At 49.8% G+C, this 41,274-nt stretch carries 26 protein-coding genes (1 of these 26 running past the window's edge); 10 read left to right on the forward strand and 16 right to left on the reverse strand.

The annotated features are described in order from the left end of the window. Together ABFZ84_RS14480 and ABFZ84_RS14485 are read right to left on the reverse strand one after the other, a co-directional pair. Positions 1-1,136, reverse strand: partial view of an aldehyde dehydrogenase family protein gene (locus ABFZ84_RS14480; RefSeq protein WP_369314791.1) — the 5' portion only. It extends 310 nt beyond the left edge of the window; 1,136 of the gene's 1,446 nt are visible here — the first part of the coding sequence; its start codon is at positions 1,134-1,136; its stop codon lies off the left edge, out of view. A 237-nt stretch (positions 1,137-1,373) separates the two neighbouring features. Continuing rightward, complete coding sequence (locus ABFZ84_RS14485) at positions 1,374-1,991, reverse strand: TetR/AcrR family transcriptional regulator (RefSeq protein ID WP_369314792.1); 618 nt, start codon at positions 1,989-1,991, stop codon at positions 1,374-1,376. 211 nt (positions 1,992-2,202) lie between these two features. On the opposite strand from ABFZ84_RS14485, the gene ABFZ84_RS14490 reads away from it, so the two are divergent. Genes ABFZ84_RS14490 through ABFZ84_RS14500 form a run of 3 tightly spaced genes read left to right on the forward strand, consistent with a single transcriptional unit; the run spans position 2,203 to position 8,028 of the window. Then, positions 2,203-3,387 carry an efflux RND transporter periplasmic adaptor subunit gene (locus ABFZ84_RS14490; protein ID WP_369314793.1) on the forward strand — a complete coding sequence of 395 codons (1,185 nt, stop codon included), beginning with the start codon at positions 2,203-2,205 and terminating at the stop codon, positions 3,385-3,387. 37 nt (positions 3,388-3,424) lie between these two features. After that, positions 3,425-6,589, forward strand: coding sequence for an efflux RND transporter permease subunit (locus ABFZ84_RS14495; protein WP_369314794.1), 3,165 nt, complete (start codon positions 3,425-3,427; stop codon positions 6,587-6,589). A 2-nt stretch (positions 6,590-6,591) separates the two neighbouring features. After that, positions 6,592-8,028 carry an efflux transporter outer membrane subunit gene (locus tag ABFZ84_RS14500; protein WP_369314795.1) on the forward strand — a complete coding sequence of 479 codons (1,437 nt, stop codon included), beginning with the start codon at positions 6,592-6,594 and terminating at the stop codon, positions 8,026-8,028. On the opposite strand, the gene glk is transcribed toward ABFZ84_RS14500, so the two are convergent. Continuing rightward, positions 8,021-8,980 (reverse strand): glucokinase, encoded by a 960-nt coding sequence (glk, locus tag ABFZ84_RS14505; protein ID WP_369314796.1) that lies wholly within the window; start codon positions 8,978-8,980, stop codon positions 8,021-8,023. The two genes, ABFZ84_RS14500 and glk, sit on opposite strands and share 8 nt — an antisense overlap. 208 nt (positions 8,981-9,188) lie before the next feature. Here glk and ABFZ84_RS14510 point away from each other — a divergent pair, with 208 nt between their 5' ends. The 3 genes from ABFZ84_RS14510 to ABFZ84_RS14520 all read left to right on the forward strand — a co-directional run bounded on the left by ABFZ84_RS14510 (position 9,189) and on the right by ABFZ84_RS14520 (position 14,225). After that, complete coding sequence (locus ABFZ84_RS14510; protein WP_407067112.1) at positions 9,189-11,039, forward strand: potassium/proton antiporter; 1,851 nt, start codon at positions 9,189-9,191, stop codon at positions 11,037-11,039. A gap of 432 nt (positions 11,040-11,471) precedes the next feature. Further along, on the forward strand, positions 11,472-12,116 hold the full coding sequence (locus ABFZ84_RS14515; RefSeq protein WP_369314798.1) for a response regulator transcription factor: 645 nt from the start codon (positions 11,472-11,474) through the stop codon (positions 12,114-12,116). Positions 12,117-12,182: 66 nt separating this feature from the next. Beyond that, positions 12,183-14,225, forward strand: coding sequence for a sensor histidine kinase (locus ABFZ84_RS14520; protein WP_369314799.1), 2,043 nt, complete (start codon positions 12,183-12,185; stop codon positions 14,223-14,225). Here the strand turns inward: ABFZ84_RS14520 and ABFZ84_RS14525 are convergent. Continuing rightward, entirely contained in the window at positions 14,222-14,998 is a 777-nt protein-coding gene (locus ABFZ84_RS14525; RefSeq protein ID WP_369314800.1) for a hypothetical protein, read from the reverse strand. The two genes, ABFZ84_RS14520 and ABFZ84_RS14525, sit on opposite strands and share 4 nt — an antisense overlap. Then, the gene (locus ABFZ84_RS14530) at positions 14,988-15,740 is read right to left on the reverse strand and encodes a hypothetical protein (protein ID WP_369314801.1); all 753 of its coding nucleotides are present in this window, start codon (positions 15,738-15,740) and stop codon (positions 14,988-14,990) included. The genes ABFZ84_RS14525 and ABFZ84_RS14530 overlap by 11 nt, the downstream gene beginning before the upstream one ends. 86 nt (positions 15,741-15,826) lie before the next feature. Here ABFZ84_RS14530 and ABFZ84_RS14535 point away from each other — a divergent pair, with 86 nt between their 5' ends. Next, positions 15,827-17,773 (forward strand): hypothetical protein, encoded by a 1,947-nt coding sequence (locus tag ABFZ84_RS14535; protein WP_369314802.1) that lies wholly within the window; start codon positions 15,827-15,829, stop codon positions 17,771-17,773. A gap of 438 nt (positions 17,774-18,211) precedes the next feature. Here ABFZ84_RS14535 and madM read toward each other — a convergent pair whose 3' ends face one another. The 7 genes from madM to ABFZ84_RS14570 all read right to left on the reverse strand — a co-directional run bounded on the left by madM (position 18,212) and on the right by ABFZ84_RS14570 (position 27,691). Then, positions 18,212-18,976: a malonate transporter subunit MadM gene (madM, locus tag ABFZ84_RS14540; RefSeq protein ID WP_369314803.1), complete on the reverse strand. Its 765-nt coding sequence runs from the start codon at positions 18,974-18,976 to the stop codon at positions 18,212-18,214. A gap of 1 nt (position 18,977) precedes the next feature. Continuing rightward, positions 18,978-19,370 carry a malonate transporter subunit MadL gene (gene madL, locus ABFZ84_RS14545; protein ID WP_369314804.1) on the reverse strand — a complete coding sequence of 131 codons (393 nt, stop codon included), beginning with the start codon at positions 19,368-19,370 and terminating at the stop codon, positions 18,978-18,980. A gap of 81 nt (positions 19,371-19,451) precedes the next feature. Then, complete coding sequence (locus tag ABFZ84_RS14550) at positions 19,452-20,957, reverse strand: AMP-binding protein (RefSeq protein WP_369314805.1); 1,506 nt, start codon at positions 20,955-20,957, stop codon at positions 19,452-19,454. A 13-nt stretch (positions 20,958-20,970) separates the two neighbouring features. Next, positions 20,971-22,323, reverse strand: coding sequence for a malonyl-CoA decarboxylase domain-containing protein (locus ABFZ84_RS14555; protein ID WP_369314806.1), 1,353 nt, complete (start codon positions 22,321-22,323; stop codon positions 20,971-20,973). A gap of 188 nt (positions 22,324-22,511) precedes the next feature. Next, positions 22,512-23,951 carry an amidase gene (locus tag ABFZ84_RS14560; RefSeq protein WP_369314823.1) on the reverse strand — a complete coding sequence of 480 codons (1,440 nt, stop codon included), beginning with the start codon at positions 23,949-23,951 and terminating at the stop codon, positions 22,512-22,514. Positions 23,952-24,217: 266 nt separating this feature from the next. After that, entirely contained in the window at positions 24,218-25,273 is a 1,056-nt protein-coding gene (locus ABFZ84_RS14565; RefSeq protein WP_369314807.1) for a PepSY-associated TM helix domain-containing protein, read from the reverse strand. 213 nt (positions 25,274-25,486) lie between these two features. Further along, entirely contained in the window at positions 25,487-27,691 is a 2,205-nt protein-coding gene (locus ABFZ84_RS14570; RefSeq protein ID WP_369314808.1) for a TonB-dependent receptor, read from the reverse strand. Positions 27,692-28,188: 497 nt separating this feature from the next. Here ABFZ84_RS14570 and ABFZ84_RS14575 point away from each other — a divergent pair, with 497 nt between their 5' ends. Then, positions 28,189-28,887 (forward strand): GntR family transcriptional regulator, encoded by a 699-nt coding sequence (locus ABFZ84_RS14575; protein WP_369314809.1) that lies wholly within the window; start codon positions 28,189-28,191, stop codon positions 28,885-28,887. Between the two features lie 155 nt (positions 28,888-29,042). On the opposite strand, the gene ABFZ84_RS14580 is transcribed toward ABFZ84_RS14575, so the two are convergent. The 4 genes from ABFZ84_RS14580 to ABFZ84_RS14595 all read right to left on the reverse strand — a co-directional run bounded on the left by ABFZ84_RS14580 (position 29,043) and on the right by ABFZ84_RS14595 (position 35,820). Continuing rightward, positions 29,043-32,258, reverse strand: a complete 3,216-nt coding sequence (locus ABFZ84_RS14580) for an amidohydrolase family protein (RefSeq protein ID WP_369314810.1) — start codon at positions 32,256-32,258, stop codon at positions 29,043-29,045. Further along, positions 32,255-33,532, reverse strand: a complete 1,278-nt coding sequence (locus tag ABFZ84_RS14585; RefSeq protein WP_369314811.1) for an amidohydrolase family protein — start codon at positions 33,530-33,532, stop codon at positions 32,255-32,257. The genes ABFZ84_RS14580 and ABFZ84_RS14585 overlap by 4 nt, the downstream gene beginning before the upstream one ends. Continuing rightward, positions 33,529-34,920 carry an amidohydrolase family protein gene (locus ABFZ84_RS14590; RefSeq protein WP_369314812.1) on the reverse strand — a complete coding sequence of 464 codons (1,392 nt, stop codon included), beginning with the start codon at positions 34,918-34,920 and terminating at the stop codon, positions 33,529-33,531. Before ABFZ84_RS14590 ends, ABFZ84_RS14585 begins: the two co-directional genes overlap by 4 nt. 255 nt (positions 34,921-35,175) lie before the next feature. Further along, positions 35,176-35,820, reverse strand: a complete 645-nt coding sequence (locus tag ABFZ84_RS14595) for an FMN-binding negative transcriptional regulator (protein ID WP_369314813.1) — start codon at positions 35,818-35,820, stop codon at positions 35,176-35,178. 97 nt (positions 35,821-35,917) lie between these two features. On the opposite strand from ABFZ84_RS14595, the gene pdxR reads away from it, so the two are divergent. Both pdxR and putA read left to right on the forward strand, forming a co-directional pair. Continuing rightward, a complete protein-coding gene (pdxR, locus tag ABFZ84_RS14600) occupies positions 35,918-37,375 on the forward strand; it encodes a MocR-like pyridoxine biosynthesis transcription factor PdxR (RefSeq protein WP_369314814.1) in 1,458 nt (485 codons plus the stop codon). 162 nt (positions 37,376-37,537) lie between these two features. Continuing rightward, positions 37,538-41,146: a bifunctional proline dehydrogenase/L-glutamate gamma-semialdehyde dehydrogenase PutA gene (gene putA, locus ABFZ84_RS14605; RefSeq protein ID WP_369314815.1), complete on the forward strand. Its 3,609-nt coding sequence runs from the start codon at positions 37,538-37,540 to the stop codon at positions 41,144-41,146. Positions 41,147-41,274 lie beyond the last annotated feature (128 nt).

A 41,274-nucleotide genomic window follows, 5' to 3' on the forward strand; every position in this document is an offset into this window, starting at 1 on the left:
AGACGATTGTCAGCAGGAACATCTGCAAACAATGTAGGCGCTACAAAATGGCCGCCCGATGGCGCGTTAGCAACGATCTCGCCCTGCCCAACAATCTCAAGGCTGGCTCGGCTGCCGTCGTCGATAAAACCACAAACAAGTTCTTTCTGTTTGCCCGAAACAAGGGGGCCAACATCAAGATCATCAATCGCGGGTCCAACTTTTAACGCCCGATAACGCTCCGCCATGCGCTCGACAACTTGCTGATAGACATCACGTTGCACAAGAATTCGCGACCCCGCCGAACAAGTTTGTCCCGCGTTTTGAACACCTGCATTTACCAAAAATGGGATCGCGGCCTCTATATCGGCATCATCGAATACTATCTGAGGAGATTTTCCGCCGAGTTCCAACGTAACCGGCACCGCATTTTGGGCCGCCGCCGCCTGAACAGCCGTCCCAACTGACGTCGATCCCGTGAATGAGATGTGATTGACGCCACTATGAGAAGCCAATGCAGCCCCCACCAGCTCGCCGGTTCCCGGAACGACGTTCAAAGCACCCTTTGGTAGCCCCACAGCATCAGCGATCCGTGCAAATGCAAGGGCAGTTAAACAGGCTTCTTCCGCCGGTTTCAACACCGCAGCATTTCCCGTTACCAAAGCCGCGACCACCGAGCGCCCAATAATCTGCATCGGGTAGTTCCACGGAATAATATGAGCTGTAACGCCGTGGGGCTCACGCAATGTATAGACGGTATAGTCATTCCCATACGGAATTGTTTCGCCGTGAAACTTATCAGCGCAGCCACCATAAAATTCCAAATAGCGCGCCAAAGCTATGGCATCCGCCCGCGCCTGTTTCAGGGGCTTACCAACATCAAGCGCTTCCATCTGCGCTAAGTCTTCAATCTGTTCGGAAACTGCTCGACCAATATTCGTGAGAATTCTGCCGCGATCAACGGCGCTCAAACCGCCCCACTCCCCATTCAATGTCGTGCGCGCCGCATCAACTGCTTCGTCAACATCTGTTGGTTGCGACGCTGCGATCTCGCCCATTACATTGCCTGTTGATGGATTTTCGATTGCAATGGTACCCGCGCCAGTCGGTTTCCTCCAACGGCCGCCAATAAAAATCTCGTCGGTACGCACCGCCATTACTCGCCCTTTTTTCCATACACCGCACAAATTATCCGCTAACGCTAAGATAAAATTATCACTTTTACAATCATACACTTAGCAAAACTGAAAGGGACCAAAACCCTATTTGATTATAATCGCTTAACCGCTTTCTGGTGCCGCGTAATCAGTTCCGACCGGTACGGATTAGTTATTCTATGCATAACTTTATGCAAAAAGTGCTCTGCGCACCTTAATAAGCATTAGATTTTCGAATCAAGCCTCGGCCTTTTCAACTGCACGCATTCCATTTTCATCTTGGCGGAATAGAAACTCGGCGACATCTCGGGCCTTTTGAATTCGTGCACGCTGATCAAAATCAGGAGCGACAATGTTTCGAATTCCTATGCCCTGAATAATCGCAACAAAAATTTCCAACCTGGCTTCAAGATCTTCAACATCTAAATTTTTCCTAAAAGCCTCAATAATCCTATTTTTGATTTCGGCATCCATCTTTTCGAGCGTTGCTGCAATTTCAGGATTTCGAGTCGCTTCAGAAAAAATTTCGAGCATCAACGTGGACCAGAACGGATCCGAACTCGACTCGAGATTCTTCTCAAGATTTTCGATAAAATGATCGACGACTTTATCACCGGCTTGCTCAAACTGCTCGACCATTTCCATCTTCTCAGCGAAGTGTGTGACGATCAATTCCTCAATGATCTGCCCCTTGCTCTCGAAATAGTGATAGATATGACCGGGGCTCATTCCAGCTTCTTTGGCGATTTGGGCCATGCGTGCGCCATGGAATCCACTCGCAACAAAGCTACGTTCAGCGGCGAGAAGCACGCATTTACGCCGCTTATCGGCGTTTTTCTCCTTACCCTCAGGCATCGATAACTCTCCGTCGAAACATCAATCGTCTCCATTGAATTTTGTGCGGCGCACCATATTTGTGCGCCAGTAGTATTGACTTCGTAACCTTTTAGTTAGAATAAACGTTCATTCTAATCAAGGCACCCGGACAAGGGTCCTACAAACACTGAGCAGAAAAACGGAATTCGCGAATATGCGCCATTACTTTTCACACCGCTCCGCAACGTTGATGAAAACCTCTTCCGCAGCGGCCATTGGCCTAGCGGCCATGCTCCTTGCTGCCTGCAGCGGGGAAAGCGCCGGTACGGGAACGGCATCCCCGCCACCCCCAGAAGTTGGGGTTCATACAGTATCAGCAGAAACCACCCAGCTATCAGTTACTCTACCAGGCCGTACCGCATCATTTCGTATGGCCGAAGTTCGCCCTCAAGTTTCGGGGATTATTAAAGAGCGACTTTTTGAAGAAGGCGAAATTGTCGAGGTCGGCACTCCGCTCTACAAAATCGACGACGCACTTTATCAAGCTTCGTATGATAGCGCGGTGGCTGCGCTCGCCCGTGCAGAGGCAACCGCTGTTGCGGCCACTAATCGCGAACAACGTTATAGTAAGCTCGCCAAAGCCAATGGTGTAAGCCAACAAGATTACGATGATGCCGCAGCCGCTGCACAACAAGCCCGTGCAGATGTCGGTGTCGCGCGTGCAGCCAGAGATACAGCAAAAATCAATCTCGACCGCACAACAATCACCGCCCCGATTGATGGGACGATTGGTCGATCATTGGTAACAGATGGCGCGCTGGTTACGTCCGGTCAGGCGCAAGAGTTGGCAGTGATCAATATGCTTGATCCAATTTTTGTAGACCTTACCCAGTCAAGCACCGAACTGCTCCGCCTCAAGCGAAAACTAGCGAATGGCGAGCTTCAGACTTTAGAGAATGATCAGCTCTCAGTAACCCTCACGCTTGAAGACGGGTCAACTTATGATTTCGATGGTGCTCTTGAGCTTACAGAATCGACAGTTACGCCTGAAACCGGGTCAGTTGTTCTGCGCGCAAGGTTTCCTAACCCCGACGGGTTACTCATACCGGGTATGTTTGTCCGTGCAGGTATTACTGAAGGCACTAAAGTGAATGCCATATTGGTCCCTCAACAAAGTGTCACGAGAGACGAAAAAGGAAACGGCATCACCTATGTCGTTAAAGAGGATAACAGCACTGAAGTTCGGTTGGTGGAAACCGAACGAGCAATTGGCGATCAATGGCTCATCGCAGATGGATTAGAAGCCGGTGAACGCATTGTATACGAAGGCTTCCAACGCATTCGCCCCGGAACTCCAGTAACGCCCGTCGAAATGGCAAGCACCGTCAAGGAAGTCAAAGTGTCGAGCAACACCCCTCCAGCTGGGGCTCGCTAAGTTCCAGCGCACCATTTAATTTAAAAGGTAAAACGTCGTGGCGAATTTTTTCATCTCACGCCCAATTTTTGCTGTCGTACTGGCGATTATCGCAATGCTCGCCGGTGCCATTAGTCTTCTGAACATGCCGGTTGAACAATATCCTGATATTGCGCCGCCTGCTGTCACGCTCACGGCTACCTATCCCGGTGCCTCTGCCAAGGCAGTTGAAGACGCTGTGACCCAAGTCATTGAACAACAAATGAAGGGGATTGATAACCTACGTTATATCTCCGCGAGCTCCAGCTCCGATGGCGCAATGTCGATGACACTGACATTTGAGTCCGGCACAGATCCCGACATCGCGCAGGTTCAGGTTCAAAATAAACTAGCCCTCGCAACGCCCCTCCTCCCGGCAGAAGTTCAGCGACAAGGTGTGGTGGTAAACAAAGCTCAAACTGGGTTTTTGATGATTGTCGCCCTTTCAAGCGAAGATGATTCATACACTCAAACTGATTTAGCAGACTACATTGCGTCCAATATGCAGGACCCTCTTAGTCGCGTACCCGGCGTTGGTGCCATCCAGCTATTCGCTTCTCAATATGCCATGCGTATCTGGCTTGATCCATTTCAACTCGCAAATTACGGCCTTTCACCGAATGATGTTGTTGCAGCGGTCCGTGCTCAAAACACTCAGGTAACGGGTGGCGAAATTGGCGGCGGCCCAGTTGTTACGGGCCAACAATTAAATGCAACGATTACAATTCAATCGCTAATGCAGACGCCTGACGAGTTTCGGCAAATAGCGTTGCGTACGCTTGAAGACGGATCGCAAGTCACAGTCGGCGATGTCGCAAAAGTTGAAATGGGCAGCGCTGACTATATTCGGTTCGGTGAATTCAACGAACGCCCCGCAGCCGGACTTGCTGTTCAACTCGCGACCGGCGCAAATGCCCTCGCAACGGCAAAGGCTGTAAATGAGCGCGTTGATGAGTTATCGAAATCACTTCCCCCGAATGTGAATGTAGAAAGCCCATACGACACGACACCATTCGTGAAAGAGTCGATCAAAGAAGTTGTCAAAACGCTGATCGAAGCCGCCATTTTCGTATCTATCATTATGTTCTTGTTCCTCCAGAACATTCGCGCCACAGCAATCGTGATGATTACTGTTCCCGTTGTTTTATTAGGTACAATGGCGATCCTGTTAGCGCTTGGGTTTTCGATTAATACCTTGTCGATGCTTGCAATGGTATTGGCGATTGGCCTGTTGGTTGATGACGCCATTGTTGTGATCGAAAACGTCGACCGGATCATGGAAGAGGAAAAGCTCCCAGCCAAAGAAGCAACCCTGAAAGCTATGGGCGAAATTTCTGGCGCATTGGTCGGTATCGGTGCCGTACTTTCAGCTGTGTTCGTGCCAATGGCGTTCTTCGGCGGTACTGCCGGTGTTATTTACCGAGAATTTTCAGTCACTATCGTTTCTGCGATGATACTGTCGGTTCTAACCGCTATTGTCCTGACGCCTGCTTTGTGTGCTGTTCTTTTAAAACCAGTCAATAAGGATATTTTAGCGCAGCCCGGTACTTTTAAATATGCCCTAGCGACACCACTCCGGTTATTCAATAAAGTCTTTAATACTGGGGCAGCCAAGCATTTGAGTGGCACAAAGAGTGTCATTAATCGTGCTCCACGTTTTGTTCTACTGTTTGTGGCGTTGTCGACGGTAACTGCATTTGCCTTTACCCGGCTCCAAGGCGCATTCCTTCCTAATGAAGACCAGGGCATCATGATGGTGCAAACACAACTCCCCGCCGGGGCAACGTTTGAACGCACGATGGCTGTCAATGATCAGCTTGAGGACTTTCTCCGCGAACAAGAGAAAGATACAGTTGAATCGTACTTTACACTTGCAGGAATGAGTTTCTCGAGTGTCGGTCAGAATGTCGGTCTTGGTTTCATCAACCTAAAAGACTGGGACGAACGCAAAGGTAAAGATGCAAATGTCCAAGCAATCATTCAACGCGCGATGGGCGCATTCCAAGGAATTCGCGATGGGCAGGTATTTGCGTTTTCGCCACCCGCAGTTCCTGGCCTCGGGCAAGCAGACGGCTTTGACTTGTATCTCCAAGATCGTGGCGGCTTAGGCCACGACGCACTTATCGATGCACGGAATCAAATCTTGGGTATGGCCGCACAAAATCCATTGCTCGTTGGCGTGCGACCGAATGGCTTGAACGACGTTCCGCAACTAAAAATCGATATTGATCAGAAAAAAGCACAAGCAATGGGCCTTTCGCTTGAGGCCATTAATTCCACCATCGCAACCGCAATGGGCGGCGTTTACGTCAACGATTTCCTCGACCGAGGCCGCATTAAACGTGTCTATGTTGCCGCTGGTTCTGAATACCGGAAATCACCGGAAGACCTCAATCTATGGCGTATTCCAAATGCCTCTGGCGAATTGGTGCCCTTCTCAGCATTTGCGGACGTTTCCTGGGAAATGGGGTCACCTAAGCTTGAGCGTTACAATGGTGTTTCATCAGTCCAGATATTGGGCGCAGCGGCACCGGGCGTAAGCTCCGGACAAGCCATGACCGAGATTGAAAAAATTGCCGCTGCACTACCCGACGGTTTTGAAATCGAATGGACTGGCGCTTCCGCCGAAGAAAGGGAATCTGGCTCTAAAACACCTATGCTTTATGCATTATCTATTCTCGTTGTCTTTTTATGCCTAGCGGCACTTTATGAAAGCTGGAGCATTCCAATTTCTGTACTGTTGATTGTTCCCTTAGGCGTCATGGGCGCAACTTTCACCGCACTAGCTAATGGCCTTGCGAATGATATTTTTTTCCAAGTTGGATTGTTAACGACAGTTGGGCTTTCGGCGAAGAACGCGATTTTGATTGTCGAGTTCGCACACATTCTCGAAGAACGCGGTAAAACTGCTGTTGAAGCTGCAATCGAAGCCGCGCGGACACGATTACGCCCGATCCTGATGACATCTTTTGCATTCGGTCTTGGGGTAACACCATTGGCCTTGAGCTCTGGTGCCGGAGCCGCTGGTCGGAATGCCATCGGCGCTTCTGTTCTTGGCGGAATGCTCGCTGCCTCACTCCTTGGTCTCTTCTTTACACCAATGTTCTACGTGCTCGTCCGTCGCCTCTTCGGCAGGACGAAACCGACCCACTCAAACTCCGTCGAACCTCAGGAAGCCGTTTAATCATGAGTACATCTTTTAATGCCGGCTTAGGTCTGCTCAGCATGTTTATAGCTTCTGGTTGTGCAACCATGGCTCCGGAATATAACCGACCAGAAAATGTAGTTTCTGATTCAGTCTCTTATTCAGACGCAGAAGACGCAAAGGTAAATCGCCTTTACGACTGGGAAGCCGTTTTTCCTGATCCAACATTACAATTATTAATTAGAACAGCGCTAGAAAATAACCGCGATGTTCGTATTGCTGCATTAAATGTCGAACGCGCCCGCGCCACATACCAAATCCAGCGGTCAGATAGTCTTCCATCTATTGCTGCGAATGGCGGATACACACGACAGTCTATTGGCGAAAATGCTTCCTCCAATGGTATTTCAAGCACCACTGGAAGCTCAATCGACATTGAGCAATTTTCAGCGAATGCTGGTGTCAGCGCTTATGAGCTTGACCTTTTCGGCCGTGTCCGGAGCTTAAACAGGCAAGCCCTTAATACCTACCTTTCAACCGACGAAGCCCGGAAGTCAGCGGAAATCCTTTTGGTGTCCGAAGTTGCTAATGCGTATCTTCAACTCATTGCCGATCAGGAATTACTCTCCATCGCAATCGACACGGCTATAAGCCAGCAAGACTCTCTGGATTTAACCAATCTACGGGTCGAAAACGGTATTGGAACTGACCTAGATGTACAGCGGGCAACTACATCAATTGAACGCGCAAAAGCTGATGTTGCGATTTTAGAAGCACAAACCGCCCGCGATATAAATGCATTGCAGTTGTTACTTGGCGTCTCTTCTTTGCCTGAGTTGAAAACTGATCGAAAAATAGATCAGCTAGAAATCGCTCGCGTCATTCCAGCCGGAGTGAATTCTGAAGTTCTCTTAAATCGTCCGGATGTTCTGGCTGCTGAGAATCGTTTGATAGCAGCGAATGCTAATATTGGCGCAGCGCGCGCCGCCTTCTTTCCTCGAATTCTGTTAACGGCAAATGCTGGTTCCGCAACCGCAGATCTATCTGACCTCTTTTCTGGCGGCACTGGTGTATGGAGCTTTGCACCAACGGTTTCACTGCCGATTTTCACTGGCGGCCGCAATCGGGCGCAATTGAAGGGAGCAAAAATTGATCGTGATATCGCGGTGTCAGAATATGAAAAATCAGTTCAGACGGCTTTTCGTGAAGTCGCCGATGCCCTAGCAACACGTAACACAATTGACGCTCGCATTTCTGCGACTGAAAAACTTGCTAGCGCAGCCTCTTCTACTTTTGCGTTATCCGAGGATAGATTTGAAAACGGCATTGATGATTATCTTGCCGTTCTGGATGCACAGCGCGCTGATTATGCTGCTCGACAAGAACTCGTAGCCGTCCAGTTAGCTGAGGCGGTCAATGTAATTGAAATTTTCCGCGCCCTTGGCGGACCGGTTCAACACGCAACCCTGACTAACTAGCCCCCAGGCGGGCATGACCAACAACCATGTCCGCCGCCCCCAATAAGGCCACGTTGTCACGAATAATCAATCGTACAGGGATTGATGACATATATTTACTCATTTCTGCTTTGTCGTTGAAGCGCTCAACAAACGCGCTCTCATTTAGTAGTTCACGCATCTGCGGTAAGATTCCGCCCGCCAAGATAACGCCGCCCAGTGCACCCGTTGCCAACACGGCATCGCCAACTGCCTGCCCCAACATTTCGCAAAACATCGAAACCGCTTCAACGGCAAATTGATCACCCCCACTACGGGCTGCGGCCGTGACAGCTTCCCCGCTCCACAAACCAATGTCCACACCCGACAACGCACAGTAAATTTCAACCAACCCATTACCGGACAATAGGCGCTCAACGCTAACCCGATGAAAACGCATTTCCAGCTTTTCGATGACTGCTTTTTGGGCCGCACCAATAGGGGCAAACAGCACATGACCGCCTTCCGTGGCGATAATCTTTCGCTTAACCGAAATTGCTTGCCCAAGGCCTGTACCCGGCCCAATGATGAGTGTCGGCTTTTCCGGGTCACCATGACCTGACTTTATTATTTCAAAATCATCATCAGTCAAAAGCCGTACACCAGACGCAAGCGCTTCAAAATCATTGACCACCTTAAATGATGCTAGGCCCAAGGCGCGCTTGATCTCAGCGCTGCCAAGAACCCATGGAGAGTTCGTGAACTTTACGGTCTCATCCAAAACCGGTCCCGCCATAGCGAAACATCCTATTGCGGGTTTTGCATCGGCCCCACGTAGGAATTCCGCTGCTACCTCATCGACCGAAGAATAATCTCTCACCTTAAATTGGCGAATTTTCGAGAGAGTAATCGTACCCTTTTCTCGTCGGCCAAGCGCAAATCGTGCGTGCGTTCCGCCAAGATCGGCGACAATAATTTCATCATTTACTGCCATATGGATTTTCCATTCGCTGCCGAGAGATCATTTTCGTATTGAAAACATTCATATCACAATCCCTCTTTCACGAAGAAATGGCAGTAAGGTTCATTTGGCTCCGTTTTTTTATCTTCTAATCCTGATTTTAAACGAATTTTCTATCTTCACTCCTTGCACTGAACGGTCGTCGTCACTTAATTAAACATAAGCGGAGGAGAGATTTTTGATTGAGACGATCAATTTAGCAATTTTAATTGGTGCAGGACTGGTTATTCTTAGTACCTTGACCAGCCTCGTCTCGCAACGCATCGGCGCCCCACTACTTCTCGTATTTCTAGGAATCGGCCTTCTGGCTGGCCAAGATGGCGTTCTTGGTATCCAGTTTGACAGCGGTGGAACGGCTTACTTTATCGGTTCTTTAGCGCTCGCCATCATTCTTTTCGATAGTGGGTTTGAAACGCCACTGCGAAGTTACCGCCTCGCGGCCGCCCCAGCACTTACTTTGGCGACCCTTGGCGTCGTTCTCACCGCTGGGTTGGTCGGTGTTGCCTCTCACTATTTATTCGGTGTTAGCTGGATCGAAGGCTTCCTTCTCGGGTCTATTGTTGCGTCCACCGACGCTGCGGCTGTATTTTTTCTTTTGCGCGTTGGCGGATTAAAGCTTCGCGACAAGGTCAAGGCGACACTTGAAGTAGAATCCGGTGCTAACGACCCCATGGCGATCTTCCTTACCGCGATGTTTGTGGAACTCGCCGCTTCCCAAGCGGACCCTGGTTTTGGTTTCAGCGCAAGTTTTATCGCTTCATTTGCCCAACAAATCGGTCTCGGACTCATAATCGGTATCATCGGGGGTGGAGCCGTTGCCGCACTATTAAACCGGTTGCGCAATCTCGACCCGGGGTTATTTCCAATTGCCGGTCTCGCAACCGCGTTGGTTGTATTCGCAGCCAGTGGCTTACTCGGTGGGAGTGGCTTCCTTTCGGCCTATGTCGCCGGTGTGGTCGCGGGCAACCGACGGCTAATTTTTCCGCATCGTATTCGACGCTTCCAAGTTGGCATGACCTGGCTTGCTCAAATCGGCATGTTTTTAACGCTCGGTCTTTTGGCTACGCCCTCGGAGTTCGGTGTCATCATCCTCCCCGCGATCGCGCTCGCCATTATTCTAATTTTCTTTGCGCGGCCGCTAGCTGTTTGGATTTGCCTTTTGCCATTCAAATTCAAATGGCGCGAAAAACTGTTTGTAGGGTGGGTTGGCCTGCGCGGTGCCGTTTCGATCATGCTGGCAATTTTGCCGGGCCTTGGCGGCGTTCAGAATGGCGATACTTTTTTCAACATTGTGTTTGTCATGGTTTTGGCTTCGTTATTGATACAGGGGTGGACCATTAGTCTCGCAGCTCACCTTCTTAACATGTTACTCCCCCATGGCCCCGGACTACTTGACCGCATTGAACTTGAGTTACCGGGTGACGCTGAGCTGGAATTGGTCAGTTACCGAATTCATCCAGAAAGTACCGTTGCAATTGGAGAGCGTGTCCCGCGATGGGCACGGCCAGTTTTAATCATGCGGGGTAGCCGAACCTATTCTATCCACAATATTGGTCATCTTCAGGCTGATGATCGAGTTTATCTATTCGCCTCGCCTCGCCAACTAGAGATACTCGACAAAATTTACGCCAGCCCGGCAGACCTCGATCACCCCTCTCTATACGGAGATTTCGTGTTCGGTGGCGAGGTAAAGTTCAGTAATATTGCCAAACAATACGGACTTACTGCGTTCAACCTCGAAAGCGAAGAAACCGTTGGAGAATATCTCGAACGCGAATTTAGCGGTGAGCCCGTTGTAGGGGATCGTCTGTCTGTTGGTTCAGTAGATCTCGTTGTAACCGCATTAAGCGAAGACAACGTTATCGAAACGATCGGGTTAATTATCGACCCAGATAGTTTTGCACGGCCAAATATCCCAAAGGTTTTAACAAACAAAATACGCGGCTCAATTCGCAATATACGTGCGCGTTTAAACGCATCTGCATCGACGACGGCCACAGATGACCACCAATCGACCGAGGCCAATACATAATCACAAAACTGGTGATGTTATGTTCTAAAGGTACCAACACGGCCTGCGGCGAATGCTGCATTGTGCCCTACGTTCCAATAATCTGCACTGGTTAGATCGTTTCCCGCTCATTATCTTCCGCAATTTACAAATTAAACCGGCTTCCCTCCTTCACGCCGGACCTTACACAATAGTGGCTCAAATCGAAATTCTTACTGGAATAGCTGGTGCTATCCTATTTCGGTGCATCGCGGTGCTTGAATTGTGCGCCACCATCTCGACTTTCATCCGCGATATGGTGGCAGCATGCGGTTTGGGACGTACGCAAGTTCAATCGACAATTTTTAGCCCGCAAAGATTCTATATAAAATAGAAAAGACGCCCAACATTATTGCCTCCAGTATTGACAGCGCTTGCGTAGTTCAGAAAAAGTCAATCCAGAGGGGAAGGAATTTGAGCGCTGATTCACCAAAGAAACGGGTGATTGTTGCTGATGATCATGCGATCGTCCGCAGCGGTACGATTGCTGTATTGTCCGAGATTGATGGGGTCTCTATCGTAGCGGAGGTTGCCGACGGCCTCAGCGCCATTGCGGAAATCAAAAAACATCAGCCTGACCTTTTGGTGCTTGACGCGGCGATGCCGCATGCATCCGGCATTGAAGTACTGGCGGACACACGTCGCTGGAGTCCTGATACCGCAATCACGTTGCTCACAGGGTTTACATCAGCAGGCATTTTGGCGAATTGGCTTGCCGCCGATGTCGACGGCATCCTTTTGAAATCCTGTAGCCATGTAGAAATGAGAACCTGTTTTGAGGCGGTTCTTTCAGGCGGACGGTTTATATCAAAAGACGCCAGCGAGATTCTCGAACGGACAACACCGGTAGAAGCGATCACCAACAGGGAACGCGAAGTTCTGGCGCTTATTGCTATGGGGCGCCAAAGCGCCGATATCGCGAAACGTTTGAACATAAGTGCACGAACGGTCGAGAAGCACAGAGCCAGCCTTATGGCTAAAATCGGGGTTAATTCCGTAGCGCAATTGATTGCGTACGCTTTACGAGAGGGATTGCTGGACGAGCATCGTCAAATGTGAGCAGCGCGGAGATGCCCACAATCATTTAACTGGGTATTCTCACCCATTGCACGGATCAGGACCGTGATGAACATTGACCACATGAAAGCGCAGATAACTCAGCAATGGAGGCGATTCCCGGATTGGGGTCAAACCAGCGCAACCTTGTTAGCGGTTTTCATTATTGCAGCACTAGTGAGCTTTGGATTGTTGACGCGCGAAGCGCCCCTCGCTCCAAATGACGGCGTCATAAAGTTGCCGGTTGAAGGGTTCAACGGAGCCTTTTTTGGACCTTATGCAGAACAACTTGCCGAAATCGATGAAGCGCTGACTGTAACCGAGGCGGCTTCAAGCGTCGGGTGGAAGCCGGTAGAATCACGTTACATGAACTTTGAAGGGCCGCTCCGCCCAATCTGGTTACGGACAACAATTCAAAACACAAGCGCAGAAACTATTACCGTCCGATTTGATTCGCGCCGCGTCGCTTTCAATTTCATGACATTTTACCTCGCCGATGAAAATGGAGAAAATGCGCATCAATTTCTTGACTACAGCTATCGTGCGCCATTCTCTGCGCGTCCGGTAAACCACCGTATTCTGGTTGCCGATGTTGAACTCGCGCCACAGGAAACAAGGACAGCCTTTGTTCGATTTCAAGGTCTCTATAACTCTGTCTTGCCGTTAAGACTCGCCAGCGTGGAAGCTTTTGAGCGTGCTGATAAGTATGAAGTTTTCTGGTCAGCGATGTTTTACGGAACGTTTTGCGCAATTTTTGTATTGACCATTTTAACGTCGCCTTTGATCGGGTGGCGATTGGCGGCAAGTTTTGGTTTTTTCCTTATCGTTTCTATTGTGTCTGTTTGGTCCGTTGAGGGGTATGTGGATCAATTGGTGATTCCAGACAAAAATAAGTATACGGCGCGCCTAACAGATACAATCTACATCTTAAATTACATCGCCATACTGACCCTCAGCCGGAACCTGTTCAATTTGCGCGATCAGGCACCAGTTCTCGATCGGCTCTTACAAGCGTCGATTGCTGTGTTCGTTATCTTTGTGGGATACTATTTTCTAATCGGCATAGAAGCGAGAACGGTTTTTGTACCTTTTGCGCTTACTTTCCGTGTCTTATGTTTAGCACTTCATGCGGCCGTTGGCATCTGGGCGATTTCCAATCGCCAAAAAGGCGGTACGATTTTCACATTAAGCGCAGTCATTTTGACATTGGCCTCAATCTGCATGGTTGTGGACGAAACCTTTGGCTATCCTTTTGGCGGCGTTCCTTTCACTTTGCGCTGGCTCGTCACCATCGAAGCGACCGCATTTGCAATCGCCATCATACAGACTGTTGTTGAGATCAAACGCCAGCGGGACGCTGGCGTTCAGGCAGACCTTGAAGCGACAAAAGAAAAGCTCCGGCTATCAGTCGCATTACGCGAAAGCCAACAGGCCTATGACCGCGCACAGCGCAGAGCTGGCCAATATCAACAGAAGTTGGAAACAGTCAGCCACGATATGTTGCAACCTTTAGCGTCTTTGAAAAAAGCCGTCGGCGATAACCTGCAACTAGATGAAGCGTCATCAAAAAAAATGTCAGATGCATTTAGTTATTTTGAGGCACTGGCGCGCGAAAACGTCCAGCACGGAACCGGCGGTCGCGACGACCATGGTAGACTTCACCTGCCAACGGTGCCACCGCTTACGGTTTCTACGATCATCAACAATGTTGTTAAGATGTTTGAAGACGAAGCCGCGTCAAAAGGTTTGCAGCTTCGCGCGGTATTATCGGATCAGGACGAAACTACGGACGATCCGGTATTGTTGATGCGCGCCATCAGCAACCTCGTGTCCAACAGCATTCAATATACCGATGAAGGTGAAGTTGTAATTGCCGTCGACTTTAAAGATGGACGCAGCATTGTAACGGTGCGAGATACCGGTCCTGGAATTGCTCCGGATATGCTTGAAACCGTCAAGCAAAGCGGCGTTAAAGGCGTGCAATCAGTTGGCAGTGGTCTCGGGCTGTCCATCGTGGAAGACGCTGCCCAACGTCTTGGCGCTGCATTTACCATGACCTCGGACATAGGTGCTGGAACACTGGCTTCACTTCAGCTCCCCGCGAAAACCTAGAACGAAGCATTCTTGATAAGCCGGGTTTGATAATTAGAGTTTGGCTGAGTGATCACCGCACACGAAGATGTCAGAAACTCAGTGCGCCCAAGTCCAGGAAAATCAAAAACATTGGGTGTTTCAGTTGTCAAAAATTCCGGTACCACGCCGCCGCATAGCATTGGCCCTACGCATTCCTTCCAGGAAAGAAAAGTTGGCTCGCCTGAGCGTAAAATAATCTGACGGTCACGATTGTCCTCAGGGTGCCAAACACCATTCAGATCAATCTTGTCAGACGCATTTTCTGCGTTTTCGCAAGTCAGCGGTTCAAGGTCGGTATTCTGCAATGTAAAATCGACAGATCGACCAGATTTTATAAACAAGCGGTTATAACCGGTGTCGTATGAAAAGACGTATATTGTCGGCTCGACATTTTCAAATACGAACTGTCGTGTTGGCGTCCGCCTACAGTCTTTTTTAACGCCACCGATAGCTTTCTCGAAAAGAAAATATCCGCTGATATGAATTTTTCGCCCATCGCGATCAAGGGTTACATTCAGCGTGTCTCCAGCGGGGCTTAATGAACTGGAGGTACAACGGCCAAGAAAAACCTCGACGGTCAAATCGCCAGTTTCAGGGTTTCGTTCTGCGTGTATGCGCGGCAGAACAGACGATAGTCCATCCGACATAGCGTCAATTTTGGCGGGCCCCTCTGCGTCAGCTCTATCTTGTGCTGTCGCACAGCCCAAAAGAGTCAATGCCGTCAAGACCACGACGAAGAACCTAGTCTGCACAAAATACCTCACCCGATGAAGGATTGATATCAAGATTAACACAGTCAGCCAGCGGATCACCATCAGTAGGCGGATTGTCAATACTTGGCGGTCGATTATCAGTAACCGGCGTCAGTGCAGGCTGTGTCACGCGCCCGGCCTTTATATCACGTTCGGCTTGGAATGCTGTTTCATCACCTACTTCCCTGCGAATAAGTGCAAATTTCGCGGGTCCCAACATGCCAGCAACGCTAACATTGAGATTGCCGTCATCATTTAACGTCAATGTTGACTCGCCCATGAGCGGCAGATCGAAACCCGTGTAAACGCCTGGACCGGATCGTTGCAAATCTTTCACTACGACCATGTCCGGTTGGACTTTCAATGTGAAAAGGTGTAGCCAGGAATCGATTGCGTAAGCACGCCCTCCTTCGATCCGGATTTTCTTTCTGATGGTCGAAATCATCCAGACGCCATCAATTGGCAGCGGGTCTGTTTTTTCAACGCTGTATTTATCAGGCAAAAATGCGTCTACCTGCGGAATACCGGCGGCTTCGGAAATTGCTTCGCTTAAATCCTGGGCATTGGCTGCGGGACTAACCGCAATACACGCTGTAAGTGCGCCCGCAGTCAGGATGGTTAATTTTACTTGTCGTCGCGCCGCCATAATCAGCTCTCCTCTTGGTGCCGTTTTGGCCCGTCCTAATTGATGACGAGATTTTTGCTGATCATGCTTCGTCAAGATATGGGTAGTGCTACCCATATTTTTCATCCTCAAACCGTCCAATACTCCGGGTAATTACCATTCCAGCTTACAGGCAGGGGCCAGCTTACATGCAGAGGACAGATATGACCGGACTGAGAATCGCATCCGCAGTGCCATTATTGCGGATTCTGCTGCTGGGGCTCGTACTCACTTTTTTTGGCGGAATTGATTCTGCTCATGCAAAGGGCGGCCTCAATGAAACACCACGAAAAATCGGGTTTAATTGCGACAAGGGTCTGGCACCACAAAGCGGCAAATGCGTGCCTTGCGGACATGAAAGCGGCCAACCAGCCTGCGAGCCTATGCGCAAAGGCCCACAATGTTATCGCTACATGGAAAATGTAAACGGTACTTGCCGTGCAAGAGGCGGTAACAATCAATCGCCATATTCCGGGACCGGATTTGATTGCAAACCGGGTTACAATGTTGGCAGCAATGGCAATTGTACGCCTTGCGGCGACAATGGCGAGCTTGTTTGCGAACCTATGCGCAAAGGGCCGCAATGTAATGACGGCCTTAATGAAGAAGACGGGTTCTGTACAAATCGCGGCCTCGAAGGCGGCGAGCCGTGGCCCGCCATCCGCCCGGGTTTTCGCTGTGAAAAAGGAACAGCACCCCACAACGGTACTTGCCAACCCTGCGGAGACACAAACCAACCTGCGTGTGAGTCTATGCGCACAGGAAATCGCTGCGAGGGCGCTTATAACCAAGAAAATGATAACGGGGTTTGCGAAGCGCGCGGCGGTGATGGCCAACCGGCTCTTCAAGGTCTCGGTTTTGAATGCCGCCCTGGTTTTAACTGGGATGGCGGATTGCCCGGCAATCGAACTTGTGAGCCCTGCGGCGGCTTGGGCGAGCTTGTTTGCGAGGTAATGCGTGAAGGCAGTATCTGTAATGATGGTCTCGTGCAGGATCACCATCTTGGCCGCAACACTTGCGTTCCAAGCCTTGCCGGCGATGTCGAACAAGCCGCCTGGGCATGGCTCGAGGAAACCGGGAAAGACCTTTACAACATGCTTCTCCCTATGGCCTTTGAGATGCATGAGGATGAAAACTTTCTCGATAAATTAGCGAACGAAGATGATGGCGCTGAAGATGAAGCAGAATCCAGAGTGGGTGGTTTTGAGTTGCCGGATTTCAAAGCGATCTCGGTTGGTGCCACCGCAGAAGCAAATTTCATTATCGGTATTGGCGTTGAAAGTGGTTTTGCTTTCGATACTCACAACGACCCTGCCAACAAACCCAAATGGTTTGGCAGCGGTTCGGCATCCACGAGCATCGGTGCTGGCAGTTCCTATGGTGCAAATATTGGCTTATGGACTGCAGAAAATGATGCGATTTCCGGACGATCCGTTGGCCTCGTAGTTGATCTCCGCGATGTATTGGGTGTTGACGCTAACGTCTTAAGCGACATTGGCACACAGGCTAGCACTTTTACGGTGCTTGTGGGCGTGTGGTTCGAGCGCACCGATGACTTCAAACTTGGTGATTTTGCGGGATTCACTCTGTCGCCAGTGCTGGGCGTCGGTTCCAACCTTGTTGGTGCCACCTATGTTGAGGCGACAACCGTTCAAGCGCGAAATGCAGCTGGCCGCCCCGTGGCACTGTCAGAAATAAAATCGATTGAAACCGACGGTATGAAAACCAAAAACTTCTGCAAGGGTGCCTGTCCTATTTCGATCTCTAACACCAGAGCACCTGCGGTGACGCAATCTCGTAGCACCCGTTCAGAACTAAGCCAATCTGCCAGTGGCGGCGCACTCGTCAGAGCAAATTCGGCTCAAACGGGCGGCTATGTTGGGCAATGGAAGATTGCACTCGGGGCAACATCGCTCGTGGAAGAGGTGAAAATTTATAACGCCAATTACATCATCACGCACCGGCCTTCCTCCGGCGCTACAACACGGTACGAAGCCCAAGGCGGTAATGAATATCGCGCCGCTAATGGCTCTCGTATCCGGTTTGTTTCAACCAGCCGGGGCGTCTGGATCAGCGGTAATGGTTCGACGACTTATGGGATGATCAAGTAACCCTCAAACAAGAAGCGACTTCATAGTTTTGTCGCTTCTTCTTCATCAACGATTTTGAAATACAAGGGACCGGCTTTTCGATTCCAGAAATCGTCACTTGGTCGAAGGCTTGACGCCCGATGACCCATCACGATGCAACCTCAACGATGTATGGTACCTTGGAAGGCATCATCTCATTTATGGCGATACTATTGATTCTGATGTCGTATCTCTACTGATAAATGGCGACAAAGCCAAAATGGTATTCCGGTATCGTCCGTATAATGTGCAAACGATGGCCATATGTTAGGCCTTCGCAGGCACCACACCCCGCATCAGAAGGAAGCATCATATACCCCAATACGAAGGAACGCTCGGAAATCGCCTCCCATAGCTTCGACTTAGCCACAATCATGTTAATTTTAGGGCCGCAATTAATAAACCTTGTCCCTACACCGATCAAATAGCGAACATTGTTTTTATTACTAGGTAGATAAGGGACGGACCAAGCAAGCAACCAAGACCAGTGTAAAAAGTTGCGGTCATTGCACCATAGGGAACCAGTCTTTTATCGGTGGCCGCTAAACCACCAGCAACACCGCTTGTTGTTCCCATCAGGCCGCCAAACACCATCGCCGATTTGGGATTGTTCAGACCGATTAATGGCGCGACCCACGGCGTCCCAACCATAACAAGAACTGATTTCACCAAACCCGCCGCTACTGAAAGCGCCACTACTTCAGAACTCGCACCCAAGGCCGTGCCTGTTACGGGGCCAACGATATAAGTAGCCGCCCCTCCTCCAATGGTGGTCAGACTGACAGGATCAGTGTAGCCAAAAGCCAACGCAACCAACGCACCAACAACAAAAGATACAACAACGCCAAAAATAAGCGCCAAAACACCACTAATCCCAGCACGTTTAATCTCTTTCAGATCAACGCCGAAAGCCGTGGAGACAATCGCAAAATCGCGCAGCATCGCGCCGCCCATAATGGCAAGGCCCGAAAATAGCGTGACGTCAGATAACCCCTTTGAGCCACCCGTTGCTGCACCGCCAGCCCATGCGAAGACCAGACCTACGATGATCGCGATTGCAGAACCATGAATGCGTCCCCGGCTTAAGAGATCAGACGCGCGGTAAGACAACCACAAAATCAATCCGACAAAAAGAAACGCAAAGACAAGACCATTCTTAACAAGAATATCGTGAGCGATCTCCATATCAAACCTTCTCACCTTCGGTCGCCGGCAAAGGCGGCTCAACTCCACCGATGCGCGAAAGCACAGGTACGAGCAGCAAGCATGCAATATTCGCGGCGATACCCGTCACGACCGCAACAACACCACCACTCACTGCGGCAGCCACATTCTGGATCGAGGCCATCGCAATGACGATAGGAATATACATCGCGCTCCAGAATAGAATTCCGTTCTTGGATTGCTCTGGCAGTTGACCATGCGCACGAAGCCAACCCGTGATGAAGATTAACAAAAGCATCGCAAAACCGACACCGCCGATATTGGCATCAATGCCCATAGCGGCCCCAAGAAGCCTGCCGACAATCAACCCCGCTAAATGGCAAAAAGCCAAAATAGCCACCCCATATATAATCATCAGTAGTTCTTTCCCTCCCCAAGCCATCACTAACGAGCTTTAGACGCCCGCTTTTCTTCAGCAGCTAAACAAACAAGACTATTACTTAGCTATCTCTGCGTATTTTTGGCGTAGCGCTGCTTTTTGTACCTTGCCCATAACATTTCTCGGTAAATGTTCCTGTATGATGACATGGCGTGGTACCTTAAATCGCGCAATTTTTCCCCTCAGCTCCCTAATTATTGTCTCGGAATCAAGCTGACATCCTTTGATCGGCACAACTACCGCGATCGGACATTCACCCATATCGTGATGATGCACACCAATGACCGCGCTTTCCATCACACCAGGTCGTGCATCGATAACTTCTTCAATTTCTTTGGGGTAGATGTTGTAACCGCCGGAGATAATCAGATCCTTTTCCCGTCCAACGATGCGCAAATAGCCGTCCTCCCCGATCATCCCGAGGTCGCCGGTAATAAAGAACCCATCCGCACGAAACTCCTCTGCGGTTTTTTCTGGCATTTTCCAGTAGCCAGCAAAAACATTTGGTCCTTTCACCTCTATGACACCTGTTTCCCCGACGGGCAAAACCTCTCCACTTTTGCTAGCAGCAATCCGTAACTTAATCCCCGGCAACGGATGGCCAACGGCACCCGGAATTCGCTCACCGCCATAGGGATTGGTAGCGATCATACATGTTTCTGTCATCCCATAGCGTTCAAGAATCGCATGCCCTGTCCGGTCTTTAAACTTCTTATGCTCTTCAGCAAGAAGCGGTGCAGATCCCGAAACAAACAGGCGCATACCGCTCGTCCGTGTCCGGTCCAATCGATCTACCTGAAGAAGCCTGCTATAGAATGTCGGTACACCCATTAACACGGTGGCTTCGTCCATAAGGTCTATTATCTGATCGGCATCAAACTGCGTGAGGAAAATCATTGTTGCCCCAGCCGCCAACGTCATATTGACGGCAACAAACAGGCCATGTGTATGAAATACCGGTAGCGCATGAATCAAACGGTCTGCGCTCGTGAACTGCCAGCTATCGAGAAGCGCCGCACAATTTGAGGCAAGATTTCCATGGGTTAGAATCGCTCCTTTTGAACGCCCTGTTGTACCTGAGGTATAAAGAATCGCAGCAGGATCATTAATGCTAGACGGATAAAACTCCCGGCACGGTGCTCCTTGAGCTGCAAGATCAATCAACGATCCATCGCCATTCGCTCCGAGCGTTTCACATAAGACACCCTCTTTGACACATGCATGATCGCTAATTTTCATGGGGTCACAAATGAACAAACGCGGCGTCGCATCCTCCAAAAAGAATTCAATTTCCGATTTCGTATACGCCGTATTCAACGGGAGAAACACCGCTCCCAACTGTAAAACTCCAAGATATAGCGCAATATATTCCGGACTTTTATCAGCCTGAACCGCAACGCGGTCACCGGCCTCAACACCAAGTGTCGCAAGCGCACCGGCAAATTGGGCGGCCAGTTCCGAGGTGTCTCGGTAGGTAATCAACGATAACCCCGGGCGTTCAAACAGAACTTTATCAGGATGCGTCGTCGCCGCCTTTGTGAACAACTCGAATATAGTTTTCATATCCCTCATCCAATCACGCAAATATTTCTTCTTTAAGTACGAGGCATTCCGCAAGCATTTTGCTATGCGCTACAGTCCCATCTCTAATATAAATTTCATGTTGCATTTCGAGAGCCGCAGGATCGTAGAGATAGTTGATCATTAAACCACCGGCCTTTTCGAGTGCAATGGAGGATAAATCAGCAGGCCAATTAATTCTCCATGCGCAGGCCCCATTACCCAAATGAAACCGGGCCACTGGGTCCAGAGGAACGCCAGCGCTATTTCGCTCCGTTACGATATAGCGAGCCGCTAATGCAATGACCTCTGATCGCATCGCCTCTGTGAGTGAGGGATCATCTAGCCAAACACCATTTTCTAAACGCTCCGCTAGCGCTATAATTTTTTCATCTTTCTGCTTACCAAGCCATTTTACAAATCCAGGCATGGGCGAAAGCGTAACGAACTGTTTCAAATTTTCGCTCTCGGAGGAAAGCTCGGCGACAACCTGTTTTATTAGGAAATTGCCGAAAGACACACCTTTCAGACCCGGCAAACAATTATTAATTGAGTAAAATACGGCAGTGTCTGCTTCTTCCGGATCAAGTGCTGCAGGTGTATTGAGAATTTCTGCTATTGTTGAAGGCACGCCTTTGGTCAGCGCGACTTCAACAAAAATCAACGGCTCGTCTCCTGTCGCCGGGTGAAAAAACGCATAAAGTCGGCGATCTCGCGGGTCCAACCGACGGCGAATATCCTCCCAACCGTCCATCGAATGAACACTTTCATACCGCATAATTTTTTCAAGGATCGCAGCAGAACTATTCCAGTCGATTCTGCGCATTTTCAAAAAACCGCGATTAAACCACGATCCGAACAGATGCGAGAAATCTTCATCGATAGCGGCCAACGATGGTTCCTTCCGAACCGCCGAAAGCAAATCCTCACGCATGCGCACAAGACGTAGCGTCGCATTTGAAGTTGTGTTTAAACGGCGCAACAAAATTTGACGACGCGGTTCCGTTACCCGAAACAGTGAAGCCACAGAGTCCGGCCCGCCTAAATCTTCCCACTCACGATACGCGGTACGGACCGCATCAGAATTAATTCCATATTCATCTCGGAGCATACGGAAGAATTCAATTTTATCGTGATCTGTTAGCTCAGAATAAGCATTCAGCGCCTGCTCTGCGACTGCGACCCTGGACGCATCCCCAATCCGGGTCATCAAAATATCACAACCGACCCGTAGACGTTCCTTAGCCGGACGGGTCATGGCCTCGATTGCCGCCGAGGTCGCTTTGCCGCGCAGAGATGGCGACAAGTGATCCCGACGCAACAAAGCATCAATCCAATCCTTAAGGACTGTGAATTTCAGTTTTTCCATGTCGCCCCCCCTAAAAAACCACGTGATATGGTCGGAGAAAAAATACTGATCAGAAACAAAGCAACGACTTCACGGATTTCTCTTGCCTAGTGAAAAATCAGATCGATTTTTAATTGATTTCATCGTCATCGACATTTTGGCGACGATGAAATCAATATTACATAAGGCCCCGCAATCGCATTGCGCACTTAACCAAGTACAGGTGGTTTAGTTTTAGCGATCCAGGGTGACGCTTTTTCGTACGCATGCCCAAGCTGGAGCACCGCAAGATCAGCATTTCGCGGCCCAATAAGCTGGATACCAATAGGCAAACGATTAGCACCGCCGAACCCTGCCGGCATCGCAAGGGTCGGCAACCCGGCCATCGTCGGAGGAAGCGTGACCTCCATCCAACGATGATATGAATCCATCTCAACTCCAGCAATCTCTTGTGGCCAGTGCTGGGCGACGTCAAAAGGGAAAACTTGCGCCGTCGGCAAAGCGAGGAAGTCAAACTTTTCAAACGCCTGCCGAAACGCCTCAAAGATCTTCGTACGCCCCTTTGATGCGTCGCTAAGCTGTGATCCCGTTAACTTCTTATAGCCCTCGACCTCCCAGATGGCCTCAGGTTTCATTGTTTCGCGCATAGCCGGATCAGCATAATATTCATGCAACCCGCCTCCGACTGACCAATGACGCAGCGTGACCGCCGTTCGCCACATTGCTTCCGCACTTTCGGAAAGTTGCGCTTCATCAACGTCGACCCCGATCGTGCGAAAGGCGGATAATGCATTTTCGCAGGTTTTCAGTATTCCCGACTCCATTGGCAATGCGCCACCAAGATCACCGAGCCATCCAATGCGTGCTCCCTTCCAATCGCGGTCGAGCGGCTCAGCGAACATTGCCGGATCGTCAGTCTGTGCGAACGGCGCGCGCTTGTCCGGCCCAGCCTGCACCGAAAATAAGAGAGCGACATCGCTAACACTTCGGGCCATCGGCCCCGACGTTGCAAAATTCTGCCAAAATAGGTCACTCGTTGGAATTGATGGAACACGCCCCCAAGAAGGCCGGAAACCAAAGACATTATTCCATCCTGCGGGATTGCGAAGCGATCCGCCAAAATCACTACCATCCGTGACCGGTACCATTCGCAAGGCGAGCGCCACCGCCCCACCGCCGGTGCTCCCCCCAGCCGTTTTACTGGGGTCGAAGGCATTACCAGTCACGCCAAATAGAGGGTTATATGTATGCGACCCTAGGGCGAATTCCGGTACGTTACTCTTACCGATAAAAATCGCGCCAGCGTGCCGCATACGGCTAACGACCAACGAGTCGGCTGTCGGGATGTTATCCTTAAAAATGGGGGAACCATCCGTAGTCAGAATCCCTTTAGTCGATGCGGTGTCTTTGACTGCATGCGGAAACCCGTGCAACGCACCGCGAAACTGACCTTTGGCGGCCTCCTCATCTAAGGTTGCCGCTTGCTTGAGTGCCTCCTGACTATCAATTCGCGAAACAATAGCGTTGAATCGTGGATTGAGCGCGTCCACCCTAGCTAAATGCGCCGTCATCAGTTCTCGCGCGGATAGATCCTTTTTCCGCAGCGCCCGTGATAGAGACACGGCGTTCATATCAAGTATATCACTCATCTGATCCAGCCCCTTCACCGCAGCCAATGCCGGCGTCACAGCCAAGAATGCTGGAACAGCCGCTAACACTTCACGGCGACGAATCCCCAGGTTTGTCTCTTTACTGATCATTCTAACCTTCCCTATTTTCAACTCTTCTCACACCAAGGGGTGTTTGTTTCTGCATATCAGATTGTGGTTCAATGAATGCATTAATATCACACCTTGCCTCGATAATTAGGCTACGTAGCATTTCTCCATTTGCACAAGTCGCATCACCAAAAACTCTAATTTCTATGTGTTTCAACTTTCGCCGCCGTCCGGATCCACCAAAGTTTCAGACCAAGGACTATTAATATTAACAACCACAGTCCAAGGACTGTTATAAAAATACGCCCTAGCAATCCACCGGCTTCGCCAACATGAATTGCATAAAGTGCGTTTACGAAAGAAATAGCGAATGGTGCCTCGCTCGCAGGGAAGATTGATATAATGTTCCCGTTCTTCGCATTTACGGTAACATAACTCTTCCCGTATGCACGGCGCAATTCGCCCGGCTCAAGTAAACGAAATTGGTAAAATGCGTTTTCTTCAGTCGGCATGTTCACCGAGGTCAATTTGCTACCTGGGATAGCAGCCATTGCAGTTGAGGCTGCCTCTGAAAAAGTGACGTGTCCTGTTCCGCTGTCTGCTACTTGAGAAATTTTCGGCAATTCAGCGCCCAGAACACCCGCCACACTACTTTCATAGCGCAGCAAAACACCCGACCCCACAAGAATAAGCGCAGGGATAACCGCCACTGCACCAAAGAGTAGGTGAAAGTGAAACAAACGCCCCCTTGAAGGTAATCTTTTTGATGGCCACGGCTGTCTCTTCAACATGCCGCGACGACTCCACGCAATATTGAACGCAATAATCAAATTGAAAAATAATAAAATTCCGCTGATACCGATGATCGTTTTACCAACGTCACCAACAAGCAGGTTGTGATGAATTCTGACAAGAGTATTAAAAAACCGACTGCTATCCGCAAGCGAATACTCGATAATAGAGCCATCCCCCAATATCCGCACCTTTTCACCGGTTGATAGATTCAAGTAGTATCGATCAGCCCGCCCAGCTGTTGTCCATACCGACTTTACCCTAACATCCTTCCCTTCTTCTAAAGAAGAAATTTGCCGCCCAATTGCGACCAGGTCAGTCCGCTGATGCGCACCTGCGATCGCGAGATCTCTTGCTTCCCAATGAAATGTTATGAACATACCGGTTAACACTTGGGCCAACCAAAATACTGCAAAAATCAGGCTCATCCACCTATGTAGAGCGAGTAGGCGTTTAGACATGATGGTTCAGCCCTTTATATTTTTCAGCGCACGTCACTTTAGAGAAATGCGTTCTAAACAGACTAATTTTTTTAGCTGCGAACCTTATTCCGACCGCGTACCCAAAGCACCGATCTCGCAAGCCAACGAAGAACCACGCGGGAACCGTCAACCTTGCCGGGGGGCTTGATCAAGAAAGACCGAGCCCCCTTAAACATTGATAAAACCGCTGCGCTAGAAATCGATCGACGCAGAGGCTTTGAACGTCCGTGGACGCCCCTGAAGGAGACGGCCTGTGCCCGATCCGAACGCGGTGTAGCCTGAAGACCAATACCGAGAATTCGCTACATTATCGACGGTGAACCGCAAGGTTACTGGGCGATTCGCCCCAACAAAAACGTAGCGCGCACCCAAATCCGCACGGGTCCAGCTATCAAGCTCCAGCAGGTTACTTGTGTCAGCATATTGCTCGCCGGTGTGAACAATACGACCTGTTAAAGTGACGCCTGGCGCGAACGACAAATCCCATTCGGCATTTGCATTCATGGTGTATTTAGGAACGCCCAATGCGGCATTTCCTTCATTCACACCACCTGCTGTTTCCCTAAGCTCAGTATCAATGATCGCCCCGCCTGTGATGAGCCTCAACCCTTCTACGGGTTCACCAGAAAGGAACAACTCGACACCGCGATTACGCTGGTTACCAAAATCACTAAACAACAAAAACCCAGGTGCATCAGGATCAGCACCGAGATAGAAGCTGGGCATTTCGATCTGGAATAAAGCTAGACTAGCGCTAAATCGCTCCATTTCAATCTTGCCGCCTAACTCATACTGCACCGATTTAGAAGGACGTAGTACTTCTCCGCCGTTACTAACCGGAAGCTCTGCACCACCGGGATCGTCTGGATCCGAACCGGAATCAGGGGCAGTTCCGCCTTGGGTCAACCCTTCAATCCGGTTTGCAAAAAAGGAGATATTATCGGCGGGCCTTACCACCAAGCCGACTACTGGCGTCACGGCGTCTTCTTTATAAAAACTACCTAGCCCGGATTTGACTTCTTGTAATCGCAATCCACCAGTCAGCAGAATTCGATCATCCCAAAACCCGATAGTATCCGAAACGAAAGCACTAAGCTGCCGAGATAGATTGCTAATGGACGGATCATCAAGATCACCTCTGACGAAAGTCTGAACCGGCGATAACGGCATCTCTACTGGATCATACAGATTTTGATAAACGGACTGCCGAAAGTCAAAGGCTGATCTAAATTGTTGCCAGTTTGCATTGGCCCCGACATTGACTTCATGCGTAATGGCACTGCCAAATTTTACGCGTAAACCCGTCTCCATTGCCTCGTTTCTCTGGCGTGCGGCGATGATCGAACCGCTGTTAGTGCCGTCGCCTGTACCGATATCAGTGAGCGTGAATCTGCCATATTGGCCAAATTCTTCACTGCGTAGCGCGCCAGCGCTCGCATAGAACATTGCATTATCAGTGAGGTCGTATTCAAAGCGAACCTGACCAAACACGCTCTCAAGTTCAGTCGTAGCGTATGAGGGACCGTAATTTACATTGTTGTCGGGAACTTCCGGCACCGCGCCAGTTACCCTGATCTTCGGTCGAAACTGGTTTACTTCAACTCGTTGAAAGGCTCCATCAACGATGAAGCGCATGTTTCCGACCTCCCAATCGAATGCACCACCCAATACGAGCGTTTCGCGAAATTCGTCATCTATTGCGCCATTGCCGCTACGAAACGCGCCGTTAACCCTCGCACCAACTTGATCCTCGTTACCAAAGCGTCGAGATACATCGGCACTACCTCCAAAATGCTCTTTGGACGAATAATTTAATGTGGCACGAGTAAGCGGCTCTGCAAGCGCATGCTTCATTTGGAGATTTACGCCGCCTCCAATCCCACTACCACCCGGCGAGGCTCCATTCAGAAAAGCATTTGCGCCGTTCAATACTTGAACGCCTGAATAAAGCTCAGGAGCAACAAGCTGACGCGGCGTGACGCCAAATAATCCATTCATCCCGACATCGTCGCCAAACACTTGAAACCCGCGAATGACGAACTGCTCGGATGCATTCCCTGAACCCAACGTCCTGCGCACGGTCGGATCGTTTTCAAGCACATCGCCAAGCGATTGCGGTTGCTGGTTTTGTATCAAAGTTTCGTCAAAGGTCCGAAACGTAAAAGGAGTATCAATTGCATCCTTGTCACCAAACACGCCCAGATCGCCCCCCGAACGAACCTCGGTCTGGTTCCTTCGCTGAGCGGTCACAACGATGACATCCTTATCCGTTTCGACGTTCCGCTCATCAGCCTTGGCATCCTGCGCGATCGCCGGACACCCGAGGGCGGCGGTAATCAATCCAGAAGCCAAGGCAAAACCCTTGCGCTTAATTTTGCGATTTTCTTGAAGCCCCATTTTTAGTTCCCCTTTTTTCTATTTAAATCGGAATCTCGTCATAAACTTGATCGGCTACGACAGGCGTTAATCGAGATGAACCTGATTACTGATTTAACAAGCAACACAACTGTAACCAGTATTGCTTCGTTATTACTTGCCCCTCACCTAACTATTCAAATAATCGGAATAAGTCTTCCGCATTGAAATGTAGCCACCGTGAATGATTGATTTCTTTGCTGTGTTACAAAGACAATACGCACATTTCACAAACATTTTATATACAATTTCATCGATGAATGCAATCTATGAATACAATTAATTTATTTTTGAATTTTATGAATACAATCTATCGGATCACTTTCCATTTTCGTATACTAGACGAACATGCGACCCACCGAGATGAATATGCCCTATGACTGGTTACTTCCCCCAATAACAAAACCTGTTATTGCTGCGGGAAAATCACACAACTGGACGCAAGCCGTGGGATACAATGTGTAAAATCAAATGGTTGTATGGAGGCCCAATTGGCAAATGAACTAAAGAATGAGCCGTTATTATCTGAAAAAATACGGAGATCCTTGGCGGAGGAGATTGCGGCCGGATCGCTACGTTCAGGAACACAGCTAGATGAGCAACAAGTAGCCCTGCGCTTCGGAACATCCCGCACCCCGGCACGAGAAGCATTGCGCCAACTGGCAATGGATGGTCTGGTCGTCGTGCGCCCCCGACGCGGCGCGGTCGTCGCGGAAATGTCGATTGAGCGCCTTGCAGATATGTTCGAAATGTCTGCCGAAATAGAAGCACTTTGTGTCCGACTGGCAACGCTCCGCATGCGTCCTCTCGAGCGAGTGCGTCTCGCACGTATGCACGAAAACTCTGCGTCACTCGTTGAAGCAGGTGATGTAAGTTCCTATTCCTCCTTCAACCTTGCTTTTCATGAAGCAATTTATAGCGCTACTCACAACAATTATATCTCCGAACAGGCACTCGCACTACGCAATCGCATGGCCGGTTTCCGCCGGGCGCAGATGTTCGAAACACAGCGTATGCAGCACTCTTTCGAAGAACATCGCATTATCATTGAAGCAGTAATACGCGGCGACGGTGATGAAGCGGCGCGAGCTATGCGCACCCACCTTATGAATGCAGCAGGAGCGCTCGAACGCTTTACTATTTCACAAGACAACGATCAGGAGATCGACGAAACCTAACCCATTTGGATCAACTCCAAACGAACATCGAGCTATAATTATCGAGGCGCATTAACCTATAAACACAATCGAAAACGGTATTTCCAAGTGGCGGGTACTTCGAGTCCAATTTAGATGAATACGGACCGTATATTCACATGACTATTCGTCAGGTTTTAATGTCCGTATATCTCATGCCAATCGGGATCATTAATTGGGAGCCAATGCTCCGTTTTTTCTTTCGTGAACCATGGTACCGGCGCGGAAGTAGAATTCGGCCAGATTTCAGAAAGTGTTGCAGCTTCATAAAGTATCCCGTCGCGCATTACCGCAGAGATATCGCGCGCATGCTGAATATCTTCGAGTGGATTAGCATCCAATATTAAAAGATCAGCAATTTTCCCAGTTTCGAGCGTACCGAGATCATTCAGCCGGCCAATTGTTTCCGCGGACCCGGCGGTCGCAGCGTGCAAAACCACCATGGCTTCCATTCCGCCCATAGCATGGGCCTCCATTTCCCAATGAAAGCCGATTCCGGGTAGATTGCCGTGCGCACCAACTCCTATCAACCCACCCTTTGCAGCCAGTTCGTTGGCTTCTTGTGAAACTTGAGGAAAGCGCATCGTACGAAGTGACCGCCAATCCCAAGACCCATCGAGCTTTTGCCGTATCGCCGAAGGCGACCAAAACCGGTTGATCCGCCCATCTAACGAACTCTCACCATTTGGCACCAACCAATCTAGCGCTGGCGAACCACTATTTGTAATTGACAAAGTCATCACGTAGCTGGTCCGCATCTCCACCATTAGTTCAATTACATCTTCACCAAGCGGAAGAGCAGGCAGAGCATGCTCGTGACCGGCATAACCGTCGAGAATTTGGGTAAGGTCTAGCTTTAAGGACAACGCGCCTTCTGTTGTGGGCATTAGCCCTTGCTCTCGCGCCGCTTGAGCGATCCACTGCCGCACCTCGCGATTACCAGCTCGGTATTGCTTAATATTATCGATGCCATAGCCTTCGGAATATCGCTTTAGTACCCGGCGAACTTCATCAAGTGATTTAAACCTTTGCTTTGAAAAGATTGCCGGTCCGGTCGAACGTAATCGCGGTCCCAAGACAAGTCCGGCATCCGCCAACCCTTCATATTCAAGCAAGTCCTCGCTCAGCGTCGAAGGATCAAAGCTTGTTGTCACCCCATAAGCCAAACGCGCTCTTAACGCCCAAATTTCGTGTGCAGGAACATCGCGCCTGATCGAACCGATATGATCGTGAGCGTCAATGAAACCCGGCATGACCGTTTTGCCGGAAATATCGTGGCGCAACGTACCTTCAGGCACGGAGAATGAACCGGCCGGTCCCACAGCAGCTATACGACGCCCCGTCACAAGAATGTCGGCATTGGTGATTACCGTATCGCCATTTGCCATAGTCAGGGCGCGACCACCGGTCAACAACAAAGATCCACTGTGTATTGGACGCTGCACACTAACCGCGAAGCGCCCCTTAAACAATGGCTCGGTCACATCCTGGGTAGGGTCGAAACGCCCCCAAGACATACCTGCATAAAGATCAAGACGGTCTGACCCTGCCCAAGCGATATAGTCAGCGCCCATAGCCGCTAATTGTTGAATATCGACATTTCTCGCGGATTCAACATCTGTCCGGGTACCCTCCTTTTTCGGCATTGGAAGTACATAGACGCGGTTTGCCACCAAAGCCGCAACCCGACTGCCGTCAGGGGATAATTCAATCGCGCTTGCTAAAGCTTGATCCTCACTGAAATACCATCCTGGTCCGGAAATGCTGATTACCGGTTTTACATTTTTCTCTTTCGCGTCATAACGCATCAACCCATTGGGTCCAAGAAAATGGGGTTCGCGATCGCCGCCAAAATGGATACGTCCGCCAAATTCGCCAACCGCTAGTACGCGCTCCTCACCACTCATTAAATCGATGCGCACTAATTGTGATTTCCGAATGGCACCAATCTCGAAGTTTGACTGCCTGCGAGCATCTGTTGCCGAACGAAAAGCATAGATAGCCAGCCCGTCCGGAGAAAAAGTTGGATTCCGCCAAAACGCCGAAGTAACCGTACGCCGTTTTGCTTGCCCCTCACCATTCGAAGGCATCGTCCAAACAGCGCCGCCCTCAGCTTCCGTCCAACTGACGAACGAAATTAAACTTCCATCCGGAGACCACGCGGGATGCGCCGGAGATTCCACACCAGCCTCTAGTTGAATCAGTGCACCGCCTACTTTTTGCACATAAAGATTTCCCAAAGAGCGGAATGCTATGTACTGGCCATCGGGCGACGGCATCGGTGCCATGGCGAGCTTTGCCAAAACTGGACCGTCTTCTTCAGAAAGTCGAATTCGGGTGCTTGGCCCGACAGCGGTACGGGCATTAATAAGTCGGCGCAACCGTTCAGGAACACCCCCGTTGAGTGGACGCCGCTCTATTTGCCCCTCATGAGACAAAATTAATGCATCACTATCGGCAGTAAAAGAGAACCGAGGAAGTAACCCCATCCAAGCCGACGCCTGCAAAGCGTCTGCATCAGTTTCCCCTAAACTGATATCGTTGCCAGTAAAAAGGTTCCTCACTCGCAAAATATTGCGACCAGAATCACGCACGATATAGGCAACGCTAGTGCCGTCTGGCGACACTAGCGGTTTAAAATAGCTTTCCTCTTTCGTCCGGCGAGCAGCAGAACCAGCAATCACCTCCAGCTCTTCGCCGCTGTTCAGATCGCGAACACCAATCGTCCAGCGTACAGGGCTAGAGAAATCCAAATTTCCCTTTCGTCGGGCGTAATATAAATGCTTGCCATTTGGTGCGGGGGCCGCACCCAGCGTACTTTGCACGCCGCCACTCTTCAACTTCGCCGGAACTAGGAGTTCCTTTTTTCCGTTCAGTGAGAATTGCCATAACTCGTAGCTATCAATATCGGCACGATAGCGACTAGCATATATAGATTGTCCGTCAACAGACCATGCCGGAGACGTCAATGCCGTGTCATCGTCAAAACCGCCTATCATTTTGGTTTTGCTGCCGTCGAGCCGCGCGATCCAGATGCTTTCGGAGCCACTCCTGTCACTAACAAACGCGACCCACTCGCCATCGGGCGAAAAAACGGGCTGGCTATCGAAAGCAAGTCCCTCGCTAAATTGTTGTGCCTCGCCACCGTCAGCAGGCATCACAAAAAGATCACCCAGCATATCAAAGACAAGACGTTCGCCATCCGGAGAAACATCAAGCGAAGTCCACGTGGTTGTATCCGGCGAATGAGTAAGAATGCGACTTGCCTCTATCGGCAATCGTTCATTTTGCGCTTGCGCGCTGGGCGTTATCGTAACCAATACACACAACAAAAGGAAAAACTTTTGCATCATTGACCCTGCATGTAGCGTTGACCCAACATATCTTGCCGAGTCTCAAGAGGCATTTCGTGGCCAGCCACGAAGACAGCATGAGCATTAGTTGATGCCTCAAAAGGGTCACCTGACCATAAAACAAAATCAGCCGGTGCGCCTGATACCAATGTCCCCGCTCCGTCCGCGCTACCAAACACTCGATTTGGAACCACGGTGACAGCGCGCAATGCCTCGTACCAGTCAAGCCCCTCAACGACGGCTGTTGCGGCCTCCATACGCAAACCGAGACCGGCATTGTATGTTGATCCAATATTACCCGCTACCTGGCCGATCATCACATCGACACCCGCCGCATTGAGAATTGAGATATTGTCACTACGAACACCTATCTCATCAAAACTCGATGGAATATTAACGCTAGGGGTTACGATTACAGATATCTCTGCGTCAGCCAATTTGTCCGCGAGTTGCCACGCTTGCGCGCCTCCAACAACAACTGAACGGATGTTATAATCGCTTGCAAGCTCTATTAATTGTCTTAGATCGCTTTCGCGATCAGTGAACAAAACAAGCGGAACGGTACGGCACAAAACCAACTCCAATGCCTTTTCATTCGACTTGCCGAGCGGCAAATCGCCAATGTCACCCTTTTTTCCTGTTTTATTGCACGATAATTCGCCGCGGGCCTCCGTCAATTCTCCTCTTAAACGCTGCCACAACACGGCACGTGACCCAAAACCATCGCGATTGTAATCACCACTTACGTAAGCAAGAACACCAGCTTTTGCCCTTACTTCGATGTTGCGGCTGCCGCCTAGTCGAATGACCGCACCATATCCCCCAAATAGTGGATCCTTTCCTGCGTTGGGTGTGAGAAATGCGTTAGTCATGCCATCCGCACGCGCCAGCACAATCGCCGTACTTAATTGATTGACTGCAAGTGACGGATCAAATCCAACGGTAAGGTCCGAGTCTGCAGATTTATAGTCCACCGTTTCTGGCGCGCCCGACATTTCCTGAAGCCCAAGCTTCGTTGCCGCATTGAATAGACCAGGCGTAACAATAGAATTGCCACCGTTGATGGTTCGCACGCCATCTGGCACATCACCAGCAGCTACCACCGAAATGATACGTCCATCCCGCACCAATATTGTGGCATTATCTATTGGTTCTGCGACATCCTCAGACTCCATTGTGTAAGCCCGCACATCAACAACCGCGAATTCTTGGCCCATCGCTGGTGACAAGAACATAATCAAAGTGATTAAAGCTATCAGTACACACCTGATCATGGCATAACCTCGATCGCCGGTGTTCGACCTAAATCAAAATCGGACTGCCGCTGCTCTGCGTCAGCATTGAATCGAATTGCACCATCAATGAGTACAAGTTTGGGCCGAGAATAGGCGCTAAACGGATTACCGTTCCAAAGAACAATATCCGCTGCGAATCCCGGCGCGATTGTACCAATACGGTCTCCTAGCCCAATTGCGGAAGCAGGCGCGCTTGTAATCCAGCGGACCATTTGTTCCTCAGGAACGCTGAGGCCCAACCGACGCCCGGCCGCCTCCGCCTTCGCGGCCTCGATGTTTAAATACTGACCTACGAAGGGCGAGTCTGAATGCATCATTACGCAGCCCCCCCTCTCATGCAACAGCGGTGCATTGGCGCGAATGGCGTCCATAGCCTCGCGTTTGTAGCCCCACCAATCGGACCAAACGGCACTACACGTCCCGGCGGCGCGCAACTGATCTACAATTTTGTAGGCTTCGGTAGCGTGATGAAAAGCCTTTATTTGAAAACCATATTCGCGGGCAAGATTGAGCATGACGCTCATGTCGAATGCGCGATAGCAATGAAAGTGTACGTTGATTTTTCCCGCCAATACGCCTGCCAACGCAACAGTCTTAGCATCATCCGACACAGATCCAGTTGCTTGCCAATTCACTAACATTTCGCGGGCTGCATCGAAACGATCTCGCATATAAGCGTGAACGCCCGCCCTGCTGGTTGGCCAGTCCTTCGTACTAGAAGCATCCGCACCCTTCCATTTTGGGTTTTCACCACAAGCCATCTTGAAACCAAGCGGAGCGTTAGGGAATTTCATTTCGGAAACTGTCGAAGCAGGTACTGGCTTGACGATCACCGAATGCCCGCCAAAAATAGGTGCTGAACCAGGTAGTACTTGAATCGTAGTGACACCACGACTAAGCGCCCGAGCAAATGCGGTGTCCTGCGGGTCTATAGCAGTCTCTATCCAGGTATCTCCAACGTCGACATCGCTGCCCTCGCTAACATCCGACGCTTGTCTATTACTATCCGTCCGTGGACGAACATTGGTACCATTGTGACTGTGAATATCTATTATTCCAGGAGTAACCCATAAACCTGAGGCATCAATTTCATCGACACCATCCGTAGGAAAATCGTTGCCGATTGCTATAACATGCCCATCACGAATTAAAATATCGCGACCCTCAAATCGTGCACCTGCCCCATCAAGTATGGTAGCATTGCGAATAATAATAGGATCAGAGGGAATGGGCCGATAGGTCGAAGAAATGGGCGCATCATCCCATGGTGCCGCAGCCCCGGTCGTCGCAAAGCATGCAAAAAATGCAAGCCATTTCACCAACGATATCGTTCGATCAAAAACGTTCATAATCTTGTATTCCGCCAATCGACACTCCACTGTGTGAGCTGTTTTGCAGTACATTTAAAAGATATCAAATTGGAAAACATCCCGCACTTCATCCTCTAAAATAACGATAAGTCACCTCAATCATTTGCCATATTGCCGAAGCCATCACCCAACTTTAATAGTAAGCAGTGCCGTAAACGGATTAAAGATTCAAACGTCCGACTAGGCAACTCCCCTCCTTCCGCACGATAGCCACACATGCCTACTACCTAGAAATTATAATTCAATTTTGCATTACCTTTGACGCACGTTCTCTGCCAGATCGATACGATCTCGATTAAAGTCGTACATCCAATGGCGCAAAGGGGTTTCCGGCAAATTGGACAATATATGTCGTAAGTCCTTAACCGTTTCATCTTGTCCAAGCTTGAACTTCACTTGAACGGATCTAACTTGCGCACGAAAACCAACGATGTGCGGAATAAGCTGTTGATACCGCTCGCCCAATTCCTGAGCAGACCACGGTCGATCATTATTTTTTTCAACTTGATTAATAAGAAGCTCAAGCGCCGCCGGGGTTAGCTCATCTTCTACAGAAATGTTTGCGCTAATACGCGCTTGAACATAGTTCCAGGTCGGTGCCCAGTCACGTCTACCGGCGCATGAAGGAGATACATAGCCCTGCGGCCCCATAAAGAGAATCTCAGCATGGGAATCTTTAGAAAACGCTTCATTGAGCGGATTTGACCGAGCAAAATGCCCGATCAACTCATTCAGTTCATTGCACTCATTATGGATACCAACCAATGGGAGTAACGACGCCTCTTTCAATCCCGGAGCATGCACCCAAGCTAAAGGGTAGCTTTCGATCAACTTACGTATGTCATGGGGCGTGCGCGCATCGAATGGAGAGCTCGCAACATCATCTATTTCATCCATAACCCATCACATCCACAGCCAAACAAACTGACGTGACTTTAGGGCTTAATTGGATCATAATGTATATCCAATTTTTTTTATTCTAGGATACCAATAAGTGCAAAATTGGCGAGTTAACCTTGGTGAGCGTATCGATCCTGATTTATCCACGCCGCTGTATCTCCAAATTATTCAAGTGGTCGTTCGCGATATCGAAAGTGGACGCCTTCCGGCCGGGACCTTTCTACCAAGCAGTAGATCTTTGGCGCAAATATTAGGCGTGAGCCGTAAAACGGTCGTGATTGCGTATGACGATTTAATTTCACAGGGCTGGCTAACCACTGAAGGTACGCGCGGCACCATGGTTTCCAAACAACTGCCAGAGACCAAAGCTTCTGCGAAGCGATGGGCCCCCGCGGCGGACGCTTCAAACCGCATTCGGTACGCCTTTGCTGTTCCGCCCGAACGCCCGCTTGCCATTCCCACAGAAGCCAAACTTAAAATTGACGAAGGTGCACCGGACGGCCGGCTGTTTCCGCCCGAATTACTTGCGCGAGCGCTGCGCAAAGCCACGCTTCATGCCTCTCGTTCGAATAACCTCCAGTACCGAGATCCACGCGGATCACAGTCGCTTCGGCGCGCCATCGCAGAAATGCTTACTGCACAACGCGGTCTAGCTGTCGATGAAGATAATATTTGCATTACCCGGGGCGGTCAGCACGGGATCTTTCTTGCAGCGATGACAACATTGCGGCCAGGCGATGCGGTAATCGTGGAGGCATTAACATATGAACCTGCTGTTTCCGCCTTTGAAGCTATGGGTGCCGAGATAATCACCGTTGGGCTCGACAATCATGGCATGATCGTCGACGACGTCGCGGCGATTTGCCGAGAAAGATCGGTAAAGACAGTTTTTGCGACGCCCCACCACCAATTTCCGACCACAGTCGCACTATCGCCTGAACGACGCCTTCAACTTGTTGACCTCGCGAGAGAATACGCATTTGCCATTATAGAAGACGACTACGACCACGAATTTCATTTTGAATCGCAGCCTCTTCTGCCCATTGCCGCATATGCACCCGGCGAGACAGTTTATGTTGGATCACTGTCTAAATTGCTACTACCCGCATTGCGGGTCGGCTATATTGCGGCCCCACCTAAAATGATCGATACCGTCGCACACATGGTTTCCCTCACGGACGGGATGGGAAATACGATTGTCGAAAATGCTGCATCTGCACTGATCTCGAACGGTGAGATGCGGCGCCATTCACGCAAGGTAAAACAAATCTATGCTGATCGCCGTGAACGCTTTGCCCGCGAACTCGATAGCGAGCTTGGTGATCGGGCAATATTCAAGATCCCCGATGGCGGCCTTGCCTTTTGGGTAGAATTCAACGGCGATTTAAACCAAATCGAGAAGCACGCCGTTGCTGACGGACTGCGCTTCGCTTCACACAAAAGCTACATGACCCGCACCAATGCCGCCCGAGGACTTCGGCTCGGCTTTGCAAGTCTTGACGAAGAAGAGACCCGGATTGCGGTTTCCGCTCTCGCGAAAGCCAGTCGGTAAATTGGACTCCTCTATTTATACAAAACTGGCTCTTTTATAGTCCTCTCACGAGACGCAATCTGCCGCTGCTGACGGAATGATATCAATCAAATCCGCGCGCAGGAAGAATTCAGTGCTGCACTTTTCCAGCCAGCCCTGTCACATCTTACAGGTCGATTGAATATGCCTTTTGAACAGTTTTCACCCCAAGTTCGTCCGCAATCATTGCTTCGTCGGGCAATCACCGCTGCTTACCGACAGCCGGAACAAGAGTGCATTTCAAAATTACTTCCGAGCGTCACATTTTCCGATCAGCTGAACACCAAAATTGAGACAACGGCACGTAGCCTCGTGAAAGCACTTCGTGCTGGTAGATCGTCAAGTGGTTTAGATGACCTAATTCAGGAATATGCTCTCTCCAGTGATGAGGGTATCGCACTGATGTGTCTTGCAGAAGCATTACTCCGTATACCCGACGAAAAAACACGCGACTGCATGATTAAGGACAAGATCGCACCCGGCAACTGGCAGGCTCATCTCGGTAAAGACCGTTCAGTATTTGTGAATTCTGCGACTTGGGGCCTTGTAGTAACGGGAAAACTGGTTCGTTCCGATAACGACGCGGGACTTTCTTCGGCGCTCACTCGAACGATCTCTCGATCAGGACAGCCTATTATCCGAAAAGGCGTCGAAGTCGCTATGAATTTTCTAGGCGACCAATTCGTAGCCGGAAAAACAATTTCAATGGGCATCAAACGCGCCCGCCATTATGAAAAAATGGGTTTTCTCTACAGCTATGACATGCTGGGGGAAGCCGCTGTTACCGCTGAAGACGCGACCGCGTACTACAATTCGTATAGAGATGCTATACGCCAAGTAGGAGAGGCCGCACGCGGCGAGAGCGTCTACGACAATCCAGGTATATCAATTAAACTCTCTGCGCTTCATCCCCGCTATGAACGAGCAAAAGCATCTAAAGTGCTGGCGGAGTTACTACCGCGCGTTCAGTCACTGGCGAAGTTAGCAAAGTTTTACAACATCGGTATGAACATCGATGCCGAAGAAGCCGACCGGCTCGAACTGTCGCTCGATTTATTTGAAAGCCTGGCGCTTGATACCCGCCTTACAGGCTGGGATGGGTTAGGATTCGTCGCGCAAGCCTATAGTAAGCGCTGTCCGGAAGTAATCGACTGGCTGGCAGACCTCGCAAAGAGATCTAATCACCGCTTTATGGTGCGACTAGTCAAGGGTGCCTATTGGGATACAGAAATCAAACAAACGCAGGTCGATGGCCTGGATGATTTTCCTGTTTATACGCGCAAAGCACATACAGACATTTCCTATCTCGCCTGTGCCAAAAAATTGCTTGATGCGCGAAATGTTTTATTCCCGCAATTTGCCACCCATAACGCCCATAGCCTTTCTGCGATTTATCACATGGCCGGGCACGATTATACTGCGGCTGACTATGAATTTCAGTGCCTGCACGGCATGGGGGAACGACTTTATTCCGAAATCGTAGGACCACAAAAACTTGCGCGACCGTGTCGTATCTATGCTCCAATCGGCACGCACGAAACGCTTCTCGCTTATTTAGTACGGCGATTACTTGAGAATGGCGCAAACTCGAGCTTCGTAAACCTCGTCGCCAATCCAGAAATAGAAATTGAAGACTTGGTGACTAACCCCGTCAACCTTGTTCAGCAGGCCCCCTCTCCCGGCGCGCCACATTCTGAAATCCGATTTGCGAAAGATATGTTCGCAGACCGCTGCAACTCATCCGGACTCGATCTAAGCTGTGAAAATACTCTCTCATCCCTCCATGAAACTTTTCCGATCGTCGGTCAAATAAAATGGACTGCAAGCGCAACAAATATTCCTTGTGCCCCTCAACGGGAAATAATTTGTCCCGGAAATCATCGAGACATCGTTGGCTACGTAAAAGAGGCTTTGCCACATGAAGTATCGGCTGCCTTTACTTACGCGGCAAGTTCCAGCTGGCCAGAAACCTCTGTCGCAGATCGCGCAGCTTGCTTAGAAAGTGCAGCAGAGAGGATAGAAAACGATAGCCCCAGACTCCTAAGCTTAATCATGCGAGAGGCGGGAAAAACCCTTCCCAACGCCGTTGCTGAAATTCGGGAGGCAGTCGACTTCCTTCGGTATTACGCAAATGAAGCAAGAGAAAATTTGACCTCGTCATCTGCCCTCGGAACGGTCGTATGTATATCGCCTTGGAATTTTCCTCTTGCCATTTTCACAGGTCAGGTTGCAGCAGCACTCGTCGCTGGAAACACTGTGCTTGCAAAACCAGCGGAGGAAACGCCACTAATCGCTGCTGAAACTGTTCGTATACTTCACGAGTGTGGCATCCCAAAAGATGCACTTCAGCTTGTGCCCGGAGATGGGTCAGTCGGAGCTGCCCTGGTGGACTCAATAAAAACATCTGGCGTGATGTTCACGGGCTCAACCGAAGTAGCCAAAAAAATTCAGCAAAAACTCGCTACAAGAGTTTCGGCACTCGGCCAACCAATCCCGCTTATCGCGGAAACAGGCGGCCAGAATGCAATGATTGTCGACTCTTCAGCACTTGCAGAACAAGTCGTTGTCGACGTTGTCGCCTCAGCATTCGATAGTGCCGGACAGCGTTGTTCAGCCTTGCGCATTCTATGTCTTCAAGAAGACATAGCTGAGAGAACCTTGGAAATGCTGCGCGGTGCAATGTCCGAGCTGCAAATTGGTTCAACCGATCGCATCGATACCGATGTCGGGCCAGTCATAAGTCAGGACGCAAAAAGGACGATTAATTTTTATATTGATGGCAAGAAAGAATGCGGGAAGAAAATACACCAAAATCAGCTACCACCTGAAGCCGCCTACGGTTCGTTCGTTGCCCCGACAATCATCGAAATTGATAACATTAAGGAGTTGGGAGCAGAGGTTTTCGGGCCCGTTCTGCACGTCATCCGCTACAAAAGCACTGAACTGAATGCACTGATAGATGCGATTAATGAAACTGGTTATGGGCTTACCTTTGGATTACACACCCGGATGGATCACGTAATTGAACAGGTCGCTAATCGAGTTCAAGCCGGCAATATTTATATCAATCGAGATACCATTGGCGCAATCGTCGGTGTACAGCCTTTTGGCGGAAGAGGCTTGTCCGGAACTGGACCAAAAGCAGGTGGGCCACTTTATCTAACAAAACTAGCGCACGATGCCAAATACCCATTGGCCGGCAATACAGAAAATGGTGCGTCAGCATTATCAGAATTCATCGACTGGTTGAATGCAAGAGGGGATTCAACTGCTGCTGCATTTGCAAGAGAGTACAACGCTAACTCTCCACGTGGTTTGGTTCGGGAATTGCCTAGCCCCGCCGGCGAAACTAATACCTACTCGATAGCTCCCAGAGGTATTGTCTTTATACGACATGAAACCAAAACAGGCCTATATCAACAAATTGCTGCAGTCCTTGCTTCTGGAAACTCTGGCCTTTCAGAAAATCCCCTACCCACAGAATTGCCTAGCTCCGTTCTGGCCCAGTTTTCGGTCGGCGCGCCTGAACAAATTGCTGCGGCACTATTTGAGGGAAGTAGCGATGATTTGGTCTTTTTCCAAAAACAAATGTCCAAATTGGACGGGCCAATCGTCCCTATTCAATCCGCAGATTGTAAGAAATGTAGGCAGAGTATGGCTTATCGCGTCGATTGGTTGTGTGAGGAAAAAACAATCTCGATAAACACCACAGCCGCCGGTGGAAATGCCAGTCTGATGACTATTGGAATGTGAAGCTAGGTATCGAGAATTGCACGAAATTCGTCTTTACCGGAATCACATCCATCATTTTCCTTGTCTTGAAAGGAGTTGTTTGAGCAATGTCCCTATCTAAATTTCTTTTCGCATCATCGTGTTTTTTT

This window comes from Hyphococcus lacteus, from assembly GCF_041058985.1.
Taxonomy (GTDB): domain Bacteria; phylum Pseudomonadota; class Alphaproteobacteria; order Caulobacterales; family Parvularculaceae; genus Hyphococcus; species Hyphococcus lacteus.

Excerpts from the sequence above, each read along its gene's own strand:
- ABFZ84_RS14485 (WP_369314792.1), bottom strand. The coding sequence starts at position 1,991 with ATGCCTGAGGGTAAGGAGAAAAACGCCGATAAGCGGCGTAAATGCGTG.
- ABFZ84_RS14490 (WP_369314793.1), top strand. The coding sequence starts at position 2,203 with ATGAAAACCTCTTCCGCAGCGGCCATTGGCCTAGCGGCCATGCTCCTT.
- ABFZ84_RS14500 (WP_369314795.1), top strand. The coding sequence starts at position 6,592 with ATGAGTACATCTTTTAATGCCGGCTTAGGTCTGCTCAGCATGTTTATA.
- glk (WP_369314796.1), bottom strand. The coding sequence starts at position 8,980 with ATGGCAGTAAATGATGAAATTATTGTCGCCGATCTTGGCGGAACGCAC.
- ABFZ84_RS14520 (WP_369314799.1), top strand. The coding sequence starts at position 12,183 with ATGAACATTGACCACATGAAAGCGCAGATAACTCAGCAATGGAGGCGA.
- ABFZ84_RS14530 (WP_369314801.1), bottom strand. The coding sequence starts at position 15,740 with ATGGGTAGCACTACCCATATCTTGACGAAGCATGATCAGCAAAAATCT.
- ABFZ84_RS14535 (WP_369314802.1), top strand. The coding sequence starts at position 15,827 with ATGACCGGACTGAGAATCGCATCCGCAGTGCCATTATTGCGGATTCTG.
- madM (WP_369314803.1), bottom strand. The coding sequence starts at position 18,976 with ATGGAGATCGCTCACGATATTCTTGTTAAGAATGGTCTTGTCTTTGCG.
- madL (WP_369314804.1), bottom strand. The coding sequence starts at position 19,370 with ATGATTATATATGGGGTGGCTATTTTGGCTTTTTGCCATTTAGCGGGG.
- ABFZ84_RS14550 (WP_369314805.1), bottom strand. The coding sequence starts at position 20,957 with ATGAAAACTATATTCGAGTTGTTCACAAAGGCGGCGACGACGCATCCT.
- ABFZ84_RS14555 (WP_369314806.1), bottom strand. The coding sequence starts at position 22,323 with ATGGAAAAACTGAAATTCACAGTCCTTAAGGATTGGATTGATGCTTTG.
- ABFZ84_RS14560 (WP_369314823.1), bottom strand. The coding sequence starts at position 23,951 with ATGAGTGATATACTTGATATGAACGCCGTGTCTCTATCACGGGCGCTG.
- ABFZ84_RS14565 (WP_369314807.1), bottom strand. The coding sequence starts at position 25,273 with ATGTCTAAACGCCTACTCGCTCTACATAGGTGGATGAGCCTGATTTTT.
- ABFZ84_RS14570 (WP_369314808.1), bottom strand. The coding sequence starts at position 27,691 with ATGGGGCTTCAAGAAAATCGCAAAATTAAGCGCAAGGGTTTTGCCTTG.
- ABFZ84_RS14575 (WP_369314809.1), top strand. The coding sequence starts at position 28,189 with ATGGAGGCCCAATTGGCAAATGAACTAAAGAATGAGCCGTTATTATCT.
- ABFZ84_RS14580 (WP_369314810.1), bottom strand. The coding sequence starts at position 32,258 with ATGATGCAAAAGTTTTTCCTTTTGTTGTGTGTATTGGTTACGATAACG.
- ABFZ84_RS14585 (WP_369314811.1), bottom strand. The coding sequence starts at position 33,532 with ATGATCAGGTGTGTACTGATAGCTTTAATCACTTTGATTATGTTCTTG.
- ABFZ84_RS14595 (WP_369314813.1), bottom strand. The coding sequence starts at position 35,820 with ATGGATGAAATAGATGATGTTGCGAGCTCTCCATTCGATGCGCGCACG.
- putA (WP_369314815.1), top strand. The coding sequence starts at position 37,538 with ATGCCTTTTGAACAGTTTTCACCCCAAGTTCGTCCGCAATCATTGCTT.